At 46.4% G+C, this 51,647-nt stretch carries 39 protein-coding genes and 2 pseudogenes; 21 read left to right on the top strand and 20 right to left on the bottom strand.

The window, feature by feature from the left end:
- The 4 genes and pseudogenes from ABIX36_RS22870 to ABIX36_RS22855 all read left to right on the top strand — a co-directional run.
- Positions 1-320, top strand: a pseudogene (locus ABIX36_RS22870) (glucosamine-6-phosphate deaminase); the annotation flags it as partial.
- A gap of 33 nt (positions 321-353) precedes the next feature.
- Positions 354-713, top strand: coding sequence for a four helix bundle protein (locus ABIX36_RS22865; protein WP_348084486.1), 360 nt, complete (start codon positions 354-356; stop codon positions 711-713).
- 1 nt (position 714) lies between these two features.
- On the top strand, positions 715-1,836 hold the full coding sequence (locus ABIX36_RS22860) for a DUF5009 domain-containing protein (RefSeq protein ID WP_348084485.1): 1,122 nt from the start codon (positions 715-717) through the stop codon (positions 1,834-1,836).
- A gap of 2 nt (positions 1,837-1,838) precedes the next feature.
- A complete protein-coding gene (locus ABIX36_RS22855) occupies positions 1,839-2,294 on the top strand; it encodes a DUF2059 domain-containing protein (RefSeq protein ID WP_348084484.1) in 456 nt (151 codons plus the stop codon).
- Positions 2,295-2,358: 64 nt separating this feature from the next.
- On the opposite strand, the gene ABIX36_RS22850 is transcribed toward ABIX36_RS22855, so the two are convergent.
- Positions 2,359-4,911 carry a PIG-L family deacetylase gene (locus tag ABIX36_RS22850; protein ID WP_348084483.1) on the bottom strand — a complete coding sequence of 851 codons (2,553 nt, stop codon included), beginning with the start codon at positions 4,909-4,911 and terminating at the stop codon, positions 2,359-2,361.
- A 513-nt stretch (positions 4,912-5,424) separates the two neighbouring features.
- On the opposite strand from ABIX36_RS22850, the gene ABIX36_RS22845 reads away from it, so the two are divergent.
- The 4 genes from ABIX36_RS22845 to ABIX36_RS22830 are packed head-to-tail and all read left to right on the top strand — an operon-like array spanning position 5,425 to position 10,052.
- Positions 5,425-6,069 (top strand): TetR/AcrR family transcriptional regulator, encoded by a 645-nt coding sequence (locus ABIX36_RS22845; RefSeq protein ID WP_348084482.1) that lies wholly within the window; start codon positions 5,425-5,427, stop codon positions 6,067-6,069.
- Between the two features lie 25 nt (positions 6,070-6,094).
- Positions 6,095-7,435: a TolC family protein gene (locus tag ABIX36_RS22840; protein WP_348084481.1), complete on the top strand. Its 1,341-nt coding sequence runs from the start codon at positions 6,095-6,097 to the stop codon at positions 7,433-7,435.
- Between the two features lie 17 nt (positions 7,436-7,452).
- Entirely contained in the window at positions 7,453-8,505 is a 1,053-nt protein-coding gene (locus ABIX36_RS22835; RefSeq protein ID WP_348084480.1) for an HlyD family secretion protein, read from the top strand.
- 5 nt (positions 8,506-8,510) lie between these two features.
- Positions 8,511-10,052, top strand: a complete 1,542-nt coding sequence (locus tag ABIX36_RS22830) for a DHA2 family efflux MFS transporter permease subunit (protein WP_348084479.1) — start codon at positions 8,511-8,513, stop codon at positions 10,050-10,052.
- A gap of 253 nt (positions 10,053-10,305) precedes the next feature.
- On the opposite strand, the gene ABIX36_RS22825 is transcribed toward ABIX36_RS22830, so the two are convergent.
- Together ABIX36_RS22825 and ABIX36_RS22820 are read right to left on the bottom strand one after the other, a co-directional pair.
- Positions 10,306-10,890 carry a carboxymuconolactone decarboxylase family protein gene (locus ABIX36_RS22825; RefSeq protein WP_348084478.1) on the bottom strand — a complete coding sequence of 195 codons (585 nt, stop codon included), beginning with the start codon at positions 10,888-10,890 and terminating at the stop codon, positions 10,306-10,308.
- A 268-nt stretch (positions 10,891-11,158) separates the two neighbouring features.
- Positions 11,159-11,704 carry a peroxiredoxin gene (locus ABIX36_RS22820; protein ID WP_348084477.1) on the bottom strand — a complete coding sequence of 182 codons (546 nt, stop codon included), beginning with the start codon at positions 11,702-11,704 and terminating at the stop codon, positions 11,159-11,161.
- 190 nt (positions 11,705-11,894) lie between these two features.
- Between ABIX36_RS22820 and ABIX36_RS22815 the strand changes: the two genes are divergently transcribed.
- Together ABIX36_RS22815 and ABIX36_RS22810 are read left to right on the top strand one after the other, a co-directional pair.
- Complete coding sequence (locus tag ABIX36_RS22815; RefSeq protein WP_348084476.1) at positions 11,895-13,817, top strand: YARHG domain-containing protein; 1,923 nt, start codon at positions 11,895-11,897, stop codon at positions 13,815-13,817.
- A complete protein-coding gene (locus ABIX36_RS22810; RefSeq protein ID WP_348084475.1) occupies positions 13,814-14,467 on the top strand; it encodes a DUF2306 domain-containing protein in 654 nt (217 codons plus the stop codon). Before ABIX36_RS22815 ends, ABIX36_RS22810 begins: the two co-directional genes overlap by 4 nt.
- A gap of 125 nt (positions 14,468-14,592) precedes the next feature.
- Here ABIX36_RS22810 and ABIX36_RS22805 read toward each other — a convergent pair whose 3' ends face one another.
- The 12 genes from ABIX36_RS22805 to ABIX36_RS22750 all read right to left on the bottom strand — a co-directional run bounded on the left by ABIX36_RS22805 (position 14,593) and on the right by ABIX36_RS22750 (position 27,379).
- Positions 14,593-16,221, bottom strand: coding sequence for an NADP-dependent glyceraldehyde-3-phosphate dehydrogenase (locus ABIX36_RS22805; RefSeq protein ID WP_348084474.1), 1,629 nt, complete (start codon positions 16,219-16,221; stop codon positions 14,593-14,595).
- A 151-nt stretch (positions 16,222-16,372) separates the two neighbouring features.
- Positions 16,373-16,720 carry a hypothetical protein gene (locus tag ABIX36_RS22800; RefSeq protein WP_348084473.1) on the bottom strand — a complete coding sequence of 116 codons (348 nt, stop codon included), beginning with the start codon at positions 16,718-16,720 and terminating at the stop codon, positions 16,373-16,375.
- On the bottom strand, positions 16,720-17,211 hold the full coding sequence (locus ABIX36_RS22795) for a type II toxin-antitoxin system antitoxin SocA domain-containing protein (RefSeq protein ID WP_348084472.1): 492 nt from the start codon (positions 17,209-17,211) through the stop codon (positions 16,720-16,722). Before ABIX36_RS22795 ends, ABIX36_RS22800 begins: the two co-directional genes overlap by 1 nt.
- A gap of 198 nt (positions 17,212-17,409) precedes the next feature.
- Positions 17,410-18,135 carry a 6-phosphogluconolactonase gene (gene pgl / locus ABIX36_RS22790; RefSeq protein WP_348084471.1) on the bottom strand — a complete coding sequence of 242 codons (726 nt, stop codon included), beginning with the start codon at positions 18,133-18,135 and terminating at the stop codon, positions 17,410-17,412.
- 5 nt (positions 18,136-18,140) lie between these two features.
- Positions 18,141-19,652, bottom strand: coding sequence for a glucose-6-phosphate dehydrogenase (zwf, locus tag ABIX36_RS22785; RefSeq protein WP_348084470.1), 1,512 nt, complete (start codon positions 19,650-19,652; stop codon positions 18,141-18,143).
- 102 nt (positions 19,653-19,754) lie between these two features.
- The gene (gene gndA / locus ABIX36_RS22780; RefSeq protein WP_348084469.1) at positions 19,755-21,182 is read right to left on the bottom strand and encodes an NADP-dependent phosphogluconate dehydrogenase; all 1,428 of its coding nucleotides are present in this window, start codon (positions 21,180-21,182) and stop codon (positions 19,755-19,757) included.
- A gap of 1 nt (position 21,183) precedes the next feature.
- Complete coding sequence (locus tag ABIX36_RS22775; protein WP_348084468.1) at positions 21,184-21,807, bottom strand: HAD-IA family hydrolase; 624 nt, start codon at positions 21,805-21,807, stop codon at positions 21,184-21,186.
- A gap of 167 nt (positions 21,808-21,974) precedes the next feature.
- Entirely contained in the window at positions 21,975-23,072 is a 1,098-nt protein-coding gene (gene tal, locus ABIX36_RS22770; RefSeq protein ID WP_348084467.1) for a transaldolase, read from the bottom strand.
- 137 nt (positions 23,073-23,209) lie between these two features.
- Positions 23,210-23,917 carry a ribose 5-phosphate isomerase A gene (gene rpiA, locus ABIX36_RS22765; protein WP_348084466.1) on the bottom strand — a complete coding sequence of 236 codons (708 nt, stop codon included), beginning with the start codon at positions 23,915-23,917 and terminating at the stop codon, positions 23,210-23,212.
- Positions 23,918-23,944: 27 nt separating this feature from the next.
- A complete protein-coding gene (locus tag ABIX36_RS22760; protein ID WP_348084465.1) occupies positions 23,945-24,535 on the bottom strand; it encodes a hypothetical protein in 591 nt (196 codons plus the stop codon).
- A gap of 57 nt (positions 24,536-24,592) precedes the next feature.
- Positions 24,593-26,599: a transketolase gene (tkt, locus tag ABIX36_RS22755; RefSeq protein ID WP_348084464.1), complete on the bottom strand. Its 2,007-nt coding sequence runs from the start codon at positions 26,597-26,599 to the stop codon at positions 24,593-24,595.
- 24 nt (positions 26,600-26,623) lie between these two features.
- Positions 26,624-27,379 (bottom strand): ROK family protein, encoded by a 756-nt coding sequence (locus ABIX36_RS22750; protein ID WP_348084463.1) that lies wholly within the window; start codon positions 27,377-27,379, stop codon positions 26,624-26,626.
- A gap of 242 nt (positions 27,380-27,621) precedes the next feature.
- On the opposite strand from ABIX36_RS22750, the gene ABIX36_RS22745 reads away from it, so the two are divergent.
- On the top strand, positions 27,622-27,765 hold the full coding sequence (locus tag ABIX36_RS22745; RefSeq protein ID WP_348084462.1) for a hypothetical protein: 144 nt from the start codon (positions 27,622-27,624) through the stop codon (positions 27,763-27,765).
- A 68-nt stretch (positions 27,766-27,833) separates the two neighbouring features.
- On the opposite strand, the gene ABIX36_RS22740 is transcribed toward ABIX36_RS22745, so the two are convergent.
- From ABIX36_RS22740 to ABIX36_RS22730, 3 genes are all read right to left on the bottom strand, one after another.
- Positions 27,834-30,206, bottom strand: coding sequence for an alpha-L-rhamnosidase C-terminal domain-containing protein (locus tag ABIX36_RS22740; RefSeq protein WP_348084461.1), 2,373 nt, complete (start codon positions 30,204-30,206; stop codon positions 27,834-27,836).
- Positions 30,207-30,402: 196 nt separating this feature from the next.
- Positions 30,403-31,935 carry a carboxylesterase family protein gene (locus ABIX36_RS22735; protein ID WP_348084460.1) on the bottom strand — a complete coding sequence of 511 codons (1,533 nt, stop codon included), beginning with the start codon at positions 31,933-31,935 and terminating at the stop codon, positions 30,403-30,405.
- Positions 31,936-32,135: 200 nt separating this feature from the next.
- Positions 32,136-34,466, bottom strand: coding sequence for a glycoside hydrolase family 3 N-terminal domain-containing protein (locus ABIX36_RS22730; RefSeq protein WP_348084459.1), 2,331 nt, complete (start codon positions 34,464-34,466; stop codon positions 32,136-32,138).
- 477 nt (positions 34,467-34,943) lie between these two features.
- Here ABIX36_RS22730 and ABIX36_RS22725 point away from each other — a divergent pair, with 477 nt between their 5' ends.
- Positions 34,944-37,385, top strand: a complete 2,442-nt coding sequence (locus tag ABIX36_RS22725; RefSeq protein ID WP_348084458.1) for a DUF3857 domain-containing protein — start codon at positions 34,944-34,946, stop codon at positions 37,383-37,385.
- On the opposite strand, the gene ABIX36_RS22720 is transcribed toward ABIX36_RS22725, so the two are convergent.
- Positions 37,375-38,223 carry a DUF1080 domain-containing protein gene (locus ABIX36_RS22720; RefSeq protein WP_348084457.1) on the bottom strand — a complete coding sequence of 283 codons (849 nt, stop codon included), beginning with the start codon at positions 38,221-38,223 and terminating at the stop codon, positions 37,375-37,377. The genes ABIX36_RS22725 and ABIX36_RS22720 overlap by 11 nt on opposite strands.
- 118 nt (positions 38,224-38,341) lie before the next feature.
- On the opposite strand from ABIX36_RS22720, the gene ABIX36_RS22715 reads away from it, so the two are divergent.
- The 6 genes and pseudogenes from ABIX36_RS22715 to ABIX36_RS22690 all read left to right on the top strand — a co-directional run bounded on the left by ABIX36_RS22715 (position 38,342) and on the right by ABIX36_RS22690 (position 44,941).
- Positions 38,342-39,073, top strand: a complete 732-nt coding sequence (locus ABIX36_RS22715) for a GDSL-type esterase/lipase family protein (protein WP_348084456.1) — start codon at positions 38,342-38,344, stop codon at positions 39,071-39,073.
- 247 nt (positions 39,074-39,320) lie between these two features.
- Positions 39,321-40,958, top strand: a complete 1,638-nt coding sequence (locus tag ABIX36_RS22710) for a PAS domain S-box protein (RefSeq protein ID WP_348084455.1) — start codon at positions 39,321-39,323, stop codon at positions 40,956-40,958.
- Positions 40,959-40,976: 18 nt separating this feature from the next.
- Positions 40,977-41,279, top strand: a pseudogene (locus tag ABIX36_RS22705) (PAS domain-containing protein); the annotation flags it as partial.
- Between the two features lie 39 nt (positions 41,280-41,318).
- Positions 41,319-42,611, top strand: coding sequence for a PAS domain S-box protein (locus ABIX36_RS22700; RefSeq protein WP_348084487.1), 1,293 nt, complete (start codon positions 41,319-41,321; stop codon positions 42,609-42,611).
- 151 nt (positions 42,612-42,762) lie between these two features.
- On the top strand, positions 42,763-43,194 hold the full coding sequence (locus tag ABIX36_RS22695; RefSeq protein ID WP_348084454.1) for an SRPBCC domain-containing protein: 432 nt from the start codon (positions 42,763-42,765) through the stop codon (positions 43,192-43,194).
- Between the two features lie 142 nt (positions 43,195-43,336).
- Positions 43,337-44,941, top strand: coding sequence for a Na+/H+ antiporter (locus tag ABIX36_RS22690; protein ID WP_348084453.1), 1,605 nt, complete (start codon positions 43,337-43,339; stop codon positions 44,939-44,941).
- Between the two features lie 7 nt (positions 44,942-44,948).
- Here the strand turns inward: ABIX36_RS22690 and ABIX36_RS22685 are convergent, their stop codons facing one another.
- On the bottom strand, positions 44,949-45,341 hold the full coding sequence (locus tag ABIX36_RS22685; protein WP_348084452.1) for an ACT domain-containing protein: 393 nt from the start codon (positions 45,339-45,341) through the stop codon (positions 44,949-44,951).
- A 246-nt stretch (positions 45,342-45,587) separates the two neighbouring features.
- On the opposite strand from ABIX36_RS22685, the gene ABIX36_RS22680 reads away from it, so the two are divergent.
- From ABIX36_RS22680 to ABIX36_RS22670, 3 genes are all read left to right on the top strand, one after another.
- Positions 45,588-46,946 carry an MFS transporter gene (locus ABIX36_RS22680; RefSeq protein WP_348084451.1) on the top strand — a complete coding sequence of 453 codons (1,359 nt, stop codon included), beginning with the start codon at positions 45,588-45,590 and terminating at the stop codon, positions 46,944-46,946.
- 28 nt (positions 46,947-46,974) lie between these two features.
- Positions 46,975-48,924, top strand: coding sequence for an amylosucrase (locus ABIX36_RS22675; RefSeq protein ID WP_348084450.1), 1,950 nt, complete (start codon positions 46,975-46,977; stop codon positions 48,922-48,924).
- Positions 48,925-49,198: 274 nt separating this feature from the next.
- Positions 49,199-51,647: cadherin-like beta sandwich domain-containing protein (locus ABIX36_RS22670; RefSeq protein ID WP_348084449.1), on the top strand; the 2,449-nt coding region annotated here is incomplete at its 3' end.

The following is a 51,647-nucleotide window of genomic DNA, read 5'->3' as shown; positions in this document are numbered from 1 at the left end:
TTGCTGCTTTACAGCGTTTGAAGGAAACCGAGGATTGGGTGAAAGATTGCTGGATGTGGCTCTACCGTGGTGCCTGGCACGAGTTTGCTACGCACGAAATTGAAATGGCGGTGCCTTTATCGCCTGCGGAAGTTTTGCGCAAGCGTAACGCCATCTTCAAGCACCAAAGCCAAAAGGACCGCCCCGTATTCCCCGGCGATGATGCCCGCGAGTTCTGGGTGCGTGCCGAGGACCGTAACCGCGAAACTGCCGTTTGCTATGATAAACTCGGCATGGCGGAGTATGCGGCTATGGAGGCTTTTGTACGATTTAAGTTCTGAGTTTTGGGTAATGAGTTTTGAGTTGTAATGCGTATGCAAGATTTTAAAAAACTCCTGGTTTGGCAAAAAGCGTTTGAATTTGTACCCGTTTGTTACAAGCATACGGCATCTTTCCCGCCAGATGAACGGTATATTTTAACAAGCCAGTTGAAACGGGCTGTGTTATCCATTTCAAATAACATCGCCGAGGGCTGTGGCCGTTTTAGTCAAAACGATTTGGCTCATTTTCTTCAAATCGCACTCGGCTCAACAACTGAGGTTGAAAATTTAATATTGGTTGCGCAAGCGTTAGGATATTTAAACGATGATGCTTTTGACCAATTAAATACCTTAAACATGGAAATCCGTAAAATGCTGATTTCCCTAATTTACAAAATACGAGAGCTTAAATAAAATGACTCAAAACTCATTACCCAAAACCCAAAACTCAAGACTCCTCTCTCTTGATGTTTTTCGGGGCATCACCATCGCTGCCATGATATTGGTTAACGACCCCGGCGATTGGGGCCATATTTATGCTCCGCTGGAACACTCCGCTTGGAATGGCTGCACACCTACCGACCTGGTGTTTCCCTTCTTCCTGTTTATGGTGGGCGTATCTATCGTTTATGCCATGGAAAGCAGGAAAGCCTCCGGCGAAAACCAGTCGAGAATGATACTTACCGCACTGCGACGCATGGTGGTATTAATGCTCATCACCTGGTGTACGCAGGTTATCCTCCGCTGGAATTTTGATCTGAGTAAATTGCGCTTACCGGGTGTATTGCCACGCATTGCCCTGGTGTATTTTATCTGCACCGTGCTGTATCTTAAAACCTCGCAAAAAACCCGCGACTGGGTATTTGTGATCGCGCTGGTGGGCTATTATTTGTTAATGACCTTCGTCCCCGTACCCGGTGTAGGCTATGCCAACCTGGAACCCGAAACCAATTTGGGCGCATGGATAGACCGCACGCTGCTCACCCCCGATCATCTCTGGCGTTCCTCCCGCACCTGGGACCCGGAAGGTTTATTGGGGACACTGCCTGCAATCGGTACAGGCCTGTTTGGTATCCGCGTGGGCACCTGGCTCAAACGTAAAGACCGCGACGATAGCATAAAAGTAAGCTGGATGTTCACCTATGGCGTTATTGCCGCGTTGCTGGCCCTGTTTTGGGATCTGTTCTTTCCCATCAACAAAGCGTTGTGGACAAGCTCTTTTGTTCTTTACACAGGGGGACTCGCAACTATCGGATTGGCTATTTGCTTCTGGCTGATAGACGTGCAGGGGCATAAACGCTTTACCTATCCATTTGTGGTATTTGGCACCAATGCCATCGCAGCTTACGTACTTTCGGGCTTTATCCCGCATTATTATAACCTGATAAAATGGGATGGAAAATCTATTTACGAGCACCTGTTCGTGCCTTACTTTTCGCCCGTAAATGCATCGTTGCTTGGCGCTATTTTAATTGTGCTGATCCTTTGGCTGGTAATGTGGGTGTTTTATACCCGTAAAATATTTATAAAAATTTAGTGATGAAATTTAAACTGATCGTAGCCTTTTTGCTGTTTTGTGCTGTTGCAAAGGCCCAGACTACCATTACTCCTGCGCATTTAAAGGCTGCAGAAGATGTGCTTACAGCCTCTGGCGCTGCTACAAATTTACAAGGCAATGTTGCTACTATGCTGAAACAGGCAAGCGCCAATGTACCCGCCGATAAGCGGCCGAAGTTTATGGAAGTGATGAAAACCTTTATGGATAAGTACATGAACTGGGAAATAATAAAAGACCAAATGGCCGCCATGTACGCCAAAGAATTCACCGAAAAAGAGCTTAAGGACCTGGTGGTTTTTTATAACTCACCGCTGGGCAAAAAAGTAAACGAAAAGCAGCCCATTCTTTTCCAAAAAGGTTCGGAAATAGGCCAGCAAGCGGTGCAAAGCCACCAGGTAGAACTACAACAAATGATGCAGGAAGCGTTTAAAGAATAATATTGCGGACTGGTATGGTTGTTTCAGAGAATGCCTCCGGTTTCCCGGAGGCATTTACGCTCTTTTACTTGGAATATCCTACACCTGCTGTTTTAGGCGGCTTGCTCAGCAAATTCACAAACAACCTGTACGCACCCGGTACACCGGCAGGCAGCTCCCTGAAGAAGACCAGCGAAGTATATACAAACCGGCCTGCGCCGTAATCGGCAACGATTAGCGAACCGTTGCTTTGCGCTTCGCCGGGGTCTCCCATTTGCAGCGGGGTTTTGTATTGTGGGTCTATATTGCTTACCATGTATACACTGCGCTCCTGTATCCAGTCGCTAAAGTCCTGTTGTGTTATTTTGTTGGGATAATTAAGCACCGGGCTATCTTTATCCAAAATAGTAACCGGCGAATCCTCGGTAGTTACCCTTTGGTTTACCACCTGGAAAGGGTACGGACCAATGGCTTTAGTAACCAGCCCGTTGTTATTATTGTACTGCACCACCAGGTTGCCGCCGTTTTTTACATACTCCATCAGTTTGGGCTGCTCGTAGGCCAGGCGCTGGTTAACGTTGTAGGCACGCACACCGATAACAATGGCATCGTAAATACTTAGGTCACCATTTATTATTTCGCCTTCGCTTAACTGGTGTACTTCGTAGCCAACTTCGCGCAGGGCGTCGGGCACCAGGTCACCCGCACCGGCAATATAGCCAATGCGTTTCCCAGCAATTTTCAGATCTATATTCACCAGCTTGGCCTGCGCCGGCGGGAAGATAGTGATGGCCGGGATGTGGTTGTATTTGATATTGAGCAAGCCTTGCGAAAAGGTTTTGCCGTTGGCGGTAACAATCACATCCAGGTTAGCGATGTTAGATTTATTGCTTGTTGGCGCAATGGTAAAGGAGGCGGTCCATTCGTCGCCTTTTTTCTTGTCTGCAAAATCAGCCGCGCCGGTTATCTTCCAACCTGCAATTGGTTTTATGCTGACGTTGCCGCTGGCATTGGTAAAACTTTTGAGTTTTACCTGTACAATTTGGGGCACAGAATTATTGTAAACGTAAACCTTTTCTGCCAGGGAAGCGGTTACCGGCGGGGTGATTTCCAATGGCTGATAAATTTCGCCGCGGGCCGGGTCAACGTATTTGTACATCACTTTGCGGTAAAAGCTCAAGCTTTTACCATCGATAGTAAACTCGAATTTTATAGTGAGCGCATCCGCATTTTCTGGCGGGCCAGCAAGGGTATCGTTCGCCAGGGTATAGCTGCCAATGGGGTGGGCCGTTTCGAGCCAGTAAGGCTGCGACAGTTTTTTTAATACCACTTGTAGCTGTTCTGTGCGCAGCTGACCCGGAGCTAAAATTGATTCGCTACCCTGCGTAACCGTTACCGGGACCGATTCTCCGCCTGCACTTATAACTATCTTGCTTATCGGCAATTTGTTCGGCGTAAACAATTGGGCCCTGATATCTAATTTATCACTTACCGCATAAGATGCTTCTGGTGCATAGCTCTCAAACCATAATCCCGCGCAGGCGGCTATCAGATCTTTCAGTTCCTTTGCTTTTTGCTTGTGCCAGTAGGTGTATTCCTCCACTGCGCCGGCTTTCAGCCGTACGGTTTGCATGGCTTTGTCGTTCACAAAATCCATATCTACCTTATCCAGCAATTTTATCAATGCAGGTACAGAAGCTTCGGGAGCGTCATCGTTAAAATTTTTACGAATGGCTGCCAGTTCCTCGCCAATCGGCGCGCCGCCGGGGATGCGAGCCCAGGTGGTAGTTACCCCGTCCATCAGATCGGTTTTGGGCGCATCGCCCAATATGGTTTTAAAATATTCAAAAGCATCACCGCGTTGCCTGGCCGAGCCGAAGCCCTGCGTTTTATGATTGCTGCGGCTTTCGGCAGCGATTTCGCCGTAGCTTTTGCCCAAGATGGGGTTGTAGCCGCCAACGTTCAGCTTAAACTGATCCTCGGATGTGGTGTTGGTATTGCCAAAATTAAAGGTATTCCAAAGCAGGCGTTTGGCCTGCCAGGGGGTAACACCATGTTTTAGTTGCTCGGGGTAGCGCTTAGGATCAGCGGCGGCGCTGAATGCTTCCTGCGCTAAAATGGCAGATGCGGTGTGGTTGCCGTGGCCGCCCTCGCCGGTGGTGGGGAAACGGCAGATCATTACATCGGGCCTGAACTGACGGATCACCCAAACCATATCGCCCAATACCTTGTCCTTATCCCAAAATTTTAGGGTTTCTTCCGGGTTTTTAGAGAAGCCGAAATCGGTAGCGCGGCTAAAAAATTGTTCTGCGCCATCCATGCGGCGGGCTGCCAAAAGCTCCTGTGTGCGTATCAGTCCCAATAGTTCGCTTTGCTCGTTGCCTATCAGGTTTTGCCCGCCATCGCCACGGGTGAGCGACAGGTAGCCCGTGCGGTAATGTTTTTCCTGCGCCAGGTAAGCCAGCAGGCGGGTATTCTCATCGTCGGGGTGGGCGGCTACGTACAGCACACTGCCCAAAACGTTCAGTTTTTTAAAGTTCTGTTTTATGGAGCCCATATCGCTCGGTGGGGCAGTTTGGGCATGAATGTTTTGAAAAACAAGAAATAAGGCGAGGGATAACAGCAAAGTACGCTTCATAAGAACAAATATATTATAAACAGGTATAGGGCGGATGAGGTATCAATAATATTATACGGGGGTGATAATAACCCTAAGAATAGGTCCCCGCGCCTAAGGGATATAACCCATTAAAATACAGCATATCCGATTAAGTAAGTCCTTCTGTAGCCCTTTCAATTTTGCCCGTTTTTGCTAACCATCAAACATCACCTGCGTGGTAATTAGGGTTAACATAGCTTAACACAATTTCAAAAAATAATTTTTAACAATCTGATAATCAATTTTTTAAAAAAAATCAGGGTTAACATATTCTCACGTTTTTTAACCTTAAAAAAATATAATCCGGGACAATATTTCTTATTAAATCCATCGGTTAAAAATCTATGGCTATATAAACTAATCTCATTTAAACTCACGGCATCCAACCAAAAATCAATCAGTCGATTAATTTTTTAAGCATGATTATCAATGTCTTACAATTTTCTGACAAAATTAATTTTAATTAATTAATCGATTGATTAATTTTGTGCCGTGATAACAACCATAATGGAAAAAGAGAAGACAGATAAAAAGGACCATATCCTGGATGTAGCTGAAAGGATCTTTGCAGAATTCGGGTACGATGGCGCATCTACCCGTGCCATATCCGGCGAAGCCGGCGTAAACATGGCTATGCTTAATTATTACTTCGGCTCTAAGGAAGGCGTGTTCCTGGCCATTTTTGAGCGCCGCATAGCCATGTTTCAGCAAGTATTGGCCGAAATTGGCAACGATACCAGCTTCTCCCCATGGGAAAAATTAGATAAATATATAGAAAGCTATGTAGAAAAGGTGGTGAACAACAACTGTTTCCACATTATGCTGCACCGCGAAATATCTAAAACAAAAAAATCTGAGCTTACTGATAAAATAACTGCTATTGTAATGAAGAACGTAACCGTTTTTCAAGGCATTATAGCTGATGGCGTAAAAAGCGGTGAGTTTAAAAAAGATACCGACCAGGAATTATTGGTGGCTACCATATTCGGTACAAAAAACTACATCATCAACACACCGCATATTTCGTCGGTAGTATTGGGTTATGATGTATTGGACGGGGAGGCCCAGGAAGACAAGTTAAAACCCCGCCTTAAAAAATATTTGAAGACCCTTTTGAAAGCTTACCTACAAAACTAAAATGACAACAATAAATCATAGTCCCTTGAAACCTCATCTACTAACAAGAGCTGTTAAGGCCGCGGGTAGTTTTGCTGTATTAATTACAGCATTGCTTATTACCAACCCGGCAGCGGCACAAGACAGAACCATTACGCTTGACGAAGCCGTTAAGCTGGGATTGGAAAACAGCAAAACGTTAAAACTATCGCAATCTAAAATAGACCAGGCGGTATCGCAATTTGAACAAGCTAAAGATAACGCCCTGCCAACCGGTAAGGCCAGCTTTGGTTACAACCGCGCGCAGATCCCTGCCCACAAGCTTGAATTTGGCGAAGAAAGCCTGAGCCTGCCAAGCAGCGCCAACGCTTACCTGGGTACGGTATCGGTAAACCAAACCATTTGGGCAGGCAACAAACTACGCTACGCCCGCGAAAGCACTAACCTGCTTACCCAGGTGGCCCGTTTGGATGCTGTGAACGACCGCGACCAGATCGCTTACAACGTAATTGACGCTTACTACAACCTTTATAAGGTAATACAGGCTAAAAAAGTGGTCGAGCAGAATTTAGTAACCATCGATGCGCAGATAAAGCAATCGCAGCGCTTTTTTGACCAGGGCCTGGTTACCAAGAACGATGTATTGCGTTTTCAATTACAACGCTCTAACATCGAGCTGAACGGTATCGATCTGGAAAACAACCGCCGCATTATCAACTACAACATGGATATCCTTTTGGGCCTGCCCGAAACTACCCAGTTGGGCATTGCGCAGATAGTGGATGCCGACAGATCACCAGCGCCTTTGGCAAACTATATTGATACCGCGCTCGCGCATCGTGCAGAATTACGCCAGATGGACCTGCGTACACAAGTTGCCGAAACCAACATCAAAAGCATCAGGGCAAATACATCGCCTACGCTTTCGGCATCGGGCAGTGCCTACTATGTGGGCGTATCGGGTAACCCGATACCAAAAAGCGGTAAATATATTACGCCGATATCCTTAGGGGTTACGCTCGGCTGGAACTTCGGCACCCTTTGGACTAACAAAAACAAAGTTACCGAGGCCCGCCTGCAGCGCGAAGAAGTAATTGTGAACAAAGGCATCACTTCTGACAATATTAAAAACGAGGTTAACCAAAGCTATCAGAACTATAAAACAGCGATAGATAAGATCAACCTGCTGCAAACCTCCATTAACCAGGCTACGGAGAACAACAGGATCCTGGAATCGAAATACAAAAGCAATATATCATCAGCTACAGACCGTGCCGATGCGCAAACCTTGCTTTACCAGGCCGAAATTAACCTGGAACTGGCAAAAGCCGATGCAGGCCTCGCCTTTTATACTTTATTAAAATCAACCGGAACTCTTAACAAATAATACAAAATCAAAATACAATGGCAACTCAGGAAACAGAAACCAAAAAGAAACCAAATAGAGTACTTCCTATCATATTAGGCATCGTACTTATCGGTGGTATCATTTTCGGCGTAAAAGAATACATATACTTCAGCAAGCACGTTGATACCGACGATGCACAGATAGATGGCGATATAAGCCCCGTAGTAGCCCGCGTTGGCGGCTATGTAGATAGCATTATGTTTGAAGAAAACACGCACGTAAACAAAAGCCAGCTGCTGGTTAAAATAGATGCCCGCGATTACCAGGTTAAAGTGGAGCAGGCACAGGCAGCACAGGTTGGTGCAAGCGCTAACATAGGTGTTGGCGAATCGCAGATCTCTACAACTACTGCCAATTCATCAAGCGCAAGGGCAGATGTTGCATCGGCAAGCGCCCGTTTAGAAAAAGTACGTAAAGATTACGCTCGTTACGCCAACCTGGTTCAGGATGGGTCGGTAACCCGCCAGCAGTTCGACCAGGCAAAAGCCGACCTTGAAGTTGCACAGGCAAACTACACCGCTGCAAAAGATAAATACAAAGCCGCTTTAGAGCAGATCGCTACCAGCCGCAGCCAGTTAAAGGTTACCAATACCGGTGTAACCCAAAAGCAGGTTGATATTGATTATGCTAAACTGCAGCTTTCTTATACCGATATTAAGGCACCAGCAACCGGTGTAGTATCCAAAAAGAATGTACAGGTAGGTCAATTAGTGCAGGCCGGTCAAACATTGTTCTCTATCGTAAACGATAACAGCATTTTTATCACCGCTAACTTTAAAGAGACCCAGCTTGATAAAATTCGCAATGGCCAAAAGGTTGATGTGAAAGTTGACGCCTATCCTGACCTGAAAGTAGAAGGTACGGTTTATAACTTTTCGCCGGCTACAGGTGCTAAATTCTCGTTATTGCCACCGGATAACGCTACCGGTAACTTTGTAAAAGTTGTACAGCGGATCCCGGTTAAAATTAAACTAACCGGAAGCAAGGAAGAACTTGCGAAACTACGCCCGGGTATGAGCGTGGATGTTTCGGTAATTACAAAAGACTAAATAACATGGCTGAAACTGGCTTTAAAAAATGGATAATTACCATTACGGTAATTATGGCATCGCTGCTGGAGCTGATAGATACCACCATTGTAAACGTAGCTATACCGCATATACAGGGAAACCTGGGCGCAACGCTGGAAGATATTGCATGGGTGGTAACCGGCTACGCGGTAGCAAACGTAATCATCCTCCCCATGTCGGGCTGGTTGGGCGGGCGCTTTGGCCGCAAGCAGTACTTTCTTGCATCTATCATCGTATTTACCATAGCATCATTTTTGTGTGGTAATGCAACCACGCTGGATGAATTGGTAGCTTTCCGTATACTACAGGGTATTGCGGGTGGTGGTTTAATATCTACCGGGCAAACTATCCTGATAGAAACCTGGCCACGCGAGCAAATTGGTACGGCTACAGCACTATTTGGTTTAGGCGCGGTGGTAGGCCCAACTGTAGGCCCAACTATTGGCGGCTGGATCACCGAGAATTACTCATGGCCATGGATCTTTTACGTAAACTTACCCGTGGGCGCGCTTGCCGCGTTCCTGGCCTACACGTTTATTAACGAAACGCCCAAGCAGGAGAAAAAACCCATCGACTGGTGGGGAATTGGCTTGCTTGCTGTAGCGGTAGGTAGTTTACAAACCATATTGGAAAAAGGTGAGTCGGAAGATTGGTTTGCAACAACGTACATTATAATACTAACCGTTACCGCGGTATTGGGTACAATATTATTTATATGGCGGGAAATGAGTACCGACCATCCTATTGTAAACTTTGCCATTATGCGGCACCGAAGTTTTTCGGTGGGGATGTTTACCTCCTTTATCCTGGGGTTTGGGCTGTACGGGTCGGTGTTTGTGTTCCCGGTGTTCTGCCAAAATTTGCTCGGCTTTAATGCCCAGCAAACGGGGCAACTCCTGTTCCCCGGTGGATTGTGTACCATATTTATGATGCCATTCATCGGTAAGATGCTTAATAAAGGCATCCCGGCGCAGTTTATGGCTACCGTGGGTATGTTCCTATTCTTTGTATTCACCTGGATGCTCAGCAATTCAACCCTGGTAACAGGCGAGAGCGACGTATTGGTACCTTTGCTGATCCGTGGTGTTGGTATGGCCCTACTATTTGTTCCGCTTACTACGTTGGCCATGGCCGATTTGAAAGGCGCAGAAATTGGGCAGGGTTCCGGCTTAAACAATATGATGCGCCAGTTAGGTGGCTCATTTGGTATAGCGGCTTTAACAACCATTATTCACATACGGGCGGGGTTTCACAGGAGCACGTTGATTGAGCACGTAAACCCGTACAACCCGGCATTTACCGAAAGGCTAAATTTTTATACTCACGGTTTTATGGCCAGGGGCAAATCATTATTGGATGCTACGCACATGGCCTATGCCGCTATAGAAGGAAACGTAATAAGGCAAACAATGCTGCTGTCGTATGATGACGCTTACTGGATCTCGGGACTGGTGATGCTATTCTCGATACCGTTATTGTATCTGCAGCCGTTTAAAAAGCTAAAGGCGGTTACCGATTCGCACTAAAAAACAAAACCGTTCAGTCTTGTCAACTGAACGGTTTTTCCAAAAAAATCAACAATTAAATTTGTAATTCCCCTCCGGATGCACAAAGTGTTGGTTAAAAAAAATTATGATTAGGAGAGGTGTTATAATCTTATGCTATAAAATTAGTTTTTTTTAATTAACAAACCCAAATTTAATTTCATATAATTTTCATGTTGACAATTGTAACAAGAAAGGAGCCCATCAAAGGCTCCTTTCTTGTTATTAAAAATCCTTAGAAAATTATCTTGCCGGTAGCGGTTACCAATGAGGCTATGCGTACAGCATCAAACACGCGCTCTTCTGTAGTACCAAGCTTTATCAGCGAATCTTCGTGCGCGTTTACGCACATCTCGCAGCCGTTAACGGCAGATATGGCCAGGCTCATCAATTCAAAAAATTCTTTCCCGGTTACCGGCTTCATCATCAGCTGCATACGGATGCGCGCGGGGATCTGTGTATACTTCTCCTTTTGCGTAAAGTGGCGGAAACGGTAAAATATATTGTTTGATGCTAATAACGATGCACAACCGGCAGCCTCTGCAACATCAGCAGCAGTAGCGCCCTGCGCTTCGGCATATTGGGTGTAGTAATTGATAAGCGGTACATTATTGTTGTTTACAGCGGCGCTTAAGCCTATCAGCGCGCATTCTTTTTCGGTAAGGTGGGCCGAAGTAAGGGTGCTTGTAAAATTCAGCTTAAGATCGCGTAAATAGCGCGATTCGCCTTTTTCCAGCAAAGTAAGGCTGGCGGTGCGGTAGGCTGTGTCCAGGCTAAGGCTTTGCAATATTTCTTGTATGATCTCTGTACTTTCGTTCATGGGTAAATATATTAAGGTATAAACAGGGAATCGCTTTAAAATCATTTCCCCTCTAGAAAATGGGTGGGCAAGGCAATGTGCAGTGGCAAAGGTGTGACCGCGGTGCGGCCTTTCGTTTTAAAAGACCTACGCTTAACACACCCCTCCACCCCTCTCAAGAGGGGAATCGCACAAGCCCCTGCGCGCATTATTATTAAAAGTAATTTCCTGGTATAAAAAAGCCCTGCACCTAAGGGGTACAAGGGCTATATATATAGGGGTGGTAAAATTATACGGATAAGGTTTCTTCGCCTTTTTCCCAGTTGCAAGGGCAAAGCTCATCTGTTTGCAAACCATCAAGTACACGTAAAACTTCTTTAACGTTACGGCCAACGCTTAAATCGTTAACACATACCCAACGGATAATACCGGTAGGGTCAATAATAAAAGTAGCGCGGTAAGCGATCTTTTCATTTGGTTCTAAAATACCCAGGTCTTCGGCTAATGATTTTGAAGTATCGGCAAGCATCGGGAATTTAAGGTCGCGCAAATCGTCGTGATCTCTTCTCCAGGCAGCGTGTACAAACTCAGAATCGGTAGAAGCGCCAATTAAACGGGTTTCGCGGTCGCGGAACTCACCATAGTTTTTGTTGAACTCAGCAATCTCTGTAGGGCACACAAAGGTGAAATCTTTTGGCCACCAGAACATTACGGTCCAAACGTTATCTTCATTCACTAAAAAATCAGAGGTGATGGTTTCAAACTCTTTACCTTTTTCGAGGCTTGTTACGGCTATTTTAGAAAACTTTGGGAATTGTTGTCCTATTGTTAACATAATGGATATTTTATTAAAATTTATGCAACAAATATACGCTTTTTAGGCGGGCGGGTTTATCTCAATTATCTATAGGATATAGAAGAAACCTATAGTGTTTAAAACACACTATAAAAGGCGTTTAACATTGTTTAAACTCCGCTGAGCGAGGACTGTTTTTTAAATAACTTTATTTGCTTATCATTATCGTATGAAAACCAAACCTACCCTTATTGCAGCAGCTCTACTGTTAGTTGCTGTTTGCGGCTTTTTATTTGTGCGCAGCAAAACAGTAAAATCGCCCGAGAAAGCTGAAGTAATGGCTTTCTTAACGCAGGTTAACCCTTTGTTGAAAGACGGGCAGACAAAATCGGCTCTTACCTTTTTCGAAAACAATGAAAACAAGGCATTAAACAAAATACTTGTAAATGTATTAAGCGGCAAAACCAAACTCAGCGGTAAAAGCAAACCCTTGTTTAAAGTTGCGCTGGACATGGAAAATGCCGGGTTGGATTTTACAAACCCTGAATTGATAGAGGCCCGGGTAATTGTAAGATTTGAACACCCCAGTTTACCCGTCGGCTATTCCAGTCTTAAACTGCTTATTCATAACATTGGCAACAAGCAATACAAAATATACAGCGTAAAAACCGAGGACTTCAGGGCAGATTACGCTAAGTATCAAAACAAAGTGATCAACGCCACGGTACCCGAAACAGATTTATACAAACCCATTACACTTGCCGCCTTTAAAACAGCCGAGCAGTTAAAAGCCCGCTACGACAGCGTGCTTTGGTTTCAGCATATAAATAACAAAACCTGGTTTTATGTGGTGAAAGGTAAAGTAGCTGAGAGTTATTACTACGAAGATGAGTTACCGGCCGATGATAAACGGGAAAAATCCGATTTCAAGATGGGGTTGGTAGCGCCCGATCTAACAGAAATTATTCCCGTTGAGTATGATCTGATCCACAACATAGGTGGCACTATTGATAGCCTGATAGAAGTGGAGAAAAATGGTAAAAAAGGTTTTTATAACATGGCCGGGAAATTGGTTGTGCCGGTTAATTATGAGCAGATACTGGCCCTTAATGATGGTGATAACCTTGCCCTGCTTAAAAATGGCGCCGACTATTCTTACCTGAAAAAAGACCTATCGATAAGTGATAATATAACCGGCCTAAAAATTGGCGATATGCTGCCTAAGGTTAAATACTTATCGGGTTCGTTCACGTTATCGGAAAAAAGCGCCGGGAGCCTCATGGAGCATAACTCGCGGAACAACCCTACTTCGCTGGTCATTTCGCCATCGTACATGGTAGAGCTACATATCTTACCTAAATTTATGGAATTCCCCAACCCGTTACGAACAGGCCTGAATGACGAAGACGGCGGCAATGGCAGCGGGTCTATCGCAGTTAAACATACCGGTGATGAAAACAAAGAAGAAAACTGGTTTCAAAGCGCGTTTTACTCGGTAGTAAACGATTATTTAGGAGGCCGCGGCGGATTATACCAGGACAAACAAGTGGTATTGGTGGATAAGCGCCAAAACAAACTGCTCGGTTTTAGCGGGAATTCTTCTTTTGGTGAAGAGGACGGTGGTGGCGAACTAACCGGTATTTGCAACGAAAATTCGATAAGGGCGCTTAATGACTCGTTATTTGAATTTAAGACTACCGCCATGCTAAACCAGGAAATGCTGACGGAACACCAGTACATTGATGAAGGGCCTTATTACTATTACCTGAAGGTTGAAAAAGGCAAGTTGGTGGCGCTAAAAACCGAAAGGATGTTTCCTACACAGTTTGCCAAATTAGACGACTCGTACCTGCAGGCCTGCTATGTATTGGCCAACTACGATAAAGATGTGAGCGACCCAAAGAAAAGGCCCCTTAGTTACACCACGCCCGAAATTTTGCAAATAATGAAGAACGAGATATACGCATCGTACAGGTATAAATTTAAAAACGAGCGCTGGAACAGTATTTTTGAATACCGCTTTACAAACGGTACCGATACAGTTTTGAATGTAAGCGTTGACGACTCATTGACCGCCATTGATAAATACAACATCGACTTTATAAACCGCAAACTAAAAATAACCAAGCCCGCCACGTTGGCATTGAAATGAGAATTGTAGTTAGGGTATTGTGGTACTTCGCCTTTTTGTGGGCGCTGTTGCTGAGCGCGGGTACAATTGTGCAATACCTTATTTTTAGGCAAAACACGCGTTTTTTGGAGATAAAGCAACATGCTATAGAAACTGGCTGGTATATGCCTGCCTTTTATTGCCACGTTTTGGCAAGCAGCGTGATATTGGTAGCGGGCTTTTTCCAGTTCTCTAAAAGAGTCTACCAAAACCGCCCGTTGCATAAAACGCTGGGCAAGCTATACGTATTCGGTATTTTGTTTCTTGCCGCGCCCGGGGCTTATATCATGACTTTGTTTGTGGGCCGGGGGCCCGCTGTTTTCGCTTCGTTCTTGTTGCAAAACACGCTTTGGGTAGCTTTTACCCTATCCGGCTGGTTATTGGTGATGAAAGGCAATGTAGATGACCACAAGAAAATGATGCGCCGCAGCTACGCCTTAGCCTTTGGCGCGGTTACCCTCAGGTTTTACATCTGGTCGCTGGACACCTTTGGGCATGGCGTAAACTTCGAACATAATTACGTTATTATCGCCTTTGCCAGCTGGGTGCCCAATTTGCTGTTGGCGGAGTTGATAAACAGGAAAAAAACCAACACGTCATTGCGAGGCGCGAAGCAATCTCCCGATAGGTAAGTAGGCGACCGCACAGCTTAAAGACTGCTTCGTGCCTCGCAGTGACGCGATGGAAAAGCAGTTGATGGTTCATAGTAGCTACCTTACCGGCTGCAATAATCTATGAACCATCAACTATGAACTCCCTACAAAATATACTTCGTGCTCAAAAAGTTCGAGTCGTTGTTGTTTACTATCTCGTTAATGATCTGCTTGTTAGCCTCATTCATCTTGGTCGCTACCAGCGAACGGATAGAGAATGAACGCAAGGCATCATGCACAGAAAGCGTTCCCTCGGCGCTGTCCTTGCGCCCGGTGAATGGGAACACATCCGGGCCGCGCTGGCATTGGCTGTTGATGTTTACACGGCTCACCAGGTTTACAAAGGGGTCTATCAATGCCGAGATCTCTTTGGCATCATTACTAAAAATACTCACCTGCATGCCATGCGGCGAATCTATCTGGTAATCTATCGTTTCTTCGATATCCTCAAATGGGATCACCGGGATAATAGGGCCGAACTGTTCCTCGCGGTACAGCTTCATCTTTTCGTTAACCGGGTATACCACCGCCGGGAACACAAATGATTCGGCAGTTACGCCGCCGTTTTCGTTCATCACTTTGGCGCCGTTGGCTATGGCATCGTCTATGCACTCTTTCAGGTAAGCCGGTTTATGTGGCTCAGGTAACGGGGTAAGCTTTACGCCGTCTGTCCAGGGCAGGCCGGGCTTTAGTGCGCTTACGGCATCGCTCAGGAGCTTTAAAAACTCATCGGCTACCTCTTTATGTACAAATATGATCTTGATGGCTGTACAGCGTTGTCCGTTGAAGGATAACGCGCCTAAAATACATTCGCTTACGGCGAGTTTCAGGTCGGCGTTTTTGGTTACGATGGCGGCGTTCTTGGCATCCAGGCTGAGCACGGCCCGCAGGCGGTTCACTTTGGGGTGGCGCTTCTTCAGGTCGTTGGCCACTTTGCTGCTGCCGATGAAGGCCAGCACGTTGATCTTGCCGGTTGCCATCAAACCCGGCGTTACCACCGCGCCACGGCCATAAACAGTATTCACCACACCTTTAGGGAAGGCATCCCTGAAAGCTTCGAGTAAAGGGTAATGCAAAAGCGTACCGTGCTTAGGTGGTTTAAATAATATGGTGTTTCCCATAATAAGGGCGGGGATCAGCGTGGTAAAAGTTTCGTTTAGCGGGTAGTTGAACGGCCCCATACAAAGCACCACCCCAAGTGGCGAACGGCGGATCTGGGCAACTAAGCCCTCAGCCATCTCAAAACGCGACGATTGCCTGTCGATATCTTTTAAACCATCGATGGTTGCATTGATATATTCCACGGTACGGTCAAACTCCTTGGCAGAATCGGCGTATGATTTACCGATCTCCCACATAATGAGTTTAACGATCAGCGTGCGCTGTTCTATCATTTTGTACACAAACTGATCCATGCACTTAATGCGATCTACAATGCTCATGGTGGGCCATTCGCCGCGACCATTATCGTAGGCTTTCAGGGCGGCATCCATAGCTTCCATTGCTTCGTACTCCCCACAAACGGGGTAGGTGCCAATCAGCTTACGCTTGAGCACGCCATCGGCATCGGGCAGCATTACGGGCGAATACACCTCGCTTACGTCGCCATCCCATTGGCGCATTTCGCCGTTAACCAGGTATTCGCGCTGGTGAATTTCTTCTATACGGTGCTGGGCGGGAATCTCGTCCTCGGGCACAAACATGGCCCGGAGTTGTTGTTGATAATCTTGCATAGGCGGGGTAGTTTTTATGTAAGCCTAAATTACAATTCTTTGCAGGGGAAAGCAAGAGTAGGAGCCAATGGTGCGGGAAAAACTGACGGAAACGTTGTAGTAATTTGTGGGGGGGAGCTTAAACTTTTGGTTTAAGCTCCCCCCCCACAAATTAATTTTCTACTATATTATATTTCTTAAAGTATTTGCTTGCAAAAGATAAGATAATACCAGAAAAAAGGATTCGTTCTAAATCATGGTCTTGGGCTTCGGAAAGCCACTTTAAATTTTCTGGAGCAATAAAATCCCAAGCTCTTACAACTGTTAAAACAGTGAAACAGAATCCCATGATATACATAAAGCAAATTATAATCCTATGAATATGGGTTCTATAACTTTCGCCCCTTTCACCCTCTCTAAACTTAATGTTGTTTTCCTGATTTGCTAATTCGTCATTCCCTTGGGAGGGATTAGATTGTGCCGCCGCCGCATCTAATATATTTAAAGGATCGTTATTCATTATGCCACCGCTGGAACTCTTACAGCATCAAGTCTTTTCGAATAATAATCTTTAATCAAATCATTGGGGATAATGGCACTCGTTTTGTTTTTTCCGCCATTTTGATTCCAAGTTATATCCCAAGGCGTGTTGGGTTGGTGGGTCATGGTGGATAATTGAACGCCATTAAACCCCTTATAAATATTCCAAATCTTATCCAAAAACGGCGCTTTGTCCTCTGTTGGCAAGGGTATTGTTCCAGTCATAAAGTCTACATATAATTCGCTAACCTGACCATCCCGATATTTTTTAAAATCGTGGTAAACGCTATTTATCACTGGACCGTATTTCCACGCAAAAATTGCCTCATTTAACAACTCGGTATTGTAAAGGCCAAGATGCCAACCGTGGGAAATATAACAAAGCTTTAGTAATTTCATAGGAGTCAACTCAACTCCCGTTGAAAGACTTTTTTTAATAAAGAAATTTGCTATTTGATGTGATGAATACATAATGCTAATTTACTAAAAAATTTAGTATAAAACAAGGATAAAAGGGCGCAAAGGTAATTATTTACACAAGAGTAACAAATGCTTGTTTAAAAATAGCAATTATCAACAGAAATAGTTTTAAACACATTTAAATAATATGCTTATTACCAACTATTTATCAGCGGCAGTAATATGTTTGCTATACCTTTCAAAAAACGTTTATTTCTGCAAATCCTTCGCCGCCCCCTCGTCCATAAACCATTGCAGGTCGCCATCGCTGGTTTCTACAATGAGCTGGGCGGGGTATTCAGGGATGTTTTTAGCATCTTCTAAAATGTGCTTCACGGCTTCAGCCTTGCCCTCGCCGTATACCAGGAACGCGATGTGGTGCGCGTTGTTGATAAGCGGGGCAGTAAAGGTGATGCGGTTCATTTTCACCTCGTCTATATACAAAGCCTGGATAGACGCGCTTTCATCTTTCAGCACAGATGTATGCGGGAAAAGTGACGCGGTATGCGAGTTATCGCCAAGACCTAAGATAACCAGGTCGAAACAGGCGTTATGCCCGTCGAAAAAACTGATGAGGTTAAGCGTGTAGTGCTTGGCGGCTTCTTCGGCACCCAGATCTGTATGGACCGGAAAGATATGCGCGGGATCTATCCCCAGCGGATCGAACAGGGTGTTCTTCGCCATCAGGTAATTGCTCTGCGAATCCGTCAAAGGCACATCGCGCTCATCACCGAAAAAGAACCACACTTTATTCCACTCTATTTTATCGCGGTAATCGCTCACCAGCAACTCGTGCAGTTTTTTTGGCGAGCTTCCACCGCTTAACGCTACAGTAAACCGATCGTGCTTCTCAATGGCTTCCTTAGCTGTTTTGGCAAAAAAATTAGCCAAACTGGCCAGTACTTCGTCGGCGGTTTTAAATACGTTCAGTTTCATAGTACTTATTTTTTACCTGCAACAGGCAGGGTGAACCAGTTGAAACCGTCGCGGGCAATTAATGCCTCGGCAGCTTCCGGCCCCCACGAGTCCGCAGAATAATTAGGGAAGTTAAGGCTCTTTTTATTGTGCCATGTGTTTAATATCGGCATTACCAGCTCCCATGCTGCTTCTACCTGGTCGCCACGCATAAACAGGGTTTGGTCGCCATGCATGGTATCCAGTAGCAGTGTTTCGTAAGCCTCCGGTGCCTGGCTAGTGTAAGTTCCTTTGTAATCAAATACCATATCAACCACGTTCAGCACCATATCAATACCCGGGCGTTTGGCCTGCACCTGTAAACGGATGCTCATCTCGGGCTGGATGCTGATGATGAGCCTGTTTTGCTGCCAGCTTTCGGCTGCTTCGGTAGGGAATATTAAATGGGGCACATCCTTAAACTGGATGCTGATAACCGATGACGACTGGTGCATTCTTTTGCCGGTGCGCACGTAAAACGGCACACCTTGCCAGCGCCAGTTATCTACAAAAAACTTAAATGCGGCAAAGGTCTCCGTATTCGAATCCGGATCTACTTTACCCTCTTCGCGGTAGCCGGGCACTTCCTGCCCCTTCATCCAGCCGCTGCCGTATTGGCCGCGCACGGCGGACATCCGCACATCTTCCGGGCTAAATCGGCGCATGGCCTTTAACACATCAACTTTACGGTCACGTACTTCATCGGCAACAAAGCTCACCGGTGGTTCCATGGCAATGTGGCAAAGCAGCTGCAACAGGTGATTCTGGATCATATCGCGCATAGCGCCCGAGCCATCGTAGTAATCGCCGCGGTCTTCCACGCCCAATTGCTCTGTAACGGAGATCTGTACGTGTTCGATATAGTTACGGTTCCACAAAGGCTCCATAATGGAGTTGGCAAAGCGGAAGGCCATAATGTTCTGTACCGTCTCTTTACCCAGGTAATGGTCGATACGGTAGATCTGGCACTCATCAAAAATACCTTTCAGCAATTCGTTCAGTTCCTTAGCGGTCTCCAGATCGTGGCCAAACGGTTTTTCGATAATGATCCGCACCTTGTTCTTATCCTCAGCCAGTTTGGCTTTGGAAATATTGGAGGCAATTATCGGGAAGAAATTTGGCGCAACGGCGAGGTAAAACAACACGTTGGCGGTTGTTTTCCATTCTTCGTTATGCGCGTCTATGCGCTTGCCAAATTCTTTGTAGGTTTCAAAATCGGTAGCGTCTGATACCTGGTAGTGGATGTTCTTTACAAACTCGGCCCATTTCTTGGCGTCGGTTTTACCGCTGCGCGAAAATTGGTCGATGTCTTTATGCAAGTTATCTCTGAATTGCTCATCGGTTAGCTTGGTACGGCCGGTACCGATGATAGAGAATTGCTTTGGCATCCAGCCATCTAAAAAAAGATTGTAGAGGGCCGGGGCAATTTTGCGGGAATTTAAATCGCCCGTGCCGCCAAAAATGATAAATATGGTAGGGTCAGATTTTACATTACTCATGGTGATAATTTTTTAGAGAGTTAAGAATCAAGAGACAAGAATTAAGATAAGGATAATACTTCTGTTGTCTTGGTTCTTGTCTCCTGGTTCTTGATTCGGTTTTTAATCTTTAGGTACCCACTGGGTGTGGAAGGTTCCTTCTTTGCCTATCAGCTCGTAAGTATGGGCTCCAAAATAATCGCGCTGTGCCTGGGTTAAGTTTGATGGCATGCGTTCGCTGCGGAAAGCATCAAAATAACTTAATGATGCCGCGTAAGCAGGTGCCGCAATACCGGCAGAAACTGCAGACGACACAATTTTACGGATACCCGGCAGCGTGCCTTCCACAAGGGCGGCCACATCGCCATCTAAAAGCAAATGGGCTAATGATTGGTCTTTACCGTATGCGCCGTAAATATTCTCGAGGAATTTCGAACGGATGATACAGCCGCCGCGCCAGATCTTAGCGATCTCGTCAAGCTTCAATTCGTATTTGTATTCGGTTGATGCGTTGGACAGCATGTGCATGCCCTGCGCGTAGCTGATGATCATGGTAAAGTAGAAGGCCTGCTCTAAAGCGGCGATCAGCTCTTCGGCATTACCGTCGATAGCCTGGTGATCGGCAGTGCTGTAAATAGCGGCTGCCTGGGTGCGCAAGGCTTTGTATTTTGACATATCGCGCATAGAAACCGCGGCGTCTACCGTAGGGATCGGAGCCTGCAGGTCCATAGCGCTTTGCGATGTCCATTTGCCCGTGCCTTTGGCGCGTGCCTCATCTTTAATATCATCTAAAAGCAAATGGTCGGTACCCGGTGCTTTAAATTTGAAAATGTCCTTGGTGATATCCAGCAGGAATGATTGCAGGCGGCCTTCGTTCCACTCGGCAAAAATTTTACCGATGGCATCGTTATCCAGCTTCAACCCTTTTTTCATGATCTCGTAGGTCTCGGCCAATAACTGCATAATGCCGTACTCAATACCGTTGTGCACCATTTTCACAAAGTGACCAGATGCACCCGGGCCAATGTACGTTACGCAAGGCACGCCATCCACTTTGGCAGCAATGGCCTCAAATATCGGTTTCATTACGTTGTAGGCTTGCTTATCGCCACCCGGCATCATGCTCGGGCCTTTGCGTGCGCCTTCTTCACCACCAGATACACCCATGCCGAAGAAATGCAGCCCAATAGCTTCCAGTTGCTCAACCCTGCGGTTGGTATCGGTGAAGTGCGAGTTACCGCCATCAATTAAAATATCGCCTTTCTCCAACAGCGGTGTAAGCTCCTCAATTACGGCATCTACAATTTTACCGGCGGGTACCAGCATCATAATGGCACGCGGGGTGGTAAGGCTTGCTATAAATTCTTTTACATCGCCAAAGCCTTTTGCTTTACGGTCGCCAGCTTCCTCGTTTAGCGAGGATACTTTGCCGGTATCTTTATCGTGCCCTGCTACCGCGAAGCCGTGATCGGCCATGTTGAGCAGTAAGCTGCGGCCCATAACACCCAGGCCTATCATGCCAAAGGCATATTTATCTGTTGTTGCACTCATGTTATTTGAGGTTTTCGTCTTTAAGGTCGTTTAATATTTTTTTAGTTGTCTCGAAGTCGGTATGCTGAAAGGCACGGATGCCCAGCTTTTCGGCTGTTTTTACAAACATGATCCTGTCGTCGAAATACACACATTGCTCGGGCGATGCCTGCGCAATACCCATGGCTAATTGCCAGATGCCCGGATCAGGCTTACGCATTTTTACCTCGCACGAGGAGATAAAAGCGTCAAAGGCCTCGTGCAGTTTAAATTTCTTCACCCGGTAATCGTTCAGTTCCTTGCCCTCATTATTAATGGAGATGATACGGAAACCGCAATTCTTTTTCCACTCTTTAAGGTAAGCAAGCATCTCGGGCAATTCCTTCGACTGCGCGTACATAAATTCTTTAAAATCCTCACGAACAAACTCGCGGGGATGGTTAAAGATCACCGTATCGAGGTATTGGTCGAGCGAGATGCTGCCAATTTCGTACACGTTGAAGATGAAGTTATGCAGGGCGTTCACTTCTTCGTAATCCAGCCCGAATTTCTTCGCAGCTTCCTTACGCGATTCGTGCCCCCATCCGTTAGTCAGCAAAATGCCGCCTACGTCAAAAAAAAGGATCTTGAGGTCTTTGTATTTCATAAGGCAGGGCTAATACTTAATCTTCTATTTTATGTTCCCCTCTTGAGAGGGATGCGGTTGGCTTAGCGCGGTGGCGGGGTGTGTTAACCAAGCTGCTAACACACCCCTGCACCCCTCTCGAGAGGGGAATCGCACAGGCCTCTGCCTTTAAACTCTTATTCTAAAGCTTATACTTTATCCTTTTGGTCTTCAATCGCTTTCAGCAATTTTTCGAAAGGTTTGTTAAACTTCTCGATACCTTCGTCTTCCAGTTGCTGGGTGATGGCATCCAGGTCTATACCTAATTCTTTTAATTTGGCTAAAGCTGCGGTTGCTTCGTCTAAACCTAATTCTAAGGTGTTAGCTGCAATACCATGATCGCGGAACGCGTCAACAGTTTCCAAAGGAACGGTATCAACGGTATCAGGGCCAATCAAAGCCTCTACGTATTTGGTGTCTTTAAACGCAGGGTTTTTGCTGCCGGTACTTGCCCAAAGCAAACGCTGTGGTTTTGCGCCCTCGGCTTCCAGTTTTTTCCAGCGCTCGGTGCTGAACACTCTTTTGTAAATTTCGTATGCTTTTTTTGCTGATGCGATGGCTACTTCGCCAACCAAAGCTTTCTCGCCTTTGGCTTCCAATAGCGGGTCAACTACAACGTCTATACGGCTTAAAAAGAAGCTTGCTACTGATGATATGTGGCCAATTTTGTGGCCGGCGGCTAAATGCTCTTCCAAACCTGAAATGTAGGCCTCGGTTACTTCTTCGTAACGCTCTAAACCAAAAAGTAAAGTAACGTTTATGTTAATGCCATTGGCAATTGATGCCTGTATAGCTTGTAAACCCGGTTTAGTACCCGGTATTTTTATCATTACGTTTTTGCGATCAACTTGTTTCCAAAGCAATTCTGCCTGTGTGGCAGTGCCTTCGGCATCAAGCGCTAAAAACGGAGATACCTCTAAACTTACGTAACCATCTGCACCTGCAACTTCTTCGTTATACACGCTTTCAAACAGGTCGCAAGCAGCTTGTATATCTTTTATCGCCAACCCAAAAAACAATTCTTCGGTAGTTGCAGCGGTAGCGCCAAGGGTTTTAATATCTTCATTATAATCGGCACTGCTGGTGATGGCTTTTTCGAAAATAGCCGGGTTTGAGGTTACGCCCCTTACGCCGTCCTCATCAATCAGTTGTTTCAATTTACCAGAAGAGATGATCTCGCGGTCGATAAAGTCAAGCCAAATGCTCTGGCCGAAATCGTGTATTTGTTTAACGTTGTTGGTTGCCATATTAGGTTTTGTTAATTTTCTTTTTCTTGTTGTTCCTGAGGCAGATAGCCTCGTTGTATTATGTAAAGTTCTTAATTCTGCGGGGATATATTGTTAATCCAATCTCATCCTTGCGTTACGGCAGCGTAAAAAACCGTTTAATTATTGGTTGCTACTAAAATTTGCAGGTTGTAGCCTATAAAAAGCCCGCTTTCTATCACCCCGGTTATCGATTTAATATCGCGCTCCATCGTATCGGGCACCTCATCAAAACGGCAATCCAGTATCAAATTATTGTTTTCGGTAATTATCGGTCCGTCCTTGCCTTTGGCAGGGCGCAATACAATGCTGTTGGCGCCAAGCTTTTTCAGTTCGGCCTCCACGTGCAATAAAGCCTGCGGAAAAACTTCGATAGGGATAGGGAAATTGGTGCCTATTTTATCCACTATCTTGGTATCATCTACAATTATATAGTTCAGCGGACTGCTCGCTATCAAAAGTTTCTCTTTAAACATTGCCCCGCCGCGGCCCTTTATCAGGCTGTTTTTGGGGTCAACCTCATCCGCTCCGTCAAAAAGCCAGTCGGGCGTGTGTTCAAACAGGGAGGTGATGGGTATACGCAGCTTGCTCAAAAACATCGATATTTCTAAAGATGTCGGTATGGCCAGCACGTTTAACTTTTCGGCTTTTATACGCTCTGCTATTGCCAGCAAAGCCAAATAAACCGTAGACCCAGAGCCAACACCAAGTATATCGCCATCTTTTACCATGGCGGCAATTTGCTGCGCTACTTTTTGCTTCCCAATTGGATTAGTAATTGTGGCCGTCCACTCCAGGTTATTAATAAGTTCGCTTTGTCCGCTCATTTATAAAAAATCAATCTATTCACAGATCTACTCTCTGCCTGATTTTACTCTGTCTTTACGTACACTATCCAATGCGCCTAACAAGGTTTCGCCATCGTTTAAATATCCATCGCCTGGTGTGTATTTGCCTGCCTTTTTTGGATATATAAAATTCATAAATACCCAGCGCCCGTTCATATTAGCCACTTCGGCGGTCAGTACTAACTTTGCTACCGCACTTGCTGGCTGGCCGCCTCTTATATCATGAACATTAACAAAAAACCTGTCGCCTTTTTGTGTTACACGACCTGTTTGAAAACCTTGCCTGTTGTCTAGCGAGTTTGCAAAGGGGTCGAAGCCTAAGCCTATAATTTCTCTTGGATGCCTCGCCGAAGCCCGGTCATCTGCAATTAACGCATCAAGCAATTTTTTGTCAATGTATTCGGGCTTAGTTTTCAGGACTACAAAATGAGCCGTAATATGCCGTTCCCGATGATAAATATTGCCGAACCAGTCGTAAAATTGTTGGACAAAAATCCTTGCACTTTCCTTTCTATCTTCAGTTTGCGCATTTGCTCCTCCGGAGATAGCAACCGACATCATCATGGATGCGATTAGGAAAAAATGCTTGCTGCTCATTTTATTTAAAGTAATCAGCGCTGCGAAGTTTTAAAATGCAACGCTGATATCTCAGATCTACAATAAAGCTTTCGCTTTTTTAACTACGTTATCTACTGTAAAGCCGAAGTGTTTGAACAACTCTTCTGCCGGGGCAGATTCGCCGAAGGTGGTCATACCCAGCATATCGCCTTCGTCGGTGGTGTATTTATGCCATCCCATTGGTGATGCCATTTCTACGGCTAAACGTTTACGGCTTGCTTTTGGCAATACCGATTCTTTGTAAGCAGCATCCTGTTTCTCGAACAATTCCCACGATGGCATACTTACCACGCGGGTAGAGATACCTTCTGCTTCCAGTTTAGCTTGTGCTTCCATTATCAAAGCTACTTCGCTACCGGTTGCTAATAATATCAGGTCGACGCCTTTGCTTGCTTCAGATAATACGTAAGCGCCTTTTTCCAGGCCTGATGCTTTACCGTATTTATCCTGATCGAGGATTGGTAATCCCTGGCGGGTAAATATCAATACAGTTGGGCCGCCTTTTTTCTCTATGGCTACCTTCCATGCAAACGAGGTTTCGTTGGCATCTGCAGGGCGGATAACGGTAACATTAGGGATAGCGCGTAATGTTGCCAAATGCTCAACTGGCTGGTGGGTGGTACCGTCCTCGCCCAGGCCTATACTATCATGTGTGTAAACAAATATCGGGCTTATCTTCATAATGGCAGCCAAACGAATCGGCGGGCGCATATAATCAGCAAATTGCAGGAAGGTTGCGCCAAACGGTAACACGCCTTTTGTTAAAGACATACCGTTTAATGCAGAACCCATAGCGTGTTCGCGGATACCGAAGTGGAAGTTACGACCGGCCCTGTTCTCTGATGTAAATGAATCAAACTCCTTTAAGTTGGTTTCGGTAGATGGCGATAAGTCGGCAGCGCCACCAATTAAGTTTGGCAGGCCTGCGGCAACGGCGTTCAATACTTTACCGGATGCCTGACGGGTAGCCATTTTAGGGTCCGAACCTTTAAAGGTTGGCAAGCTGTCTGCCCAGCCTGCAGGCAATTCACCAGAAACTGCTGTTTCGTATTCAGTGGCTAATTCAGGGAATTTAGCTTTGTATTTTGCAAATAGCTCGTTCCATTTTGCTTCGGTTTTTTCACCGCGCGCGCCTTTAGCATGGTAGTATTCCAATACTTCGGCAGGTACGTTGAATGATTTTTCCGGATCGAAACCGAAGAATTCTTTTACTAATTTAATTTCATCAGCACCCAGTGGCGAACCGTGTGAACCTGCAGTACCCGATTTGTTCGGGCTACCGTAAGCGATCAATGAACGAACGCGGATCAATGATGGTTTTTGGGTTTCGGTCTTCGCGTTGATGATAGCCAGCTCCAAAGCGTGGGTATCGTTAACATCCGCAACTTCCTGCACATGCCAGCCGTAAGCACGGAAACGTGCGCTTACATCTTCATTAAACGCAACATTTGTGCTGCCCTCAATAGATATGTGGTTATCATCGTATAAGTAGATCAGGTTGCCTAACTGCAAGTGGCCTGCTAATGAAGCAGCCTCAGAAGTTACGCCTTCCATCATGTCGCCATCGCTCACAATAGCGTAAATGTTGTAGTTAAAAAGGTCGAAACCCGGTTTGTTGTAACGGGCAGCTAAGTGTTTTTGCCCAATGGCAAAACCAACACCGTTTGCAAAGCCGGCGCCTAACGGGCCGGTGGTAACATCAACGCCCGGAGCCAAACCGTATTCGGGGTGGCCGGCAGTTTTGCTGTTCATTTGGCGGAACGCCTTAATATCGTCTAAAGAAAGGTCGTAACCGGTTAAATACAAGAAGTTGTACTGCAAGATACAAGCGTGACCGGCAGAAAGGATAAACCTGTCGCGGTTTGCAAAATCAGGGTTCTTGGGATTGTAGTTTAAAAATTTGGTCCACAATACGTGGCCCATTGGGGCCAATGCCATTGCGGTGCCGGGGTGGCCCGAATTTGCTTTTTGTACTGCGTCCGCAGAAAGAATTCTTACGGTATCTATCGCTAATTTTTCGAGTGCTTCGTTGGGTTTTTCCATCGTCGTATTAAAAAGAAAGGTTTGTTATTTAGTTGGGGTTGCCATTGTAGTGTGTGTAACCGGGTGTTTGTCTTCTGCCCACAATCTCGCCCCACCTTTTATGCCATCGGCATTGGTTACAATCTTCATATTTTTATCAAGCTTAAAGGTAAGCCTATCGGAGTTGCCTCCGCCTATATACAGGTAGTCGTAGTTAAAAACGGTTTTCAGGATCTTAAAAACCTTTTTAATACGGCTGTTCCATTTTTTTACGCCTTCTTTATCAAGGGCTATATCGCCTATGTATTCATCGTAATCGCGGCCCTTTGATACCGGGTGATGCGCCACCTCTAAATGCGGCAGCAGGTGCCCGTCCATTAATAACGCTGTACCAAAGCCGGTGCCCAGGGTAATTACCATTTCCAGCCCTTTGCCGCTTACAACGCCAAGGCCCTGCATATCGGCATCGTTTACTACCTGTGCATCTTTACCCAAAGCCTCTTCCAGCTTTAGGCGGAAGTTTACATCCTTCCAGAAATCGTTACCGAGGTTTGGAGCGGTTTTTACAATGCCGTTGCGCACATAACCCGGGAAGCCTACCGATACTTTATCGTACGCGGGATAATCCTTCACCAGTGTTTTTATCGATTTGATCACATTTTCTGGGGTGGCCGGTTTTGGCGTCACCACTTTTTTGTAATCCATCTTCAGGGTGCCTTTGCTATCCAAAATTGTGGCTTTGATGCTGGAACCACCAATATCGATAGAGAGGATTTTTAACTGAGAAGGTGTTGTTTTCATGAACCGGTGGTATTTATAGCCGTTAGTTGGTGTTAAAGTTTGTAAATATCACATTTTTAATAATAAATAAATATAAAATGTATATTAAAACACTATACATTTAATAAGTGTCAAATATACATTTAAAATTATATCTACCTAATTTTTCTGCATAATGTAAAAACGCTGGCTAATTAACCCTTTTATTCTTAAAAAGGTTTACAGCCGCAGGGATTATACCGGCTTTATGACATTGATTAAACATGAAACGGTACGGTGTGGATAAAGGTGTAAATTGTTATAATGGCGATGCCCTTGGCCCGGGCTGTATGCTCATACGCCTGCAGGCCTTACGCGCTATGGCCGGTATATGCGCCCATCCCTATCGCAGCTTTCTGAACCGTTGATTTTAATGATAAACGGATTACGCTGATGAAAAATCACGCAAATCAAAAAAATCATTAAAGTCAACGGTTTAAATACTCAACAAATTCTTCCCACCTTTTAAAGGGTAGCTTTTGCCTTTCCATACCAACACCCCATCGGTACGCATAGGCAGGCTGATGTTAATAGCCCAGTGCCCGCCGCTTTTTGCGTAGTTAACCGCCACCACACCGTTAGGGTGCGGGATCTCGCCCGACGCGCTTTCCATTTTACCCAGGCGCGGTTCTATTTTTATTTTGCTGAAGCCAGGCGCATAGCTATCTATCCCCAGCACCGTACGGAAGAACTCGATATTGGGGCTGGCTCCCCAGGCATGGCAATCGCTGCGGTCGTGCTCCAGGTCGGAGATCTCGGCCCAGGTGGTAAGGCCCATTTTAATGTTGTTGCGCCAAACATCCAGCCAGTTCATATAATTATTCCCCAGTCCACCTTTTACCAGCGCCTGGTGCAGATAGTATTTGAAGTAGATGGTGCATTTTACCAGGTTGCTGTCCGCCTCTATTTTTTTGGCAAGCGAAACGGTATTGGCTCCGGCTACACCACTTAAAATAGCCAGCGCGTTAGCGTGCTGCGAGTAGGTTTGCTTATCGCTTGCGTCGGCATAAAACCCGTTGCGTGCATCCCAGTACTTATGCTGAATGGTAGCTTTTAATTTTGCCGCGCGGGCCTTGTACATTTCGGCGTAAACGGTCAGGCCTATCTTGCTTTCCATTTCGGCTGCCTGCTGCAGTGTCCAAAGCAGTTGCATATCCAGCATGGCGGAGTTACCGTTTGCATCTTTTGGCGGCTGGCCAAAATCCCACCCTTTTGTTCCTACCCAATCTACAAAGCGCCAGTACGGTGGGTTTTTTAACGAACCATCTGCCTGCTGGTATTTTGCAAAGAAGGCAAGCACCTGCCGGGCACCGTCCAGTTTGTCCTTTACAAAAGCTTCGTCGTTTCGGTACATCCAGTAATCGTGCAGCATACTGATATACCACAGCGAGAACGTGGAAATAATTTGCGGACTAAACGAGGGGTGCCTGCTCAGGGTGATGCCCTCCGCAAGGCGCGAGTGATCCATTTGGTTTAGGGCGTTGCGGGCCAGGCGGTCGTCACCTGTGTTGTAATAAGAAATCAGCGCCTGGATGCGGCCATCGCCAATGTATTGCAGCTGTTCGTAATACGGGCAATCAAAATAGGTTTCCATGGCGCAGGAACGGGCGGTGCGGAAACCTATATCCAGCATTTGCTGCATTTCGGGGTTGCCTGCGTTTAGTTTGGCGTTGAATTTAAAGGGGTAGCCGGTAAAGGTTCCGTAGATATCATCGATGGTTAATGGTTCATCTTTGGTGGAAATATTTACCAGGATATACCTGTAGGTACGGAACGCAAGCGTAGTAAAGCTTTGTTTAGCGGTGCCGTCAGAGATCACGCTGTCTTTACGGCCAACAAATTTATAGCCCTCTACCTCGTTGCGGTTAGGTTTTACAATTTGATAGGTGTTTCCCACGTTCCTCATCGGCGATTCGCAATAGGTGAGCGAAATCCCCGCATTATCTCCACCGCTAAAATTTAGCGTTAGATACGCGTTGGTAAGAAACGACTGATCCAACAACAGCGAGACCTTGGTATTGGCGGGAATGGTAATCGCAGTTTTCTCCGCCGGAAAAGACGCCGGAACATTAATGCCTGTAGCTTTTCGCAGTGCAGTCAACCGCTGTTGCTTCATTTCCATTTGCGGCAACGACGACGGAACCAGCATCCAGCCGAAGGCGTTGGTGAAGCCTTTGGGGCTACCCCGGTCTATTTTTTGCGCGTTGAGCCAACCGTTATCATTGTTTTGCCAATCTTTAACCGTTTTGTGCATATCCACCTGTTCGCCGGGGCCGGCTACGTAGTAGGTGCTGTAACCCACGCCAAGCAGCGGTTTGTAGGCATTATCACGGACGCATTTCCAGCTGGCATCCGTATTTAAAACTTCTTCTACCCCGGTATCGCCCTGCAAAATGAAGGCGGTTTGCTGGGTTATCTGCGCCTCGGGGCGGTACTCGCCATCGTTCCACACCGTGGCCGCAATGGTGTTTTTACCACCAATGAGGTATTGCGCGATATCAACAGTTTCGTAATTCCAATAATAGGTATCGCCGCGTGCGGGGCCCAGCGATACCAGCGTATGGTTCACGTATAATTTATAGCGGTTATCTGCCGAGACATGGATCACAAACCTGGCCGGTTTGGTTGGCAGATCTACCGTTTTTTGGAAATGGTAAATGCCATAATCGTGCGCCGGTTCGTTGGGCACGGTTATCCAGGAAGCTTTCCATTGTTGGGATAGCAATGCAGGATTGACGCTTTGCGCTTTGGCGGTTAGCGAAAAGATAAAGCAAGCCAGTGCCAGTGAAACGACGTAGATAAACTTCATAAGCAGGAAAATTTATAACAGGTTGGCTAAAGGTAGAGTTTGTTTTTGTGAAAACTGTGCTGGGGTATGCTGCTTGTAAGAGGGCAAAAAAATGTCATGCTGAACGGAGTGAAGCAACTGATCGCCGATTGGTATATCGGTGATGTACAGATCGCTATTAGATGCTTCGCTATCGCTTAGGATGACAAAAAGCTTTTTATTTCATCATATCCTTTACCATAAAATCCAAAGCGGCTTTATCGGGGAGTGGCTCCGCGACGGGCTTTTCGCCCAGTATCATCACCTGGTTACCCTTGCTATTATAAACCGGCCATGCAGGCAAGCCGGGACCGTTAGGGTTGCCCGAAGTAGCGAAATTCACCCAGTAGGACGACATGGTATCCGCCAGTTCCTGATCAACCGGCTCGAAAGGACGGTTGATGAATTTGAGGTTGTTAAATACATAACCCACCTCGCCGGTATGGAATGCGCCATATTTTTTAAATGCTTCGGTTGCGGGCATGCGGCGGGTAAAGCGGTACAGGTAAACCTTGGCTTTATTTTTAGCGCTTTGCACGTTTACCCAGGTATAGTTCTGCACGCCGAATAAGCCATCGCGCGACATCCTGATCTGTGACCTTTCTGCTTCCGCGTCTGTTTTGCCGGGGTAAAGTTTCAGAACTTCAGCGGCTTTATCACCAAAGCGTTTTTGGATGCCTGCTGTATAATCCGCGGCTTTTTTTATGCTGCCCATAAATGCATCGTCCTCGTTCCAACCGGTGAGTAAAGGCACCTGGTTTTCTTTATTCGCTGCAAAAATATCAGCCGGTATCTGCGGCAAAAAGTAGCCATCCACTATCGGGCGAAAACCATTTTGCTTTAATAGTTCCTCGGCGGGTAATTTCCGTAATTCGGCAAGGCTGGGTGCATGTAAAGCTTCGGCTGCTTTTAATCCGCCTTGTTCAGCTTGTGCTAAAGTGGTTCCGCTGCCCGGACCCGGCACCATGTGTGCGCCGCTTTCGGCAATGGCGCCTTTAAACAGGCCTTTCGCCAATGGCGATGCCACGAGGTAATTAACCCCGTAAGAGCCCGCCGATTGCCCCGCAATGGTAACATTGGCAGGGTCGCCACCAAAACTGGCTATATTTTTCTTTACCCATTGTAAGCTTGCCAGCTGGTCCATTAAACCATAATTACCCGATGTATGGTTTGGCGATTCTTTGGTTAATTCCGGGTGGGAAAAAAAGCCTAATATGCCCACGCGATAATTTACGCTTACCAGTATCACTCCCTTTTTAGCTAAAGCTTCGCCATCGTAAATGGGCACATTGGTGCCGCCGCTGCTAAAGCCACCGCCGTAGATCCATACAATTACCGGGCGCTTTTCTGATGGATTTTTAGCCCCCGTCCACACGTTAAGGTAAAGGCAGTCTTCACTTAGCGGTTCATCTTTTATTAAAAACTCGCGGGTATAAACGCCAAATTCGTTGGGCTTGCCCTGCACCGGCATCTTAGAAAATTCGGTGCACTCCTTTACCCCTTTCCATGCTTTTACCGGCTGCGGTGCTTTCCAGCGCAGATCGCCAACCGGAGGCGCGGCAAAGGGGATACCCTTATAGCTCATTATATCGCCGGTGCTATTAGAAACGCCACGTACCAGGCCCCCATCAATTTTGGCGACCATAGATTTGGTTTGTGCCATAGCACAGGCACACAACAAGATTAAAGGGAGGATGAGAAGGCGTTTCATAGTAATTGGTTTGTGGTTGGTTAAATGTACGATTTGAAATATTGCTGGCGGCAACAGTACTAAACTAACACGTCATGCCGTTTATTTCGGCACCCCACTTGCAAAATAACCGACCGTGCTTAGCAGCTAAGCGCGGTCGGTTACCTGTCCTATGGGCTCCTGAAATAAATTCAGGAGGACGTTTTTTCTATTTGATTATACTATGGTTTTGCCACAACCTTTACATACTTAGCTGTACGGCCATCTTTTATAACGCCTTTCCAGTTCAATCCGTACCCGAAATCGTAGGTATGGCCTTCGCTGTCGGTGTAGCATTTCATATCGTGTGGTACATCTTCAAACTGGGCCTCAACTACTTTCATGTCTAATGGCATTTGCAATGGTAATAAAGCCGATGGCTCTGTCTTACCAGTCATGATATCCAGGCTGGCCTGGCCCTGTACGCCAAAATCTACCAGTATAGCGTTTGCTTGTTTTTCCAGTTCTGCAAATACCATCGGGTTGCTCAGGTTGATGGATACGATCACCGGCTTGCCTTTCATTTTGGCGTAGGTATCGGTCACCATGGCCAGGTCGGTTACGTTGGTTGACGTTTCCGATTTGCCTTTGTAGCTGCGGTTGGTAAATTTCTCCAGCGGGTCGCCACCGGCAAGGCTGGTTTCGCGGGCGGTTTCGGCAGTGTACTTGCCGTACTGTAACGATACCGGCAGGTAACCGTTGCCACCTGCTTTAACATCATCGGCATCGTAACCGCCGTGGCCTATCGGGCTGGCAATAAATACCAGCGCATAATCTGCCTCCTCTGGATTCTCGGTCACTTTAAAATATTTTTTTACGGTTTCCATATTCACCGGGTATTCGTTTTTCTCGGGCGTTTTCATTCCTAAAAAGTTAACGCCTGCAGGGGTGAATTTCTTAGGCACATATACCGTTTTGCCGGTTTGCAAAGGCAATACGTTTGCCTTGTTCTTCAGCATCACTATCGATTTTAGCTGCGCCTGGTAACCCGCTGCCATAAAATCGGCATTGCCCACGGTTTTCTTAGTAGTTTCGATATCCAGGTATGGGTTCTCAAATAAACCCGTGCGGAAACTACCCCTTAACAAACGCACGGCAGATTGCTCAAAGCGGGCGCGCATAAATGCTTCGCCATGCTCTTTAACACCCATTTGGTAAGCGGCAATTACCGGTACCATATCGTTATTACCGCCAAACTGGTCAACACCGGCCATTAAAATTTTGTAGTGGCGCTCGGCAATGGTAGCCTTTTCCATCCCCCATGATTTTCCCGACAGGAAGCTGTTGATCACCGTTTCATCGCCGGTAACCAGCCAGTCGGTACAAACCACGCCGTCGTATTTGTACTTGGTGCGCAGCAAGTCGGTGATGATGTATTTGTTGTAGTTGTTGGCTACGGCCTCATGGTTTTTGGTGTCCTGTTGCCAGCTGATGGTGTAATAAGGCATCACCGCCGCGGCCATCCCGGTTTTACCAGCCAATTTAAATGCGCCCTGGGTAAAAGGTATCATGTGCTGCGCAAAATTGTTGCCCGGGTACACCGCGTATTTTCCAAAACCGTAATGCGCATCGCGGCCGCCTTCGCCAGCGCCGCCACCCGGCCAGTGTTTCACCATGGCGTTTACGCTGTTAAAGCCCCAGCCGTTTTTTATTTCTTTATCGCCGGTGGAGGTTTGGAAACCATCTATGTAGGCTCTTGCCATGTCGGCTGCCAGTTGCGGGTCTTCGCCAAAGGTACCGCTCACACGGTTCCAGCGTGGGTCGGTAGAGATATCCACTTGTGGGGATAAAGCTGTAGCAATACCCAGCGCCCGGTATTCCTGCGCGGCAATGTGCCCAAAGTTTTGGGTAACCGATGGGTCGAACGTAGCGGCCATACCCAATGAACCCGGCCACATAGATATGGTACCACCCGCGCCGGCGTTAAATTCAGCGGTGGCCAAAGTGCCATGCCTCGGATCGGAACTGTTATTGTTGGGGATGCCCAGGCCAATGCCTTCTACATAGGCCTGCGCGTTGTTGTTCCATTTGGCGGCAACTTCCGGGCTTTGTACCGAAGTGATGAGCACGTGGCGTACGTTATCGTTCTTTAAAAATGTTTTTTGCTGATCGGAAAGGTCCCAGGCATTCAGCCCGCTTTCGGCCAGCGTCTTGCCGTTATAAGTACCTGCAAAAGGGCCAACCGGGATAGATGGGATCATTTGGTGGCGGCTGTACAGCATTAGCCCGGCAATTTGCTCCACGCTCATTTTACCGGCGAGGTCCTTAGCGCGCACATCTACCGGCAGGCGCCAGTCTTCGTACTTATCCAGCTTGCCGTTTTTGTTGAGGTCTTTAAAAGCTAAGCCGTCCACCGTTAAAACCTTAACGCTCGATGTTGCAGAGTAACCCAGCTTTTGGCCGCCGGTGTTGGTAACGGTAATTACGTCGCCGTTTTTGTTTTCGGTGTATTTGGTTTGTGCCGACGCGATGGCAGGGAGGATAGCAATCAGCAAAAGGTACTTTCTTTTCATATATATTAGTTAATTAGTTTGGTTTACGCTTGTAGGCCAAAAACACCAGGGAGTATAAAAACCTGCAACGCATGCCTCATTCCTACGGTTGTGAAATTCGCCTTATTCGTGAAATTAGTGTTGTTTAATTGGTTTATCATCGACACAAAAAAGACTATGTGTCAACACTACACAATGGTAGATATTAATTTTTTAAATAGCAAGGGTTGAAATGATTATGCCATTTTATTTTTTTTGATCGCAAATGTTTGCGCCTTATGAAATCCGTATGAAATAATTTTTAAACTATTGGTAAATAAATTAAGATTCGTTATTTTCATGGCTGGTATGTGTAAACGATTCGGCCCTCTATTAATTTTCGCTTTTGGTGGTTTGCTGCTGCTTTTTAACTCCGTTGCCGCGCAGGCTGCGGCTCCTGTCGTGCATATTTCCGCGCGCCCCGCATAGCTCAATAGGTTTAAGCTTTCCGATAAAAAATTGCCTGCGCGACAAGTGGAGAACGGCTTTTTTTACCAGCTTTTTGAGGAGCAGATACACATAGAAAAACAGGCAGATTATAAGCACGTGATCCGCGAAATTGTATCAGAAGCCGGCATACAAAACGGATCGGAAATATCCATCTCCTTCGACCCGTCTTACGAGCGGCTGGATGTACATGATGTTACCGTTTGGCGCAATGGCAAACCCCTTAGCCGCCTAAAGGCTACCTCTTTTAAAGTTATTGCCGATGAGAAGGAACTGTCGCGCTTTATTTACCAGGGGCGCTTTTCGGCTTTTTGTATTTTAGACGATATACGCAAAGGCGACCGGATAGAATATGCCTTCACCATAACCGGCCGCAACCCCATTTTTGGCAGTAACTACACCGATGACCTGTATTTCCAGGGGTCGCAAGCGTATGCCCAGTTGTATAAAGCGTTATTGGTATCGCCGGGGCGTAAACTTAATTTTAAAGCGTTTAATAAAGCACCGGTTGCCGCGCTGAGCGATAAGAACGGGCTAAAGTGCTACGAGTGGAACCTGGCCCCCGTAATGGCCCCGCCGTATGCAGATAACCAGCCGGGCTGGTTTGACAACTACAATCATATACAAATAAGCGATTATAGCAGCTGGCAACAAGTGGTTGATTGGGCGCAAAAAGTGAACCCGATAGCGACCGGCTTAAAAGGCGAACTGGCGGCCCGTGTGGCCAGGCTAAAGGCCGATGCAGGCGGCGATAAAGAAAAATACTTCCGCAGCGCTGTGCAGATGGTGCAGGACGAGGTACGTTATATGGGTATTGAACTGGGCGAATACTCGCACCGCGCCAACACCCCCGAAAAAGTTTACAACCAACGATATGGCGATTGTAAAGACAAGGCCCTGCTGTTGGCCTCGGTTTTAATGGCCAACGGTATAGAAGCGCACATGGCACTTATTAATACCAGTGCCCGGGATAAAGTGAGCGATTTTATACCCTCGCCAACCGTGTTCGATCATGCCGTTTGCGTAGCAACCATGGTCGGGAACCCTGTTTATATTGACGCTACAATAGCTTACCAGCGGGGCAGCGGCATCAACCTTTATTTCCCTAACTATGGCAAAGGCTTGGTAATTAAACCCGGCAATGGCGCATTAACCGCCATTGCGCCATCAAAAACCGGCAAAATGGTCATTACCGAAAATTACAAAGTAATTGACGGCGAGAAAGGCCAAACCGAACTGGAAGTAATATCTACCTACACTTTAAACGAAGCAGACAGGATAAGGGATAAGCTGGCATCGAACAGCATGGCCGAAACCGAAAAAGGCTACCTGGATTATTACGCCAAAAGCTATCCAAAAGTTGAGTCGGCTGCGGACTCCATCACCATAAAAGACGATATTAAAGCAAACCAGCTTAACACCATTGAGCATTATAAGGTGCCCGATTTTTTTAAGCCCGATAAAGAAGCAGGCAGATACAGCGCATCGTTGTACGCATCGTATATAAACGACCAGCTGCCCAACATTGGTAACAGGGCAAAACTACCGGTATCTATTGCCTATCCGTATAACGTGCAAAGTGTAATTAACGTTGTTATGACTACCGGCTGGAACATTGAGCATAGCAATACCAGCATAGAAAGAGATGCTTACGCTTTTACTACAGACGTGGGTACCACCGGCGATACCTTAACGCTCGATTATAAATTTAACACACTAAAAGATTTTATCGCGGTAAATAAACTGGACGAAGCGCGCACCGATGCGAAGCAAATATCCGACAGCGAATTGGGCTACAATTTCAGCTACGCGCCCGATGTAACCAAAGTGCCTGTCCGCGTAAATTATTGGATGCTGCTATTTCTTTTGGCGCTTGCGGCGGGCTTAGCCCTGTTAGGCATTAAACTTTACCGCATCCACACGCACAAGGTGTTGTTTGAACGCGGTGCAAACTTTATGCAAATAGGTGGCTGGCTTGTTTTGGTGGCAATTGGGCTGGCGTTATCGCCGTTTGCGGTTAGCTATACCATACTATCGGGCGGCTACCTTGAAGCAAGCCATTGGAACATGCACCTGCCAGGCACTCCCGATACAACATATAAGGCAATACTGGTTTTTGAGGCTGCAGGGAATATTTTCATGATAGCCTACGCTATATTTTGCCTGGTATTGTTGCTGAATAAGCGCGACATTCTGCCAAAATATATCATGGGCTTTTATGCCTACGTAGCCGTTTTTTCTGTGGTTGATCATGTTTTTGCTATGTCTGCTAACATAACGATAACAGATAGCGACTTTTCCAGTATGATCCGGACGATCATTTTTTCGGGTATATGGATAGCCTATTTCAAAAGATCACAAAGGGTAGAACAAACATTTATTGTGCCTTATCCCCATGGCAACTACAGTTACGAGGTTGCTGAAAGCAAAGCCGAACCCAACACTATTGTTTAACCAGCTCTACCGGCAACTGGGTAATGGGCTGTATCATGATCCCTTTATAAAAAACCTCGGCTCCTTCAGATTGTATTTGTAGTTTGCCTTTGGTAAGCGGCTGAGGCTGCCCGTTCTCCATTTGCCTGCCGTGGTACAGTACCATCATTACTTTATCGTTTATTACGTGTATGCTGGTATCGCCATTGCAATACAGGTCAAGCGTGTTCCATTCGCCTTTTGGGTTTTCGGCATTGCCGCCTTTTATGCAGTGCCGCCCGGCCTTGCTCCCCTCTGCAAAGGTGTTCATCATACCGCCTACGTTGTAAATGTAATCCTTCTCGTACCGCCTTATTACCGGTATATCGGCCATGCCGCCGGCCACGCCCCAGTAATCGCCGCTATTGCCCTGCTCTATTTGGAACTCCTGCGATCTCATCCATGCGCCATAATCCGCGCCGTATTTACCGCCCGAATGGTACAGCAGGCCGCTATCCATCTTCTGCCCCTTTTTTTGCCCCCAGGTAAGCGCGCCCCATTTAAATTGAAGCTGCAAATGGTAATTGGCGTATTCTTTTTTGGTGGAAATGGCGCCCCAACTTTCGCCGGAGACGCGGATAACCTTATCACCATCCTGTTTTACAATGGTGAAAACCCGCCTGGGATCGGTATTGAGGCCTATCGGCGTGCCTGTAATGGGCTTACCTTTATCGTCCAGGTCGGGGCCTATATAGGTGTCCCACCGGGTAAGATCTTTCCCGTTAAATAACTGCTCCCATTTATCAGAATTGGGCGTGTTTTTAAAGCCAAAAGCAACGGCACAAAGCATCAGGGGCAGTATCAACTTGGCGGGTTTCATAATAAGGCAATTTATGTACCTAATATAATAAATATCCGCCATAAAAAATCAAGCCTAAAACGCTTCTGTTTTTTTATAAATGAATGTAGATTTGCCTATACACCCCATTAAACCTGTAATGATGAAATTAGCGCTATTGTTGCCCGCCCTGTTACTATCAACCACCCTGATTGCCCAGCAAGCCCCCGATACCGTTAAAAAAGCAATAGTGGTAAAAGAAGATTTTAGCGACGACTGGGCCGACCTGCGCCATTACGAAGCGGAAAACAAAACGCTGCCTCCTCCTGCTGAGGGCGAAAAACGGGTGGTGTTTTTAGGGAGTTCTATTTTTGAGCGATGGAAAGCACTGGTGCCCGAATATTTCAACAATAACAAAGCTTACATTGACCGCGGTGTAAGCGGGCAGATCTCCGCGCAATTGCTGCTCCGTTTCAGGCAGGATGTAATAAACCTAAACCCTGCCGCCGTAATTATACTGGCCGGCAGTAATGATATTGCCGGCACACAGGGGCATGTAACCAACAACCGTATTATGGATAACATTCGCTCGATGGTAGAGCTGGCACAGTTAAACCATATTAAGGTGATCTTGTGCGCCTACCTGCCTGTTTATGAATACCCCTGGCGAAAAGGGCTGCAACCGGCCGATAAAATAATAGCTCTGAACAAACTGATAAAAGATTTCGCCACGGCAAACAGCATCACATTGTTAGACTATTTTACGCCTTTGGCAGATAGCCGCAACGGCCAAAAAGCCGAATTAACCCTCGATGGCGTACACCCCAATGTTGCGGGCTATAAAATTATGGCCGATGCTACGGATAAAGCCATAAAAAAGGCGCTGAAGTAAACCCCTTCTTTAACTTTATTTGCCACGTTTTAGCAACTTTATACCAGCTGCAACGTACAACTAACTACCAATTTTGCCAGCATCATCTGTTTATTTACAGAAAGTTGCAAAAAATTCAATTTTAGTAGCTAAAGTGCTGTATGTTAGCAATAAACAGAGCCAATAAAAATAAACCATTATTAATATTTAGCTTTGTTTATAGGCATTCGTCCCCCGTTTGGCTTCTTTTAGTTTCTGATTCTATTGCATGATAAACCAAAGGTTGATAGACACCGACATTCGTATCGAAAAACTATTAGAAAATAGTTATTTCGGCCTGTTGTTGCTCGATACATCCTTCAGCATTATCTACAGTAGCCAATCTGCCCGTAAAATTAACGGCTGGGGCAATGCCGATCTGCCCGAGGCTCCTCTTTTTACCGCCATACATCCCGATGAACGCTCATACGTTGCTGGCATGCTGCAAAGCGTGTTAGATACAGGCGTTCCGCAAAACTGTAGTTTTCGGTTAAAACATACCCTGGGCCACTACATTTGGCTGCAGAGCACATTCACCAATATGCTTAACGAGCCCGGCATAGAAGCGATAGTTTGCAATTTTGCCGATATCTCTGACCAGAAGAAAACCGAATTTGAATTTAGAAAGCAAAGCGACCAGATAAACGAGATGCTGGACACCATGACAGACGGTTTTATATCGCTGGATGGGAATTTGTGTTACACCTATGCTAATAAGCGGGTGTTAAAAATGGTGGGTATGGAGCTAAGGGCGCTCCTTGGGAAATACATTTGGGACGTTTTCCCCGATGCCGTTGGGTCGGCGACCTACCAGGCCATCCAAACCGCCCTTATCGAGAAAAAATACGTTTGCAACGAAGATTTTTACGCCCCGCTGCAGCTTTGGCAGGAAAACCGGGTGTATCCCTCGGCAGGAGGCGTATCCGTATTTATCAGGGATATTACCAAACAAAAGAAAGAAGAGCATCATCTAAAACTGTTAGAGTCGGTGATAACCAACACTACCGATTCGGTCTTAATCACCGAAGCAGAACCATTTGATGAGCCCGGTCCGCGCATTTTATATGTGAACGAGGCTTTTACTAACATGACCGGCTACACAGCAGATGAGGTTGTTGGTAAAACGCCAAGGATTTTGCACGGGCCAAAAACTGATAAGAACGAACTTAAACGCCTGGGTGAAAGTTTGCGAAAATGGCAGCCTTGCGAGGCCACCCTCCTCAACTATAAAAAGACCGGTGAGGAATTTTGGATCAATTTTACGCTCACACCCGTTGCCGACGAGAACGGCTGGTACACCCATTGGATCTCGATAGAGCGCGATGTAACGAAACGCAAAAACGAAGAACTGCAGAGTGCTTTGTTTGCGGATATCAGCGCCTTGTTTAATGAACCAACGGAACTGCCGGAATTACTGGACAGGCTGTTGGATAGCCTGGTTAACTACGGGCACTTTAAATTTGCCGAGATCTGGATGATCGGTGCAGATAAAAACAGGATCAACCTAACTTCTTATCTTTCGCAAACAGACGAGATGCAGGCTTTCTATCGAGACACCCCGCACATCAATAGATTTAATAAGGGAGAAGGTCTTCCAGGCGGCGCATGGAAGACCGGCAAAATACAGTTTTGGGACGATTTTAATAAAAAGGAAGCGTTTTTGCGGAAAGACGCTGCTAAAAAAGCCGGGGTAAATACGGCTTACGCGATCCCGCTTATATCGGGTAATTTAACCATTGGGGCATTGCTATTGGGTTTGGGTAACGGCGACCATGCCAATGAGAACTTACTGAAGCTATTTACAGACCTGAGCCATCATTTGGGCGCCGAAATAAAAAGAAAGCAACTGGAACAGGAGCTAAACTAGGCATTCAACTTTGCGCCGGATATCCTTTGCATCATCGGCACCGATTATTGTTTTAAAAAGGTTAACCCGGCCATGAGCATTTTGCTGGAATATTCGGAAGAGGAGATCCTCTCTAAAACACTTGGCGAATTTCTGCATCCGGACGAACTGGAGACCAGTAAAAACCGGCTAAAAAGCTTCATCGGTCAAAAGCAAACCCTATACTTCGAAAACCGGTTTGTTGCCAAATCGGGTAAAGTGATCTGGCTATCGTGGACGGCCAGTAACGCAAGCGAGGAGGGCTTGATCTTTGCCGTTGGCAAGGATATAACCGATAAGAAAGAACTTAAGAATCTGCTTGGTAAGGTTACCACCCTGGCTATGGTGGGCGGCTGGGAGTTAGACCTGCAAAAAGGAACCGTTTACTGGTCTAAAATAACCAAGCAAATTCACGAAGTGGAACCTGGTTTTGAACCGGATCTGAAAACAGGCATTACCTTTTACCGGGAGGGGAACGATAGGGACACCATTGTGCAGTTGCTGGAAGACACGATACAAAAAGGCAACGCCCTTGATGTAGAGTGCCAAATAGTTACCGCCAAAGGCAATACCCGCTGGGTGAGGGTGGTAGGCGAACCGGAATTTGTTGATAGCAAATGTGTTAGGGTATATGGTAGTTTCCAGGATATTGATGCCCGTGTGAAAGCCGAAGCCCGCGCCAAAGCCGCACTGGAAGAAAGGAACGTGATACTGGAAAGCATTGGTGATGCCTTTTTTGCTGTAGATAAAAACTGGATGGTGACCTATTGGAACAACATGGCAGAGAAAGTGCTGGGCAAGCCAAAAAGCGAAATGCTTAACCACAATCTTTGGCATGTTTTTGCCGAATCTATCGGTTCTGCATCCTACCAACAGTATCACACGGCAGTAGCAACAGGCCGCGCGGTACACTTTGAAGACTACTACCCTCCTTTAAAAAAATGGTATGAAATAAGTGCCTATCCCTCGGCCAACGGGCTTTCGGCTTATTTTAAAGATGTAACCGAACGGAAGCAAACCGAAAGGCTTTTAATAGATTCACAAAAACGCTACAGCGAGTTATTCCAGTTAAGCCCGCTGCCAAATTGGGTGTTTGATGTAGATACCCTGCGGTTTTTGGATATGAACCAGGCGGCAATAGACTTGTATGGCTATACCCGCGAAGAGTTTTTATTAATGACCATTAAAGATATAAGGCCGGCTGAAGACATACTAAAACTGGAAGATATCTTAGACGCATACAAAGACCAACCGCTGTATAAGATTTCCGGTGTTATAAGGCATATGAAAAAAAGCGGCGAGGTTATTATGGTTGATATTAAAAGCGCCAATATCCAATACCAGGGGAAAAACGCACGCATCATTTTAGCTAACGATATTACCGACAGGTTAAAATATATTAACGCCATTGAGCAACAGAACGAGAAGCTGAAGGAAATATCGTGGATGCAATCACACCTTGTAAGAGCCCCGCTTGCACGCATCATGGGCCTTGTACCTCTATTAAGCGACGCCATAGACACCCCGGAAGCACGGGAGCAGATCATGGAATATTTAAAACTGTCGGCAAACGAGCTTGACAGTGTTATTGGCGATATAACAGATAAGACCAACGTAGTGCCCTATAATGGCTAACGCAGGCCCGTGCTTCGCTTCCTTATTTTTATATTCCTAATTGATTTACAATTCATTACTGGCATTTTTTTTGTTCCGAAAGGTATGTATCGGGTTATTGGCATCCCCAGCTATGCGGCCCGGCCAATTATTTACCCTTACAATTTGCCCAATGGATTACGTTGTAAAAAAGAGTATTACGATAAAAGCGCTACCCGCGCAGGTTTGGGACGCGCTGACCAACCCCGAAAAAACAAAAGAATACTTTTTTAAATGCAAGGTAGCTTCCGATTGGAAAGAAGGGAGTAAAATTACCTTTAAAGGGAAAATGTTTTGGATAGTCCCCATAAAGCTTACGGGCAAAATACTGGCCATAGAGCCGGAGAAATTACTGCAATACAGCCTGCGCAACGCCAGCGACAAGCAAGGCAAAACCAGTTCTACGGTAACCGATAAGCTCACTTACCAAAACGGCGAGACCACCCTGTCCATCACCGATGATGTTGGCGAAGGAGACGATGCCGAAAAACGGTACAAGCGCTCAAAAAAGGGTTGGGATAAAATACTAAAGGGATTAAAAAAACTGGTGGAAAAAAGCGAATAGCTGTCTTGCTATATCGGAAAACAGCTCATCTTAAACTATAGGCAAACAGGCTGCCGGAAAATTTTCCGGCAGCCTGTTTTACTTTGCTGTTTTAAACATTTATCTTACAGGCATGTTTCATCTCCATTAGCTTCGCCTGTACATGCACGAAATTTTACTCCTTTGCTTAACCCTTATCCTTAGTGTTTCATTTTTGGTGGTGCTGTCAAAAAAGTTAAAAATTGCGTACCCCATCTTTTTGGTGATAGCCGGGCTGGTCATCAGCTTTATTCCGGGAATCCCCGATGTGCATATCAACCCCGACCTGGTTTTCCTGATCATATTACCACCCGTTTTATACGATGCGGCCCAAAACACATCGTGGAAAGCGCTTTGGAAATGGCGCCGTATTATTATTGTAATGGCATTGGGTTTTGTACTGCTTACCGCTGGCGCGGTGGCCTGGGTTAGCTGGTTACTTATCCCTGGTTTTACCCTGGCGCAAGGCTTTTTATTAGGGGCTATCATCTCCCCGCCCGATGCCGCCGCCGCAACATCGGTACTGCAATTCACCAAATTACCAAAGGGTATGGTAGCCATACTGGAGGGCGAAAGCTTGTTGAACGATGCATCCAGTTTGGTGATCTTTCGCTTTGCTTTGGCGGCCATTATCAGCAGTACCTTTGTCTGGTATAATGCTGCGGGTGGCTTTGTGTTGGTAGTTATATCGGGCATCGCCATTGGCTTGCTGCTTGGGCTGGCGTTTTATGCCATTTATCGCTGGCTTCCCACCAACAGCAACCTGGATATCGCTTTTTCTTTAGTATTGCCCTATCTCATTTACCTTGCTGCGGAAACCGTGCATTCGTCGGGCGTACTGGCTGTGGTTACCGGCGGGCTGTTCATCTCTTACAAAAATCATTATGTACTTAGTCATAGCAGCCGCTTAAAATCAAACGCGGTTTGGCCATCTATCGTTTTTATGCTGAACGCGGTGGTGTTTTTCCTGATAGGCCTGCAATTGCCCGGCATTATTGAAGGGGTTAAAGCGGTATCACTGGGCGAAGCGTTTAAGATCGCCCTTATTATAACCGGGGTGGTTATCCTGGTGCGGTTGGTTTCGGCTCTGTTCTCGGCTGTGTTTACCAAATTCATCAGCAAGTATATTACCGTAGCACAAAACAGGCCCGGCTGGCGCAACCCGGTTGTGTTAAGCTGGGTGGGGATGCGCGGTGTGGTTTCGTTGGCATCGGCCCTGGCTATTCCATTAACGCTGAATGGCCACCCGTTCCCAAATCGCAACCTCATCTTATTCATCACTTTTATGGTGATCATTATCACATTGGTTGGGCAGGGCTTCACTTTACCGCTGATGATCAAATGGATAAAACCCGAGGGCATACAGAGCGAAAAAACAGACGAGCAGCAGGTGCTGGAAATTGAACTGCAACTACTCTCGGCGGCATCGGATAAATTAAGTTCACACTACGGTAGTGATCTCGAAAATAACGAGATGTTGAAACACCGGTTTAACCTGCTGAAATATAAGGTTGAACTTTATAACGGGACCATAGATAACGATGAAAAACGGGCCGTCGCGGCCGATCTGTTTAAGCGTTTTAAAAAGGTAATGATGGAAGTAACAGAGCATGAACGCGCAGAACTGCACACCTTTCGCAAAAAAGACGCGTTCGACGATGACATTATCCGCATTATAGAAAACCGCCTCGACCTCGAAGAGGAGCGTTTGCAGGAAGAGGGGGATTAACCTGTCGCTATCCCTGCAATGCCTGTAGCGCATCCATCGCTTTTCCCGCATCAGTATGAGCCACAAAAATATGGTCATGATAATACCCGGCAATAACATTGCAGCTTATCCCCGCTTTGGCCAGCGCTGCCGAAAAAGCGGCGGTTAGCCCAACGGCTTGTAAAGAAGAATGTACCGTTAAGGTTATCCAGGCGGCAACATAAACGCATGACAGGCATAAGGCATCCGCTGTTTCTTTGCTTGCAATGATGGTTATTGCCTCCGCCTCTCTAAAAAAACAAACAACATCTGCCATATTAATGCCGTCGAGGTTTGGCACTGTGCAAAACACATACTCACCGGCATGCAGCTCGGGCGTCATGGTTTTCAGAAGGGTTTGGATATCGGTTACGCCGCTCATGCTATTTCAGTTCAAACTATGTTTATAAAACGCCTTCAAGTCGGCGGGCGTAAAATGGCAAACTGCAGCTTCCCATTTGTCGCCTCGTTTATTATAGTGGCGGTTAAATGTAGTTAAATATTACAGGCCAAATATTAATTGCCAAGATAACACATCGTTTTTTAGCCCGATAAATTTTATCCTATCAAAGCTAATCGTATATTGTTTTCTTCTTGTACAACCAATTAATTACTAACCATACGCCTTATGGCATTCTTTAAACCGAGGCTCAGCTTTTGGCAGATCATCAACATGAACGTTGGGTTCTTTGGCATCCAATACAGTTTTGGCTTGCAGCAAAGTGCCATAAACCCATTATACACCTTTTTACACGCCCGGCCGGAGGACCTCCCCCTGTTAAATTTAGCGGGCCCGATGACAGGTTTGCTCATCCAGCCCATTATAGGTGCCCTAAGCGATAAAACCTGGAGCCCGCGTTGGGGCAGGCGCAAACCTTTCTTTTTAATTGGGGCTATTTTTTGCAGCCTTTGCCTGTTTGTGTTCCCCTTTAGCCGCAGCTTGTGGATGGCGGCTGGCTTGCTTTGGATCCTGGATGCCGCAAACAACACCGCCATGGAGCCATATCGCGCTTTTATTGCCGATAAGCTCCCTGAGAAACAGCGCGCCATGGGTTTCCTCACCCAAAGCTTTTTTACCGGGTTGGGGATTACGCTGGCCAACCTTTCGCTTGGCTTTTTTAAAAACATCATTACCGGCGAAACCACTACCGACGATGGGCGCTCTGGTATTCCATACTGGGTATTCGGGTCGTTTTTTGTGGGAGCTGTTTGCTCCATTGTATCGGTGGTATGGTCGGTACTAACCACGCCGGAAATCCCGCCAACGGCGGAAGAACTTGCCGAGCTAAAAGCCCGTAAACGCGGTGCTTTTGAGCCTATAAAAGAAATATTTTCGGCCATAAAAGATATGCCTGGCATCATGTGGAAACTGTCACTGGTATACCTTTTTCAATGGTACGCTATGTTTTGTTACTGGCAGTTCGTATCGCTCAGCATTGCCAAATCTGTTTACCACACTACCCCCGATGGTAATAAGGAGCTTTATGAGGAAGCTGTGGTTTGGGCAGGCAAGGTAAATGGCTTTTATAACATTGTCACTTTTTGCTCGGCGTTTGGCCTGGTTTGGCTGGCGCGGAAGTTCAGCGCCAAATATGTGCATATTACCTGTTTAGCCATGGCGGGCCTTGCCTTATTAATGTTTGTGCATATTACCGACAAGATGCTTTTGTTTGCGCCGATGGTTGGCTTTGGCGTGGCCTGGGCAAGTATGATGGGTGTACCTTATATTATGGTGGTTGGCAGCATCCCCAAAGAGCGCTACGGGGTATATATGGGCATTATAAATATGATGATAGTAGTGCCTATGATATTGCAAACCCTTAGCTTTGGGTATATTTACAAGCACCTGCTGGGCGATGACCCCGCAAACGCGATAAGCTTTGCAGGCGTACTGCTGTTATTAGCCGCGCTGGCAACCACCCGCATTAAAAAAGACGTGGTTACCGATGCCGACGAGATAGCGATGCCCGTAGGTTGCGGGCATTAATTTGTGGTAAAATATAAACTCTAACAACGTGTATAATTCGCAATTACATCAGCAGGTTAACGCTGCGTTAAAACGGAATAAGATTGATATCGCCGGGGCCGATAACGCGTTTTATGTGCGGATGATAGCCAGCGCCGCAACCCTACAGGAGCTGTATAACGAATTATATGCCCGGCACCCGGCAGGCGGCCAGCTTTTTAGCCAACTGATAGATATGGTGATAAAAGCCTACGTGGCACGCGGGGCCGCCTTAAAAAGAAAAGACGATGAAAAGGCCGCCCTGGGCGATTGGTTCCTGAGCAACGACATTACCGGCATGAGCCTGTACGTTGACCGTTTTTGCGGCAACCTGAAAAACCTGGGCAACAAACTGGAGTACTTTGAAAAGCTTGGCGTAAATTTTTTACACCTGCTCCCCATATTTGAAAGCCCCGAAGGCGAAAGCGACGGCGGTTACGCGGTATCCGATTTCCGGAAGGTGGATAAGCGTTTTGGCACCATGAAGGACCTTGGTACCCTGCAACAAAAAATGATAGCGGCAGATATGTACCTGATGGTAGATATTGTGCTGAACCACACCTCCAGCCGCCACGAATGGGCCGAAAAAGCTAAAAAAGGCGATGCCAAATACCAGGACTATTTTTACATGTACGATGCCGACAGCCCCATACCGGAGCAATTTGAGCGCCACATGCCCGAGATCTTCCCGGAAAGCTCGCCCGGCAATTTTACTTTTGTGCCCGGGTGCAATAAATGGGTGATGACGGTTTTCCACGGATACCAGTGGGACCTGAACTACACCAACCCCGCCGTATTTGTTGATATGGTAGATACCGTGTTGTTCTACGCCAATTTGGGTGTGGATATCCTGAGGATAGATGCCCCTATCTTCATTTGGAAACAGCTGGGTACCATTTGCCAGAACCTGCCCGAAACGCACACTATTTTACGCCTGATAAAACAATGTGTGCTTGCCGCTACCCCGGGCATGGCCCTGCTGGCCGAAGCTATTGCCGCGCCAAGCGATATTATGAAATACTTTGGCAGCGGCTTATTTAAAGGTAAGGAATGCGATTTTGCTTACAATGCTACCCAGATGGCCCTGCAATGGGATATGCTGGCCACCGGCACAACCCGCGTAATGCTGGGCGCCCAGCACGATATTGCGCAGAAACCGCAAGGTGCTACATGGATAACCTATACCCGCTGCCACGATGATATTGGCTTGGCTTACGACGATAGCATCATACGGGCGGGCGGTTTTGAACCGCAGGAGCACCGCAAGTTTTTGTGGGAGTACTATTCTGGTAAATTCCCGGGGAGCCCGTCTACCGGTGCTCTGTTTTCTGTTAACCCCAAAACCGGCGATGCCCGCATCAGCGGCTCGCTGGCTGCGATGTGCGGACTGGAAAAAGCCTCGGCGGAGAAAGACGAATCCGCTATTGAAACCGCGATTGCCAAAATTTTACTGATGCAGGCGCATAGCTTCTTTTTAGGCGGCGTGCCCATGATATTTTATGGTGACGAACTGGGCTACACCAATGATTACTCCTACCTAACCGACCCCGGTAAAAGCTATGATAACCGCTGGATGCACCGCCCCGTTATCGACTGGAAAAAGAATAAACTGATAGATAAACCCGGCGCTACCGAACAAAGGATCTTCTCGGCAACGCAAAAACTCATCAGCATTCGCAGGAAATTGCCTGTAGTGGCCGATTACTCCAACATCACCTGGTTACCGCCCTATAACATCCATGTGGCGGGTTACCTGCGCGAGCATAATGGCAAACAGCTTTATTGCATTTTCAACTTTAGCGAAACCGAGGCCTTTTTAACCTGGTATGCCTTTAGAGAGCACAGCAACACAGTTACTACACTTTACGACCATTGGGCAGAAAAGGAATTTACCCCCGGCAGCAACGAAGAATACCTTATCATTAAACCATATGGATTTCATTTGTTAGAAGCGATGTAGGCAATAACAAATATGCCGGGCTGTCCATGTGGTTCCTTCGAAGAAATTTTTCGGCACGCCAACAAAAAGATAGCTACTGCACTAAGCCGCTTCCATAGTACCGCGCCCAGCCTGTTGGTTGTTAGACATCGACTCGTTATTTATTGGATAGGGTCGTTTATTAGAATTATTTATTCATAACTTGTTTAATTTCAGTCGCAATTGTATATTTGAAATATTAATAGCCCCAGCTAACCTAAGCTTTGTTATTCCATTTTCTATTAATTTAAACTCCATGGAAAGACAACTACCTCCCTTCAAAAATCTGATGGTAAAAAGTCGTGCGATGTTTCGGGCCGTTTTTATCTTAGCCATGATTTTAGCTTGTGCCGACAGTGTGCATGGGCGAGCCAAGGCAGATACGCTATCGGGTAATAATAATTTAAGGCTCATTACTGCAAGTCGCGGCACTTTCAATCACCCCTTCGATCCGGCAATCCTGAATTATAAGATAACATTTCCTGCCGGAACAGAAATACCTGATATAACCATTTCTTTTGCAGATTCGCATGCCTCATATTTTTCAGATTACGACGGCCAAACTTATTATGCGAGCAACTTTCCTAACGGCTTGCCTCTGACCGGGTACTACATTGCTTACGCAGGAGTTGATATATATTTACCCATCACCGCAGAGAACGGGGCGGTTAAAACCTATCATTTACAATTAGCCGTTGAAGTACCCGACTCCAAATTATCTTCTCTCGCCGTTACTACAGGAATTTTGACCCCGGCGTTTTCTCCGGACATAACCAATTATGAATTGGTGTTACCGCCCGGAGAATCGTGGGTATCAATTACGCCAATTACTCATGACCCACTTGCCGTTGAAAGAATTAATAATATTTCCGGACGGCTAAATTTACAAGTTCCGGAGGGGGTTACGGATATTACTGTAGTTGTAACAGCGAAACAGCAATTAGGTAAAACATATTATAACATAAAGATAAAGCGCCCGCCACTACTTACCAGCCTGGCAATTAGCGCAGGAGCTTTAACCCCTGCGTTCCACCCCCTTATCGAGGATTATTCTGTTAAAGTACCGTACGCCGCGGCCGCTATAACAATTACACCAACACACGATAATACCGCCGGGCTATCCACAATAAAAGTAAACGGCACAACAGTAAGCAGCGGTACGGCCTCGGCACCAATACCATTAGTTGTAGGTACAAATACCATCAGTACGGTAGTAACCACTTCGGATGGTGTTAAAAAAACATATACAGCACATGTGATAAGGGTTGGCCTAAACGACGTGGGCATGAGCTTATTAGCAATTAGCGAAGGTGCATTGGCCCGGTCGGGCACAACGGATAGCTGGACTGCATCGGTAAGCAACAGTGTAAACAGCGTAACGCTCACCGTTGCATCCATAAATGCAACAACTATAACCATAAACGGGGTGGCAACAGCCCAAAACACTGCTTCGGCCCCAATAACGCTTACCAGCGCAATCACAATTATCCCGGTTGAACTAACGCGGGAAGACGGGATAACAAAACGATTGTTAACGATAAGAGTAAACAAGGCGGGGTCTAACAATACAGGGATCAATTATATGGCCATGAGCCCCGGTGTACTTACCCGTGTGGGCACAACAGACACGTGGACGGCCACCGTAAGCTCCAATTTAGCCAGTGCCCAGTTTGCCTTCGGCACCAAGGACCCGGCAACGATAAAAGTAAATGGGGCGGCTACTGCGCAAAACACGCTTTCGGCCCCCGTGCCCTTAAGCGGCGCCACAACAACAATCCCGGTAGAGATCACGGCGGAGGATGGCGTAACCAAACGCCAGGTTACCCTGTTGGTAAAAAAGGGGGGAGGATCCAATACGGGGATCAATAACCTTGTTATAACCAATGGTACACTAAAACGTGTAGGTACATCTGATACATGGAACGCGGAAATAACCAGCGATACTTTCCGGCTTACTGTTGGGACGATCGACCCGGCGACGATAATCATAAACGGCGAGCTTACGGCGCAAAATACGCCATCTAAAATAATGCCTGTTCCTTATGCCTTTAATGTGCAAATCATAGCAGAAGACGAAGTAACTACACGATGGATCATCATAAATGTAAAAAAAGTTTCACACGATACGGGGATAAGCACCATGACTATAAACCCGGGGACACCGCTGGCACGCGTGGGCGCAACAGATACATGGACGTCTGAAGTGAGTAGCGGCGTAAGCACTGTGCAGCTCTACATTGTTCCTAAGGTCAGGAATGCATCAATTAAAATAAATGGGGCTTATAATACTTCTTTATATGTAACATTAACAGGGGCCAGCACCACCATCCCGGTAGATATTACGGCAACCGATGGGGAAACCAAACGCCAGGTAACAATTATAGTGAACAAGGCCCCGCCGCCGGGTAGTTTAGCAGCAGCAAATAGAAACAATAATATAGAGGTGGTACAAAGCCAGCCCGGCCCGGAGGCTCAGGCAAACAGCGAGTTGACGGTTCACCAATCAATATCGCCAAACGGCGATGGTATTAATGACCGCTTTACCATAGATGGCATTACGGCCTACCCGCAAAATACGGTAAGCATTATCAACCGCAACGGCCAGGTTATTTATGCCACAAAGGGCTATAACAACTACAGCAATGCTTTCGATGGGCACGCCGTTAATGGAACGCTGCAACAGCCGGGCACCTACTTTTACTCGG

The organism is Mucilaginibacter sp. (assembly GCF_039925265.1).
Lineage (GTDB): Bacteria > Bacteroidota > Bacteroidia > Sphingobacteriales > Sphingobacteriaceae > Mucilaginibacter.
This window is presented reverse-complemented; position numbering and strand designations above follow the sequence as displayed.

Coding starts and splice junctions, on each gene's coding strand:
- ABIX36_RS22710 (WP_348084455.1), top strand. CDS start 39,321: ATGATAAACCAAAGGTTGATAGACACCGACATTCGTATCGAAAAACTA.
- ABIX36_RS22860 (WP_348084485.1), top strand. CDS start 715: ATGACTCAAAACTCATTACCCAAAACCCAAAACTCAAGACTCCTCTCT.
- ABIX36_RS22685 (WP_348084452.1), bottom strand. CDS start 45,341: ATGAGCGGCGTAACCGATATCCAAACCCTTCTGAAAACCATGACGCCC.
- ABIX36_RS22715 (WP_348084456.1), top strand. CDS start 38,342: ATGATGAAATTAGCGCTATTGTTGCCCGCCCTGTTACTATCAACCACC.
- ABIX36_RS22690 (WP_348084453.1), top strand. CDS start 43,337: ATGCACGAAATTTTACTCCTTTGCTTAACCCTTATCCTTAGTGTTTCA.
- pgl (WP_348084471.1), bottom strand. CDS start 18,135: ATGAAACTGAACGTATTTAAAACCGCCGACGAAGTACTGGCCAGTTTG.
- ABIX36_RS22745 (WP_348084462.1), top strand. CDS start 27,622: ATGAAACGGTACGGTGTGGATAAAGGTGTAAATTGTTATAATGGCGAT.
- ABIX36_RS22735 (WP_348084460.1), bottom strand. CDS start 31,935: ATGAAACGCCTTCTCATCCTCCCTTTAATCTTGTTGTGTGCCTGTGCT.
- ABIX36_RS22805 (WP_348084474.1), bottom strand. CDS start 16,221: ATGCAAGATTATCAACAACAACTCCGGGCCATGTTTGTGCCCGAGGAC.
- ABIX36_RS22855 (WP_348084484.1), top strand. CDS start 1,839: ATGAAATTTAAACTGATCGTAGCCTTTTTGCTGTTTTGTGCTGTTGCA.
- ABIX36_RS22835 (WP_348084480.1), top strand. CDS start 7,453: ATGGCAACTCAGGAAACAGAAACCAAAAAGAAACCAAATAGAGTACTT.
- ABIX36_RS22825 (WP_348084478.1), bottom strand. CDS start 10,890: ATGAACGAAAGTACAGAGATCATACAAGAAATATTGCAAAGCCTTAGC.
- ABIX36_RS22760 (WP_348084465.1), bottom strand. CDS start 24,535: ATGAGCAGCAAGCATTTTTTCCTAATCGCATCCATGATGATGTCGGTT.
- ABIX36_RS22795 (WP_348084472.1), bottom strand. CDS start 17,211: ATGTATTCATCACATCAAATAGCAAATTTCTTTATTAAAAAAAGTCTT.
- ABIX36_RS22720 (WP_348084457.1), bottom strand. CDS start 38,223: ATGAAACCCGCCAAGTTGATACTGCCCCTGATGCTTTGTGCCGTTGCT.
- zwf (WP_348084470.1), bottom strand. CDS start 19,652: ATGAGTAATGTAAAATCTGACCCTACCATATTTATCATTTTTGGCGGC.
- ABIX36_RS22740 (WP_348084461.1), bottom strand. CDS start 30,206: ATGAAGTTTATCTACGTCGTTTCACTGGCACTGGCTTGCTTTATCTTT.
- rpiA (WP_348084466.1), bottom strand. CDS start 23,917: ATGAGCGGACAAAGCGAACTTATTAATAACCTGGAGTGGACGGCCACA.
- ABIX36_RS22700 (WP_348084487.1), top strand. CDS start 41,319: ATGGTGGGCGGCTGGGAGTTAGACCTGCAAAAAGGAACCGTTTACTGG.
- ABIX36_RS22680 (WP_348084451.1), top strand. CDS start 45,588: ATGGCATTCTTTAAACCGAGGCTCAGCTTTTGGCAGATCATCAACATG.
- ABIX36_RS22850 (WP_348084483.1), bottom strand. CDS start 4,911: ATGAAGCGTACTTTGCTGTTATCCCTCGCCTTATTTCTTGTTTTTCAA.
- ABIX36_RS22815 (WP_348084476.1), top strand. CDS start 11,895: ATGAAAACCAAACCTACCCTTATTGCAGCAGCTCTACTGTTAGTTGCT.
- ABIX36_RS22750 (WP_348084463.1), bottom strand. CDS start 27,379: ATGAAAACAACACCTTCTCAGTTAAAAATCCTCTCTATCGATATTGGT.
- ABIX36_RS22775 (WP_348084468.1), bottom strand. CDS start 21,807: ATGAAATACAAAGACCTCAAGATCCTTTTTTTTGACGTAGGCGGCATT.
- ABIX36_RS22695 (WP_348084454.1), top strand. CDS start 42,763: ATGGATTACGTTGTAAAAAAGAGTATTACGATAAAAGCGCTACCCGCG.
- tal (WP_348084467.1), bottom strand. CDS start 23,072: ATGGCAACCAACAACGTTAAACAAATACACGATTTCGGCCAGAGCATT.
- tkt (WP_348084464.1), bottom strand. CDS start 26,599: ATGGAAAAACCCAACGAAGCACTCGAAAAATTAGCGATAGATACCGTA.
- ABIX36_RS22730 (WP_348084459.1), bottom strand. CDS start 34,466: ATGAAAAGAAAGTACCTTTTGCTGATTGCTATCCTCCCTGCCATCGCG.
- ABIX36_RS22820 (WP_348084477.1), bottom strand. CDS start 11,704: ATGTTAACAATAGGACAACAATTCCCAAAGTTTTCTAAAATAGCCGTA.
- ABIX36_RS22800 (WP_348084473.1), bottom strand. CDS start 16,720: ATGAATAACGATCCTTTAAATATATTAGATGCGGCGGCGGCACAATCT.
- ABIX36_RS22830 (WP_348084479.1), top strand. CDS start 8,511: ATGGCTGAAACTGGCTTTAAAAAATGGATAATTACCATTACGGTAATT.
- gndA (WP_348084469.1), bottom strand. CDS start 21,182: ATGAGTGCAACAACAGATAAATATGCCTTTGGCATGATAGGCCTGGGT.
- ABIX36_RS22865 (WP_348084486.1), top strand. CDS start 354: ATGCAAGATTTTAAAAAACTCCTGGTTTGGCAAAAAGCGTTTGAATTT.
- ABIX36_RS22810 (WP_348084475.1), top strand. CDS start 13,814: ATGAGAATTGTAGTTAGGGTATTGTGGTACTTCGCCTTTTTGTGGGCG.